Raw genomic sequence first — 56,247 nt, 5'->3', positions numbered from 1 at the left:
CTGGCCAAGGCGCTTGGCAACCTCAATCAGGCCCGCAGCCTTGTGGAACATGTGGATCACGCCCTGCGCACTGATGGTGCATCGACCAAATAAGCCCCTGCAAACAAACGTGTTTCAAGCCCGCCACTAGCGCGGGCTTTTTCATGTCTCACGCGGCGTGGTAGACTTGTGAGAGCCCTGTGAGAGCTTTGGGACCGGCCCCGTGTCTGCTGATCCAACAGATCGAATCATGGGGCTGAGCAGTGCAGTCATTCCGTTTCATCGTCGCGTATCGCAGCGAACGTCAGGACCCCGGCAAGGGCGAAGAGGTGTGGCGCGGCTGGGTTGAACAAATCCACCCCGCCAATTCCGACAAGGCCGTCAAACACTGGTTCGCGGACCCGTCCGAAGTGGGCGGTATCATCGAACGGTCGATTGACGGCAGCGAGGCGGCACGATGATGCCCGCCCTCGACATTGCCGCCAGCCGCGCCCGTATTCTTGCCCCCGCCGTGCAGGCGCAAAGCATGGGATACCGCGACAACGACACCGGTGATCTTTGCCGGTCTGCCCCTGCCCCGATCCCTACCCCTATGCCAGAGCCGCTGACTGTGGACCGGCCAAGTGACTTTGTCGATCTTGATGCCAGCCCTTTGGAACTGGCCGGCATGGCGACACAGCAGGCCGCCCCTGTCCCGTCTGCCCCTGCCTCTGCCCCTGCCCCTGCCCCTGCGCCACAGCCGGCCCCCTCGGGCACGGCCACGCTCACGCCCGCGCTGATGCGGCGCATTCTTTACCTTGCGACCACCCCGGCGGGTCAGGAACCGGCCTATGGCCGCTGTCAGGCCAATCTGGACGGGCACGGGCTGCGCTATGGGCTGGGCCGGTTTACGCAGGCCAGCGGCGATCTGGGTCGCCTTCTCAAAGAGATGCACGCCGCCGATGCCGCGGCCTTTGCCACAGCGTTCGGTCCCGCCGATGATTTCCCCGAAGCTGATCCACAGGCGCTGCTCACCGTCACCAACACCCTGCCCGCCGCTTCGGGCGGGGTCGGTGCCGATCTGCCGCAATTGCAGCCCGTCTCAGGCAAGCTGGTCTGGTCCAAGGAATGGGTGGCCCGGTTCAAGGCGGCGGCCAAGGTGCCCGCCTTTCAGGCCGTGCAGTTCAAGATCACGGCGCAGGTCTATCTGCTGCCCATCCTGTCGCTGGCGCATCAGTTGGGTCTGAACAGTGAAAAAGGCCTGGCCCTCGTGGTCGAGCGGGTGATCCAGATGGGCGCTGACCGCGCCCTGCCCGCCCTGCTGGCGGCCATCAGCCCGCTAAAATCCGACGCGATGCGCACCGCCGCTCTGGCCCATGTCGCACCGGGCAAAACGATCGAGACCTTTCAAAAGGAACAGGGTCTGGGCGACACGCCCGGCCTCTTTGGCGTGGAAACCCACGCCCGCGTGCTGGCGCTGCTGCGCGCGGACAAAGGGGCTCCGGTTCAAATGCCGACGCCACAGATCATGGTCGAACAGATCGCCGACTTTTTTGGCCGCGACAGCGCCCAGTCGGGTCTGGTTGCGCCCATCGCCAAAAACGCGGACCTGTCGCTGGATGGCTTGGACGTCTCTGCACCTGACATGGGGGCCGCGACATGACCCCCGCAGGCCTGCCCCCATCGGCCCGCGAAATGAGCACGGCGCTGCAATCCAGCCCTGCCTTCCGGTCGCTGCCCCCGGCGCAACAGCAAGAGATGTTGGGTCAGGCGCAAAAAGTGTTTGGCTATCTCGAACAGGGGCCAAACGGGGCTATGGCGCGGCCCATGCAGGGCACCCAAGGCGGCACAGCAGGTGGCGGCGGCGGCGGCACAGCGGTCAACGACCCGGTGCGCAACATGGGTGAAGTGGCGGCGGACACGCTGAACGCCATTGATTTCCCCAGCTTTGTCGCGTCGCTGATCCAAGGCACGTTTCAGGCCATCGTCGACAGTTCGATCCAGCAGATGGAAGCCTATAGCCAGTTGCTGGCCTCGGTGTCCAAGACGGTCGATCAGTTCATGGACGAGCATGTCACCGACGACATGGCGCGCGACCACCTTGCCGACAATTACGGCGGCGTGTTCCAGCGCGATCTGGCGGGCGGCTCGCCCACGCTCAAAGTCGCGCCGCCCGAGGCGTCCGGCGGCACCCAACTGCCCAGTTTTTTGCAGGACCTTGGCTTTGGCGATCTGGGCGACATTGATGAGCCCGCGCTGAACGAGACCGTCATTCCGCAGGTGCGCCGCACGCTGGCCGAAACGCGGCACCAATCGCTGGCCACCATCGTGATGATGGGCCTTCAGCGCACGGTGGTCGAAGACGGTGAGATCAACGCCAAGATGATTTTTACCGTGGATGCCACGCAGTCTGCGGATGTCACATTCAACGACACCTCCACCACCAATTGGTCGATGCAGGGCACCGCCGGGCGCAATCCTTTTGGGGCTGCGGGCGTCAAGGTCACCACAACCAATCTCAACACCCAGTCGGAGATCACGGCTCGGGCCGAACTGACCGGCGAAGTGCGGATCAAGTTCAAGACCGATTACTTCCCCATGGAACGGTTTGCCGACAGTCAGGCGATCCAGCTGATCAACAACCACGCCAAACCTTTCCCCGCAGAACAGGCCCCCGCGCCTGTCGATCCTGCCGCGCCCACAACTCCGGTCAGCACCGGTCAGGCGCTGGAGGCGCATCCCGTCGCGGAAAACGCGTGGTCGGTGCCTGCACCGGAGGAGTTGAAATGAGTATGCCCGAGCTTCAGACAGCGCTGATCGGGCTGATCGACGCCTTTGCCGCCGACACGGGGCAGGATGTCGTCAAAGTGACCGCGGCGCGGCTGACATTGCCGATGGAGGTTGGTTTTGACGACACCGAGGCCGGTTTGGTCGCAGGTTCACGGCCCGCCAGCACGCAGATGCGCACCGGGTTCGAAGCCCCCCTGTCCACAATGCGCTTTAGTATGGTGCGCGCGCCAACGGGAGAGGCGCCATGACCCTCGCCGCCCCCATCGAAGATTTCCTTGAGGCGATCACGGCACAGCTGGACAAGACGCAGGATGCGCTGCGGCTCAAGGCGGTGAACCGCCCGCTGACCTTTGCGCTCAAGGATTTTGCCATCGACCTGTCCGTCTTTGTCGAAATGGATCAGGACGGCGTGGTGCGCCTGCGCCCCTCGGCCCCGAACGAGGAAGGCGCAAGCCAGATTCATCTCGGCTTTGCCACCATCACCCGCGCCATGATCGAGGAAAACACGATCTCGATGGAACTGACACAGGCCCCAACGCTGGAAGAGGCCGGGCTGGCACCCGAAGAAACCGTGCGACTTCAGAGGCTTGGGGTGCGCAATACCGCGCAGCTCAACCGTCTCAATCAGCGCTCGGGTCAGGACGGGATATCGCGGTTCTCCGGCGTTGATCCGAACCGGTTGCAAGAAGCGCTCAAGCTGTCGCGGCCCCGGATCAACTACGTCAACATCGGCCCCGGCGCGCCCGTGCCGGTGGACCCCGACGCGACCGAAAACATGGTGCCCATCCGCCAGAAACAGCGTCAGATGCGGCTGCGTGGCGCTGGTCTTGTCGACCCGCAGCGCCCGGTTCAGGCGCGGCTCAACAACCGGATGGTGCCCATCCGTGCTGCATCCGCCAGCCATATCGATCTTGAACTGCCCGAAGATGAAAACACCGGCGCGCTGGAACTGTCCCTGCCGGATGGATCGCTGCAACGGATTGATCTGGTGCCCGAAGAGGCCGAAGGCTGGGACGCCCCCGCCCCGGATGAGCCCGAGGGGTCAGACCCATGACCCGCCCCAACACCACGGGCCGCGTGATGGCCAAGCTGCGCACGGCGCCGGTCCATCTGCCGGCGCATCTGGACGTGGCCCAAGGGGCGGCGCGCGCGATGAACACGCTGGATGATGGCGGCAGCATCGACCATTCGGTGCATTGCTGCGTGTCGGGAATGCGCTGTTCGCGGGTCTTTGGGTCAGCCTTTGGCGTGAACAAGGCAGGCGAGCGGGCACAGGGTTTCGACGATCTGGAGATATCCATGGGCCTTGACCGCGTGGTTGCGGTCGAACTGTCGGACAAATGTGCTGCCGAAGCCGTGGCACAGGAAATGTCTGCCGATCCGGGCGTGGAATGGGCGATGCCGGAACCGCTGGCGCACGCCCCGCTGCTGGCCGGGGCCGACCCATCCGTATCCACACCGGACCGCGCGCTGGTCGAGGCGCCGCACAAACGCGTGCAGGCCGCCCAAGCGCTCGCCATTGAGCCGGGTCAGACCAGCGTACGCGTGGCGGTGATCGACACCGGTGTGGCGCTGGATCACCCGGAATTTGACGGGCGCATTCAGGGCGGGTTGGACACAGTCGATCTGGGCATGGGCACACTGGCGAGCGGTGTTGAACTGCTGGGCGACAGCAAAGGGCGCGATTTCTGCGCGCGGGACGAAACCGGTCACGGCAGTCATGTGGCGGGCATTATCGGCGCACGCGGGCTGAGCATTTTGCCCGGTCTAGCCGGCACCTGCGGTCTGATCCCGATCCGCGCGCTTGCCGCAGCCCGCGGCGCCGGAGGCCGGGTCGTTGGCATCGGTGGCACCATCGACATTGATGCCGCGATCAAATCCGCCACCGATATGGGTGCGCGGGTGCTGAACCTGTCGCTGGGCACATCCGAACATGACGTGCCCGTGGGCGTTCCGGCGGTCCACAGTGACAGCATCGCCTACGCTCAGAAAAGGGGCGCAGTCTGCGTCGCGGCCATGGGCAATTCCGGCAGGCGCGAGGTGTTCTACCCCGCCGCCCTGCCCGGGGTGATCGCTGTGGGGGCCATGAACGCGTCGGGCTACCGTGCGCGGTTTTCGACTATCGGCGCACATGTGACGCTATGCGCGCCCGGCACCGACGTGATCAGCGCCGGATTGCAGGGCTACAAACCATCCACCGGCACCAGCCACGCCGCCCCGTTCGTGTCGGGCACCGTGGCGCTGATGCTGTCGCTGAGCGACCGTTTGGGCGGCACGCTTAGCACCGAAACCATCACGTCCATTCTGACATCGACCGCCACACGGGGGTTGAGCCCCGCAGACGAGATCGGCGCGGGATGCCTGAACGCGGGCGCCGCATTGGCCGCCACACGGGACGTGCTGCAGAAACAAGGAGGAGGCCAAAATGCCTGATACCCCCAAACTGGAACGCAACATCCGCAAGGAACTGGAAGACATCCTGTTTCCGGGCATCGCCACGCCGCAGGCGCAACGCGCCGCACTGGACGATTTCCTGTCTCTGGCCGGTCCCCTCGTCCGTCCCCGGCTGGCGCGTGTCGCAGACAGGATCGGCCCTGACCTTGTGCCCACCCGCAACATTCTGCGTGGCATCATCGGGTTGATCATCACCAGCCACGTGGCCCGCTTTGCCGCCAACTGGGACACGCCGCGCTACCGCGCGGCACTGATCGCCCTGTCCGATTTCGTAGGCGAAAGCGATGCGAGGCTCGCATCGCTGGCCCGCGCCTTTGCCGGGCGCGGTGACGCCGCAGACGACAAGGTCCGCGATGCCTTTCTTGAGGCCACCGGGATCGAGATGCTGGCCGAGGCCGACACCGAAGATCTGGGGGCCGACGAAGGCGGCGACATGCCCGACCCGTTCGTGACCGAAGACGAGGTCGTTGTCGTCGGCGGCGCGGGCGACACGCCCGACACCGGCACAGATTCAAGCGATACCAATTCCAATTCTGACACTTCCAACGAGGCCGACACCATGCCTGACCAGCCACCCCAAAATATTTTCGACGCATTCACAGCCAATTTCGCCTTTGACGCGGCCAAACTGCCGCGGAACCTGCAATACGACACCTCCGGCACGACCGAGACATTGTCCTCTGGCCAGCGGAATTACATCCGCGGGGTCGAGGATGCGCTGGTCAAGCTGGGCATGGGCAACAAGCCCGGGATGCGCCACGCCGTCATCGGCCTTTTGTTGGCCGACGGCACCTATGACCCGGACGACCGGGCGTTTTATGACAATGTGCGCAAGGCCGTGGACGAACTGAAATCGGCGGCCTCCTCCTCTGGCGAAGGCATTGTCGTGGGCAATGACGCGTTTGAGGCCAGCTTTAGCCTGCGCTCGGACGTGTTCGCCGCCGCCTACGGTGTTCTTGAGCCGATGCGCCCGATCTTTGCCGATGCTTTTGGCAAGGTTGGCCGCGCGATGGTCGACCTCTATGACACGCGCCCGCCCGGCAGCGCCGGGTTCGCCGCCGCCACAACCGCCAAGTACAACGACGTCACGCTGGCCGGGGCCGGTGGCGACGGGGGCGGATCGGGCATCGCCTTTCTCGACCTGCCGCCCCTGTCTGGCGGGGGCATGGAGGATCAGCAGATTGTGCCCGACAACATCCGGGCCATGTCCGCCATCTACGTGGTCTATCAGTGCGAGCAGATGATGCTGTTCCCGGTGGTGGACCGGATCGTGGAATTGTTCATGGCGGGCCTTTTGCCCATGTCCGGCGACAACCTCGCCCGCAAGCTCGACGATTACTACTGGGACAAGGACGACCGGGTCAGCCCCAATGGCCGGGCCGCGCAATACACCCGCGCGCTCAACGCGGGCGGCGGCAATGTGGGCCGGGACGTGACCGCGAATGTCGAGTTCAACGAGCTGTTGGAGCGGGTGATTTTCTCCACCTCGGAATACAATCGCCAACAAACCGTCAGCGAGATGTTCGAGACCCGCGGTCGCCGTGCCAAGGCCACCACGGGCGAACAAGTCCGCAAGGCCGTGCGCGATCTGGCGGCCAATTGCACGCTTTACGGCTATGCCGGGACGCAGTTTGCCGCCGAACGCATGGGCACCCAGCTCAAGCGGGCTATGGAAATCCTCAGCCTGCCGCGGATCAAACAGGTCTACGGCGTCAACAGCATGTGGCAGGTGATCGAACGCGTCGCCCAAAGCGAGTTCGGCACCACCGTCAACATCGTCAAGCACCGCACATTGGCCGAAGAGGTGCGCACCATCCTCGACATAGTGGCACGGCGCAGCACTATCTGGTCGCTGTCCTCGGGCAACAAGCTGTTTGCCGAACATGAGGACGACACCGCCGATCTGTCCTACGCCGACAGTATGCGGATGTTCCAAGCGTCGCAGTATTACCTTGCCGTCAACGGTGTGCAGGACGACCACGTCGCCAAGATGAGCCAGCCCGCCGACACGCCAGCCACGCCGACCATCCCCGGTTTCGGCAGCTTTGGCGGGCAGGACATGCCCGCGATGGGCGGCGGCAATGATGTGTCCGGCCAACTGCGTGACATGCTGGCCGCCGGTCAGACGCCGTCGCCTGACCAGATCCGTTCGATGATCGGGATGTGAGGCGGCGCACCCGCCGCCCCCATCCCGTCACACCCAACCCGGAAGGAGTGCCATCATGGCTCACCGTCGTGCCTCCGATGCGGCCAAGTCGCTGCTAAGCAATGCCTCGCACCACCTGCTGACGCCCAACCCGCTGGACCTGCCTGCGGTCGGCTCGGCGCTGGACACCTCGCTGGACTGGTGGCTCGATCAGCCGCCCGCCGCCGTACAGAAACGCGACGCGTTTGGCCCCACTTATTCGGAATCCAACGCCTCGGCGCTCGCCTTCAAGCTGGACCCGACCGACCAGTTCGCCCCCCACGATCAGGCGCAGATTGCCACCCATGCCGCCCGTGCCGTCATCGGCGCCGATCTGGGCAGTCAGGCGTTGCACTGGTTCGATGAGCGCAGCGAGCCGTTTCGCGCCGCCCGGATGCCCGGGCACAGCAATTATGGCGCCAACTTTGCCACAGCCGTGGACCGCCACGGAGTGATGGAAGCCGCCGCGACCTTTGGCTGGTCCTATGACATGACCAACGAATTTCCCCAGTCCATCGGACAAATGGCGCAGATCGCGCTGGCCGCCCTGCCGGGGCTGTCACCGTTTTACACCACGATCAGCTGCGGACGCCGCGCCGGTGGTCAGCAGATCACATTTGAGATCACGCAAGACACCAGCTTTGCCGCGCTTGAGCCGCTGATGAAGGCCTTTGGACTTGAACACCGGCACGCGGGCCTGATGACCGTGGGCGCCTTTGCCCTCGGCGCGCGCTATCACCTGCCCGCGGGATCGGCGACAATCACGCTCTTGCGCTCGGGCCAGTCGGTCGAGATGCGGCTGGACATCAATCTGGATGCGCTGCCCGACGCGCCCACGGTGATGCTGCCGCTGTTGCGGCTGCCCATGGCGGAACGGCCCGCATCGCTCAGCAGTTTTGACCGCTGGCTGACCGCGCTGACGCCCGATGGCTATACCGGGCCCGGCTCCGTCACCGTGCTGAGCATTCGCACCCGCCACGATATGCCCGCGCGCATGGCGGTATTCCTGCGCCCCGTCGCCTTTGAAAAACCCAATACAAGCGCCGACACCCCTGCCCCGCAGCCCACAGATGCCGCCGCGCAAGAGGCCGCATGGGCACAGGAATGGGGCCCTGAACAGATGCCGCATATGGGGGTCATGTGATGTCCGCCGCCACGCAACAGGCCCGCGCCCGCGCCGCCTCTGTCCTGCAAAACTCAAACTCGTTCCGGCAACTGCCGCCAGAGCAACAGGCCAAGGTGCTGGCCGATACGGACAAGGTGATCGGCTATATCGCCGATGTGGGCGGCGCGGATGCGCTTGGCCTCATGCCCGGCGGTGGCGGGATGCCCGCGCGCCAGATGGCCACGGGCGACCAACCCTCGGATGCCGAATTTACCGGCCAGATGAGCGAGGCATTCACCAATACGATCAAGCAGGTGGATTTCCCCGGCTTTGTCGCTGAACTGATCCAAGGCGTGTTTCAGGCCGTGGTGGACAGCAATATCCAGCAAATGGAAGCCTATGGCGAGTTGGTGTCGAATGTCGCCAAATCCGTGGACCAGTACATGAAGGACAACGTGTCCGAAGAACAGGGCCGCGACTTCCTTTTGGATCAGTATCCCGACCACCTGCAGGCGGATTTGCAAAACAACCGGGTGGTGCCCAAGGATGACGCCAACCCGGACAATGCACCCGACTTCATGGCCGATCTGGGCCTGCCCTTCAACTTTGACGATATGGACGACGAGGACACCGAAAAGGAACTGGTGACCGCCGCCCGCAAGAAGATGTCGATGGACCGCCAGCAGATGCTGGCCACGATGATGACCATGGGCCTGACCCGCATCGTTGTGACCAAGGGCCAGATCAAGGCAGGCGTGCAGTTCGACCTGAACGTCGAGACACTGTCCAAGCGCCATTTCGACAAGCAGACGGGGTTCGAATACAACCGCGAGACCAAGTACAAGTCCAAGCACAAAGGGTTCTGGTTCCTCAAACCCAAGCGCAGCTACGAGCGCGATTCGACCCTGAACATCACCACCGACACCAACACCGAGAACGATGACGAGCAAAGCTCGGAAACCAAGGTCAAGCTGACAGGCAATGTCGATCTGCAATTCAAGACCGACTATTTCCCGCTGGAGCGCATGACTGAGTTGCTGGGCGTCAATCAGGAAGAGGTCGCCGCCAAGGCCAAGGCCCCTTCGCAGCAAGGCGGCGCACCCGCACCCACCGTGCCCATCCCGCCGATGCCGGGGGGCTAGGTCATGGTTTCGCTCTGCCAAAGTGCCCTGACATTCGGCTCCATTCTGGAGCATCAGGCGCGCACCTTGCAGCGCTACGGCGCGCCGGTCGCCGCCGCCGCACTTTCGGTCGAGCCGGTCCAGTTGCCACCCCTGCACGCCACGGGCCCCGGCGGGCTCGACCGCACCAAGCTGGAAAGCATCGCGGCGCTCTATATGTATGCGGAGCTTGAGACATCGGGCCTGATGCAGCTGGCCGAACTGGTGGTCGAACAGCGTGTGACGCTGCCCATCCGCGACCGCGAATTGTCGAAACTGCTTGAGGATTTCGCGACCGCGCAGCGGGGCGGCTGGTACGACGACAGTCGTCGGGCGCAGGTGTTCCAACAGCTTTTCGGCTTTAGCGGCGCGCGGGATTTCCGCAAGCTGTTGCGGCTGTTGAGCACGCAGTTGAGCCAGATGGCGCAAGCACGCACAAATGGCGACCGCCAATACGCCGCGCGCGGCGTTGGCATGGTGGTCGAGGCGGTGCTGACGGACATGGACCGCCGCCAGATCGCGTCCGTCGGGCACACAGCACAAATCCTGAACCGGCAATTGCGCTCTGCCGTGGCGGTGCTGGGGCACCCCGGCCTGCACCAGCTGTATCAGGCGCGGGACATGTGGTCGCTGATCGAAAAGCTGGCCGTGTCGCCCGGCGGCGTGCCCCCAAAGGTGAGCGATATCGTGCGGCGTGCGCAAACCGGCCAGTTCATGCTGCGCTGGCTGGCAGAACATCTGGCGACGCTGCGCGCGCAACCGACCAAGGCCGGTGATCTGGCGGCGGCGACGCCTGCGCTGTTCAACCATGCGGATATGTGGCTGGTGGCAGCGGCGTCCCTGACCCGGCAAAGTCCCGCACCGCAGAACCCGCAGCCCTATCCGGCAGCGCCCACCCCCAGCTACAGACCCCCGGGCGGAGGTTGGGCATGACAGACACGCAAGACGACTGGCCCGACGCCCTGCCCGGCCCGTTCAAGGGGCTGCCCGGCCCCGACGGACCTTCCCGGCCCGCGCAACTGGACGCGCTGGTCGACGCACAGGTGGACGCGCTGGTTGCCGCCTCTCCCGCCTTTGCCGGTGCGCCGGAGCCGCGCCACGGACCGGTCAAGGCCATGATCGGGCGCATCGCGCGGCACGCAGCGACCCTCGCGCTGGAGGATTGGCAATTGTCGGACAAGCTGGGCCAGCGCCCGGCGGTGGAGACCCGCGAAACTGTCGGCATCGACCCCGACATGCTGCCCCCCGATACCCTTTCCACGGCGCAATCCGGGTCAGGCTTTGAGCAGGCCGCAACCGCACGTGTCGGGTCGGTCACCCAGTCCACGCTCAAGGCGATCTCGTTTCCGGTCTTTGTCTCCGATCTGATCAAAGGCACGTTCGGCGCGATCCTCGATGCGACCACGTCGCAAATGGACAGCTTTATGGAACTGCTTGAAAACGTGTCCAAAACCGTTGAGCAATTTGAGAATGAGAACGTGTCGGACGTGCAGGCCGCACAATGGCTCGCCCAGCAATATCCCAAACATATCCAGTTGGTCCCCGGCCAAGGCGGCGTGACCGCCGCCCCCACGGACGCCACCGATCCGCCCAAGGGCATCAAGGAACGGCTGGCCCTGTCAACCAAGGTCGACAGCATCGACGACATCACCATCGAAGAGGTCCTGCTGCCTGCCGCACGCCGCAAGCTGGCGCAATCGCGGCTCGAAATGCTGTCGTCTCTGGTGATGATCGGGCTGCAACGGGTGGTGATCAACCATGGCCGCATCCGCGCCACTATGGGCTTTCAGATCGACGCCAGCGACAGCGCCAGCGCCAGCAAGGCGAACCTGACGGATGTGAGCGTCGGAGCCTCGGGCAGCTTTGGTGCCTTTGGCTGGGGCGCGTCGGTGTCGAGTTCGGTCACCTATGTGTCCTCCAGCAAAAAGGATTCAAATGCGGAACTGGACGTCAGCGCGGACCTGACCGGCGAAGTCGATCTGCATTTCTCGACCGACTACATGCCCCTCAATCGCCTCGCCTCTGCCGAACGGCTGGAACGCATCCGCAAGAACACGCCCGTGCCCGAGCAAAACACGCCGTCCAAGAAGACCGGCGCGGCCCCGCCCAAGACATCCGCAGGCGACGCCCTTGATGCCCATATGAAGACCCGCAAACCCAACGCAGTGCCCAAGGCCCCCGACCCCAAAAAGGCAGCCGCCGATACGGTCAAATCGGCAGTCACGCCCGCCAAGTCCAAATCACTGGACACACACACCGAAGGGAGGGCCGCGTGATGGATCACGACATCCTGCCCGGCCATTTCGCCACCCCCAACCCGGACGGTCCCAAGCCCATCCGTGCTGTCAACGATCTGGTGGAAAGTCAGGTCGCGGCTCTTCTGATCTCCAGCCCGTCCTACGCTCAATTGCCGCCCGAGACGCAGGACGAGATGCAGGCGAACATGCACAAGATTTCGGCCTATACCGCCGAACTGATCCGCGATGACTGGCAGCAAAGCCTGAAGCTGGGCCAGACACCGATGGTGCGCAAGACCCGCACGATGGAATTTGACAAGTCGGCGCTGCCCGCCGACGCGCCGATCGCCGCGCAGGCCACGGCCCGGCCCATGAACGAGCCATCCTTTAACCCAGCCGCTGCCAACAACGTCGCGCAAGTCACTGAAAACACACTGAACGCTATCGCATTCCCCACCTTTGTGGCGGATCTGATCAAGGGCACGTTCAACGCCATTGTGGACGCGTCCATTCAACAGATGGAAGCCTTTGGCGAGCTGTTGTCGAACGTGGCCAAAACGGTGGATGATTTCATGTCTGACAACATCTCCGATAACGCTGCGCGTGACTGGGTCGCTTCGGCCTTTCCCGCCTCCTATCAGGTGGACACCAGCGGCAATCAGGGCGCGCTGCGCACGGTCAAGGACCTGAGCGACGCGGATGCCTCGCGGATGCGCCGTACCATGGGTCTGACCGACGATGCCGATCTCAGCGATGTCGAAGAGGTGGTGGTCCCCGCTGCGCGCCGACATCTCGCGCAATCGCGCCAGCAGATGCTGTCGTCGATGATGCTGATGGGGATCAACCGGATCAACGTGACACGGGGCCGGATCAAGGCGCAGATGGGCTTTCGCATCGATACCCGCGATGCCGCCACCGCTTCGGCCTCCAAGAAGTTCGACATGAAGCATGAGAACCAGTTGAAATACAGCAGCTTTCTGTCGCCGGTCAGCGGATCGCAAAAGACCTCGGTGGCCTATGTGTCCAGCTCCCAGAAAGACAGCGAGAACGAGATTGACGTCAGCGCCAACCTCACCGGAGAGGTCGATCTGCAATTCAAATCCGACATGTTCCCGCTCGAACGGTTCGCCGATCCGGGCATGATCGCCAACATTCAGGCCAATTCCGCCAACCCATCCGCAGCGCCGCCCAACACCGGGACTGGCGGCTGATCATTTGACTTTATCGAGAAGGAGATTTTCCCATGGATAACAACGACGTATTGCAGCACGAGCTGGATGAGTACGAAGGCCATCCACAGGACCGCGAAACGATGGTGGACGCCTTGCGCGCCACAGAGATGGGCGGGATCACCGACGCGCTCATGCGGCGGTACGTGGATGACGGCAAGGAGCATTTCCCGCCCAAGGACACGTACAAAAAGCTGGCCATAGGCGGGGCAACCCCCACCCAGATCGAGGCGCGGCATCTGGAGGTCGGTGACATCCTTGTTTCCACCGGCACCGAATTGCTGAGCAAGACGATCAAGGACCACACAAAGGCCCCGGTGAGCCACGCGTTCATGTATGTGGGCGGCGGCAAGATCATCGAGGCGGATGGCAAGGTCGCCGAACGCTCGCTCGCGGATGCGCTGGCCAATGACTATTACGCCGCCGCTTACCGCGTGCCTGATCTTACGGATGCGGACCGCGCCGGGCTGGTCAAGTTCATGCGTGCCCAGATCGGCAAGCCCTTTGACAATTGGGGGGTCATTGACCACCTGATTTACGTCGTCTCCGAGGACCCGAATGCGTGGTACTGTTCAGAGCTTGTCTTTGCCGCCTACAAAAGCATCGGCAAGCCGCTGATGACCTCGGGCAAAAAGGTGGCAAGCGCCGTTGACCCGGATGACAGCGTGCCGGGCCATGTGCTAAAGATCAACAATATCAAGTATATCGGGCACGTTCTTGTTCCCGCCTACGCGCGCAGCACCGTGTCCAAGGCCAAGTCGATGGCCGAGGAAATGGCGCTTTGGGGGGCCACGCCCAGCGATCACCGCGAAACGATGGTGGACGCCATGCGCGCCACCGAACTGGGCGGCATCACCGATGCGGTCATGCGACGCTATGTGGACGACGGCAAGGAACACTTCCCGCCCAAGGACAGCTACAAAAAGCTGGCGATTGGCGGAGCGACGCCCATCCAGATCGAAGCGCGGCACCTTGAGGTCGGCGACATTCTTGTTTCCACCGGCACCGAGTTGCTCAGCAAGACGATCAAGGACCATACCAAGGCCCCGGTCAGCCACGCCTTTATGTATATCGGGGGCGGCATGGTGATCGAAGCCGATGGCACCGTATCGGAGCATTCGCTTTCCGACGCGCTCGACAATGACTATTACGCCGCTGCCTACCGCGTGCCCGATCTGACGGATGCGGACCGAAAAGGTCTGGTCAAGTTCATGCGCGCGCAGGTTGGCAAGCCGTTTGACAATTGGGGGGTCATTGACCACCTGATCTATGTCGCGGCAGAGGACCCGAATGCGTGGTACTGCTCGGAGTTGGTCTTTGCCGCCTACAAGAGCATCGGCAAGCCGCTTATGATTTCAGGCAAGAAGACCGCCAGTTCCGTCGATCCGGATGACAGTGTTCCCGGCCATGTCCTGAAAATCAGCAATATCAAGTATATCGGGCACGTTCTTGTTCCGGCATATGCACGCGGGGCCGTGTCCAAGGCCAAAGCTATGGCCTTTGGTGGGCGTGCTATGAAAGCGGGCAGTCATGGCCGCCGTGGCCAGATGCTGCCCGCCCCTCCGGCGGCGTCGCTGGCGGCTGTCTCCGGTTCGCCCTGGCGGTAAGCGCGCGCGGAAGATTACGCGAGCCATAAGATGAAACCGCCCCGCCCGCCGGGGCGGTTTTGCATTTTGGTGACTGGAGGTGATCCGGCCCGGCGGTGGCCCAAGTGCGCCCGCTGCATCCCGGATTGCGCACACCGGTGGCGTGTATCTGTTGTGGTGCCGGTGAGTGGAGAACTTTAGAACGTGCACGGCCTCAAGTCGCCGTAGTCGGTCGGCCGGTAAAAAATGGTGCGGGCGGGGAGACTCGAACTCCCACACCTTGCGGCGCCAGAACCTAAATCTGGTGCGTCTACCAATTCCGCCACGCCCGCTCTGACGCCCCTCTAGCAAGTCCCGCGCCCCGAAGCGAGACCCATTCGATCCGCCAGCGTGCAGAAATTGCACGACATTAAGGGAAAGTTCAGTTATCTTTGCGTTACCTGAGGCAGGTATACAAAGTGAGAAACGCCATGAAACCGAAAACGGTCGGGCGTGCATCGGGCGGGATTATCCCGCAACAACGCACGTGTATTTCCCATGTGGGCCTAGTGGCCGGCACCATCGTCCTGACAAGTGACGGTGAAATTCCAGTGGAGTTCCTGTCGCCCGGCGACCGGATCATCACGCGCAATGCGGGCATGGTCCCATTGCAGGCAATCGAGACCGAAAAGGTCAAGATCGAAGCGGTGCGCATCAATGCGGGCGCTCTGGGCCATATTAAGCCACCCCACACCGTGATGCTGCCCGCAGCACAGACCGTGCTGGTGCGCGACTGGCGGGCCAAGGCATTGGGGGGCACAACGCAGGCGGTGATGCCCGCTGGCTGTCTGGTGGATGACGAACACATCACGTCGCTGGGCCCACGCCAGATGGTGCTGGTCCGCTTGGGCTTTGACGCGCCATACGTGATCTATGCCGACGGGCTGGAGTTATCTGTGCCCGCCATGGTCGCCGAAGAGGCGGTGGTGGCCGCCTAGCTTTCCAACGCGCGCAGGACTTGCGGCAACATCTCGGGCAGGTCCTCTGCGATCAGTCCGGGCCCAAAGGCGCGCGCGCATTCCACGTGCAGCCAAACAGCGGTCTCGCAGGCCGCCATCGGGTCAAAGCCGCGCGCCAGCAGCCCGGTGATGAAACCGGCCAGCACGTCCCCTGCCCCGGCAGTGGCCAGCCACGGCGCTTCGCGGTCATACGCTGCCGCATGGACAGAACAACGGCCATCCGGGTGCGCAATCACTGTGTCCGGCCCCTTGAACAAGACGACGGCCCCGCACCGCGCCGCAGCCTCCCGCGTGGCATCCACCTTGGAGTAGGCCGGCCCCCGGTCCGACGCCGCTGCCAGCTTTTCTGCGATATCGGGGAACAAGCGGGCAAACTCGCCGCCATGCGGGGTCAAGACAGCGTGTTCGTTCAACGCCTCCATCCGCCGGGTGTCCTGCGCAATCAGGGTCAGCGCGTCTGCGTCAAACACCATGAGGCGTTCGGCACTCAGATGCGCTGCGCTCAGCACGACATCCACAAGCGACGCGGCATGATCGTGCAGGCCAAGGCCGGGGCCCAGACAAAGCGCGTTGATGCGGTCGTCACCCAAAACAGCGCAGAGCCCATCGGCATCCGCCACACGGGTCAGCATCAGCGCCGTGATTTGTGCGGCGACCTCCATCTGTGTCCCGGGCGGCACGCCCAGCGTCACCAGCCCCGCGCCAATCCGCAGCGCCGCGCGCGCGGCCAGACGTGCAGCCCCCGTGCGCCCCGGACCACCCGACAGGATCAAGGCATGTCCGTGATCGAACTTGTTGCCGGAGGGTTTGGCCAGCCCATCCGGCCTGTTCACCAGCCGAACGAAATCGGGCCCTGTGGTTGTCTCGGCCACTCCGGCGCGCTCCCCGCTTGGGGGGGTGTTTGGTTTGCTATCGCTCAAGGCCAATGTCCTTCACCACGACCTTACCGCACGCGTGGAGACCTTCTGCCAGCATATGGCCGACCTTCATGCGATGAAACGTCACCGTCAGTTGGCTTTGAAGATGGGTTGGACGCCACCACTGCGCGCCTTCTGTCCAATGCGACGGCCCAAGAACGCGTCCGCTATCGCTGCAAAGACCGCTTGGAATATCGACCGATGTGAGTCTGCAATTCGCGAATTGGAAGCGATGGGCACGCAGGGTTTCTTCGTTCAGATCCAGAAATAGATCACAGAGATCCTCAACCGGGCGGGTCAAACCAGTCCCAAAGAGGCCATCCACAACCAACTCCGGTGATCTGCTCGACACGTCGTCGAGGCCAGAGACCGGTGCGACGTCACCCGCTTCACGCCATCGCTCATAGTTTGTCTTTGCATCCGGCGGCAGCTTGTCTGCATCCCCATACAGAAACACCTGCACATCCCACCCGCGCGCGTGCAGCAACCGCGCCACGACAAAACCGTCACCGCCATTGTTGCCCGGCCCGCACAGGACCACGGCACGGTGTGCGCCCTCGGACAGTTCCGGCCATTCCTCGAACACGGCCTCCACGACGCCCTGCCCCGCACGCTCCATCAACTCCAGCCCGGTCACAGCACCCGACTCGATTGCGGCCTGTTCAATGGCCCGCATCTGGGCGGCGGTCAGCAGTTCGGTCACATCAAATCCCCAAAGTTTTCATTCTGCCCGTTTTTTGTGCGCATTGCATGTTTTTGCACCACACCCTATCAAATCACCTTGTCAATCAGCCATTCTAAGCCGCCTGCGATGGACGACCCTAGGCGCAGATGGTCCACCCCTTACCGAGAAATGCCAGAGGGAGGCACCCCATGAAAAAGATCGAAGCCATCATCAAGCCCTTCAAGCTTGATGAAGTCAAAGAGGCCTTGCAAGAGGTTGGTGTTCAGGGGTTGTCCGTGATCGAGGTCAAGGGCTTTGGCCGCCAGAAGGGTCACACGGAGCTATACCGCGGTGCCGAATATGTCGTGGATTTCCTGCCCAAGGTGAAGGTCGAGGTGATCCTCGATGACGATCAGGTGGATGGCGCGATTCAGGCCATCGTGGACGCCGCCAAGACCGAGAAAATCGGCGACGGCAAAATCTTTGTTTCCTCCGTCGAACAGACCATCCGCATTCGGACCGGTGAAACCGGCTCGGACGCGCTTTAAACACTAAACCAACTCAGGAAGGATTTTCGGGACATGGCAAACCCTGTTCTTGATCTTATCAAAGAAGAAGATGCGGCATATGTCGACATCCGTTTCACGGACCCGCGCGGCAAGCTGCAGCACGTGACGGTCATGGCCGATCAGGTCGACGAGGATTTCCTCGAAGAAGGCTTTATGTTTGACGGCTCGTCCATTGCGGGCTGGAAGTCGATCGAAGCCTCCGACATGAAGCTGATGCCCGATCAGGACAGCGCCTATGTTGACCCGTTCTATGCGGAAAAGACGATCTGCGTGCATTGCTCCATCGTAGAGCCGGACACCGGCGAAGCCTATGAACGTGACCCGCGCGGCACCGCCGAAAAGGCCGAAGCCTATCTGAAATCCACCGGCATTGGCGACGTGGCCTATATGGGCCCCGAAGCGGAGTTCTTCCTTTTTGACGATGTGCGGTTTTCCAATAGCATCAACAAGGTATCCTACGAAGTTGATGCAACGGACGCGTCGTGGAACACCGACACCGAATACGAGATGGGCAACATGGGCCACCGTCCGGGCGTCAAGGGCGGCTACTTCCCCGTGAACCCCACGGACGAAAGCCAGGACCTGCGCTCTGAAATGCTCAGCACCATGAAACGTCTGGGCATGAAGGTCGACAAGCACCACCACGAGGTGGCGTCCTGCCAGCACGAGCTGGGCCTGATCTTTGACAGCCTGACCAAGCAGGCCGACGAGCTGCAAAAGTATAAATACGTCATCCACAACGTCGCCGCCGCTTATGGCAAGTCGGCCACATTCATGCCCAAGCCCATCGCGGGCGACAACGGCACCGGAATGCACGTGAACATGTCGATCTGGAAAGACGGCAAGCCCTTGTTTGCAGGCGACAAATATGCCGACCTCAGCGATGAGGCGCTGTATTTCATCGGTGGTGTGCTGAAACACGCCAAGGCGCTCAACGCCTTTACCAACCCGTCGACCAACAGCTACAAGCGTCTGATCCCCGGTTTCGAGGCCCCTGTGCTGCGTGCCTATTCGGCCCGCAACCGCTCGGGCTGCGTGCGGATCCCATGGACGGAGTCGCCCAAGGCGAAACGGGTTGAGGCCCGGTTCCCCGACCCGTCGGCAAACCCCTACCTGTGCTTTGCCGCCTTGCTGATGGCGGGCCTTGACGGGATCAAGAACAAGATCCATCCCGGCGATCCGTCGGACAAGGACCTCTATGATCTGCCGCCCGAAGAGCTTGCGGGCATCCCGACAGTCTGCGGGTCGCTTCGCGAAGCGATGCAAGAGCTGGAAGCCGACATGGACTTTTTGCTGGCCGGTGACGTGTTCACCAAGGACCAGATCGAAGGCTATATCGCGCTTAAGATGGAAGAGATCGAAACATACGAACACACGCCTCACCCGGTCGAGTTCGGCATGTATTACAGCTGCTGACTCCTCTCTACTAAGCAGTTGAATCTACGGGCGCGCCTTCGGGCGCGCCTTTTTTATGTCGTAAAGGCTCCAAACTATGAGCCACATTGCGCGTGCATAATTGGGTGGATTGATCACAGACCCCGGACCCTTCTGATGCCAGAACAGACCTCGTTCGAAGACCGGCTCGCCCGGATCGCACAGCAAAGCGCGGCACAGGATGTGCCGCCCCAAACGTCCCGGTCGGCTGACCCGGTGCGCCGCCACGTGCAACCGCAGGGCATATCGATACTGGACGCGGTCGGGCATATCTTTTCCGCGGCCCGGACCCTGTATATCGTCTTCGTCATGATCGCCCTGGGCGCGTCCGCCTTTTTCTGGAACGCCAGCCCAGACACCAAGATCAGCGTCATCTCCGTGTTCATTCCCGAATTTGGCCAGGTGGCGTCCGACGAGGCGGCCGCGTCGGACCGCTACGAGAGCGGCACGAAGGTCACGCCGTTCAACGCCAACCGGCTCGCGCTCAAGCGCATGAACGCCTTTGCGCAGGACGAATCGGAATGGGAGATGCGGGCGCTGATCAAACGCGCCAACGACCTCGGACAGCCGTTCCTCGCCAAAGAGATCGCGCGCGAGATGGGCGCGTGCGAGACGCTGAAATGCCGATCCACGCTCAAAACCCAATACGACACGCAGCTCAAGCAATTGCGCAAGTCCACGCCGACCTGGTAGGCCCCGCGCTCGGATCGCCGGCGCCAAAACGCGCGGGCGGGCGTTTGTCTTTGCCTAACCTCCGCCCAATCCGCTACCCTGCCCCTATCGTAATGTGACGGAGCACGGGTATGCTGCAGAAAATAGCATTGGGTCTTGGTCTTTCTCTGGCTTTGGCGGGCACGGTCGAGGCCGCGCCCTGCGGCAATACCGGTGCCGGGTTCGACGCGTGGAAAGCTGGGTTTGCACAGGATGCACAACGCGCTGGCGTCAAGGGTCCGGGCCTTCAGGCGTTACAGAACGCGACCTATGCCACCCGCACCATCGCCGCCGACCGCAACCAAAAGAGCTTTCGCTATTCCCTGCCCAAATTCATGCAGATCCGCGGCGCGGACACGATCGTGGCACAGGGCCGTAAGCGCAAGGCACGCAATCCCGACTACTTTGCCGCGCTGGAGCGTAATTACGGCGTGCCCGCAGGTGTTCTGATCGCCATCCACGGGATGGAGACGGCCTTTGGCAACTTCATGGGCGACAGTTCGGTCGTGTCCGCCATCGTGACGCTGACCTATGATTGCCGCCGGTCCGATTTCTTCAAACCGCACGCCATTGGCGCGCTAAAGCTGGTGGACCAAGGTTCCATCACCGGCTCCACCAAAGGGGCCAAACATGGTGAGCTGGGCCACACGCAGTTCCTGCCGGGCAATGCGCTGACCTACGGGGTGGACGGCAATGGCGACGGGCGCGTGGATCTCTACAACCAGACCGACGCGCTGGCCTCCACGGCCAATTTCCTGCGCCAAAAGGGCTGGAAACCCGGCAAGGGCTATCAGGAAGGCCAGCCCAATTTCAAAGTGATCAAGCAGTGGAATGCCGCGACGGTCTATCAGCAGGCGATCGCGATCATGGGCGCGCGCATCGACGGCTAAGATGTTCCAACCCAAACCGGGCACCAAAGCCGACCCGGCCAGACGCTGGGCCTTGTCCGACCGCGCCTTTTTCGCACACGGGGCCTGCCACATCCTTGCCGGTGTGTGTTTGCACGACTGGCAACACGGCGGTCTGTGGGCCGAGCGCATCATCCCCAATGGGCCCAATCCCCGCAACCACATCTATGTCACCGACGGAACACTCTGTCTCGATTATCGCGGCACAACGTCCCGCGACCGCCTTCTGGCCTGGAACGCGACCCGGATGACGCAGCGCATTCCCGGTTGGCGCGGCACTGTCGCGCTGGTGCGATTTGACTTGCTGGACACGCGCGCCCTCAATGCCCGCAAGATGCGCGGCCCGGATCAATACTTGCACGACCCCATCGCCCGTGCGCGTGCCTTTCTGGCATCAAGGCACGCCCCGTCCCCGTCTCTGTCCCCCAAAAATCCTCCCCGAAGGGCCGGCTTGCCAAAAGCCGCACATCCCCTTATGAGCGCGCCATAGGGTTCAGGCCCCTGCCCTCCGCCACGTGGTAAAGCCCTGATGATCCGATCTGTCCTACGGTCGCGTCTTTCGGCAATGCGGAGCCCCGAACGTCCCCCTTTGCGACCTCAGTACAAGGAGACGGATATGGATATCCCCCTACCTTCGCGCGATGCGCTCAAGGCGCAGGCCAAACGGCTGCGCGCATCGCTTTTGGCTGCGGGCCGCCCCTGCACCCACGCCCAGGCGCTCGAGGCCGTGGCGCACCAATGGGGCGCCCGCGACTGGAACACCCTGAGCGCGCGGGCGCGCGACCACGGCCAGCCATGCTATCGCCCCGGCCAGCGCGTGTCGGGCCGCTATCTCGGGCATCGGTTTGCGGGCCGGATCAAGGCCGCGCGCAGTATGCCCCAAGGGCATTACGCGCTGACCTTGCGCTTTGATCAGCCGGTCGATGTCGTCGAGTCGCAGCATTTTTCCTGTCTGCGGCAACAGGTGAACTGCGTGGTCAATCCAAACGGACGGTCAAACCGTGCGACGTCCAACGGCCAGCCCCATGTGGTGATCTTCGACGCTTGGGCGGGCGGCTAACGGGCACGCTATTGCAGCGCTGGCCTAACACCCGGCGCTGCGGGTCGGTTGTGCGCACGCGAACGGCCTAACCCAGCGCGGGCAGGTCATTGCGCGCCAGCACCAGCGTGTGAATGGCAAAGACCACCGCCCGGCTTTGCGGCAGGCGCAGCAGCGTCTGCCGCTCGGTCCGGTAGTATGGTCCCGTGTCTGACCGTGATCCCACGCGACGCGGTTCTTGCGCGGACCGGGGCTGGAACAGCTCCGGGTTTTGATACCAAAGCTGATTGAACCGCCACAGCGGACGGCCCACCTGAATGCCGTCAAACAGGCGCTGCACCCGCCGCGCGACGTCACCATCATATTCGTCCACCGGCACGTGAATGTCCGTAAGGGGCCGGCCCGCCTTTTCCCGCAGCCGCCACGACGCCGGGAAACACAGCACAGCCGCAGTCAATACGTGCTCATTCCCGCGCTTCTCCATCAGGACAAAGTCGCATTGGCAGAGCCGCCCCAGCGTCTCCATCGGGTGCGTGCGCCGTATACCGATCACACGCCCGTCCGGGCGGCGGACCTGTGTACCGTCCACGTCAAAACCAAGATCGGGCAAAACGTCCAGCACCATGTCCAGAAGTTCTTGTGCCGCAGGCCGCGCAGCGGGGTCCAGATACAGCACTTCCCCCGCACGTTCCGCCAACAGCACCTCGCGGCGCGCCATCTGTGCGCCGTAGGCTTCGTCGACCCGCAGCCATGGCCCGGTCTCGGGCTGAATGCCCGGCAGTGCCCGCGCACAGCGCATATCCTCGGGCAGCGTTGTCTGCAAAATCGCCGTCATATCAGAGTTTTGTCACGGTTGGCGCCCTATGACCAGATCACCCTGCGGCCCAGTCATGTGCCGCAGCGCCATCCGTACACGGCGTGATCCGCAACGGTCCCGTCGCCACCATATGGCGCGCAATTTCAGGCGGTGTGGTGGCGTCGGGCTGCCCGGTCTCCCAGTCGTGCCACGCGCTGGACCAGCGCAGATGCGCGCCGGTGTCAGGCATCTCCATCGTGTCCCCTTCGGCCCAGAACCGCAGCCCGTCCCCCATCGCTTCGCCAAACAGGCGCGCGCCCAGATGGTGCTGGAACAGCACCGCCGCGACAATGGCCGCGGAAAAGGTAAACCGGTCCACCCGGACCGACAGGCGCGTGCCGTGCCAGTGCGTGCGCAGCGCGTCAATCACCGGAAGGATGCGGGTGAAATCCCCGCCCGTATTGCCCCGCAAGTCCACCACGATATTTGCATGTGGCCGGGTCAGGATCCTCTCCGCCAGTCCGGGCGGCAAGGGCGTTGAAAAGCGGGCGATGCGCACATGCCAGACCGGATCGTCCCAGACCACCGGCGCTGGCAGCGCCCCGCCCTCTTCGTCGGGGCTGGCCCGTCCTGTGTCAGACATCGGATAAAGCGGCAATGCAGGCACCAACCTGTCAGGGCCAAACTGCACGCTGTCGCCATCCAGCCCATATGTCACCGAAGCTGCGCCCAGTGCCGTTGGCCAAGCCAGCAGCATCGCGCCAATGACAGACTGCCGGGCGGGCGTTCCGGCCAGCATGGGCCGAAACCGATCCAACGCGTCGGCGACGGGCACGCCGTTCACCGTCTCCAGCTTGCGCACAGCCGCCCCCTGCACCATGCCAAATCCCTGTTGCCGCGCCACAATCCGCACCGGCCAGACCCGTATGGCTGCGTTCGGGATGATGCGCGTGTGCCCGTTCCCTGCCGGGGCCAGCACCCGCATCGCGGCGCATAGAAACAGGTCCGGGTCCGTCGCGGCCTCCATCTCGGCAAGCGGCGCCGACAGGTCATGTCCGGCACAGGACGGGTCCCGCCCCACCGCCTCGCGCACCACCGCACAATCCCTTGAAAACCGCATCACACCTCCAAAAAACGACGCAGCGCATGGTCGCATTCCGGCAACACGGCCCCTGCACGCCCCGCCACTCTACCGCCAAGGGAGGCTTCCATGAACCAGCATTATCGCGACACCCGCAAGATCGACCCGGCCCGTGGTGCGACCCTGCCCGATGGCACGCCAAACGATGCCGACCGGATCGAGATCGGCCCACCCCTGCAGACCCAGCGCGCCTGGCAGGCGGCGGGCCTGACCCTGCCCAATCTGGCCGCGATGCGCGCGCATCGCTGGCGGCGGCTGACCCGCCATATCGTGGACCGTGACTATGCCGGGCTGTTGATGTTTGACCCGCTCAACATCCGCTACGCCACCGACTCGACCAATATGCAGCTTTGGAACACGCATAATCCGTTTCGTGCCGTGCTGATCTGTGCCGACGGGCATATGGTCATCTGGGACTACAAAAACGCACCCTTCCTCAGCTCCTTTAATCCCCTGGTCAAAGAGGTGCGGTCCGGTGCGGACCTGTTCTATTTCGACCGGGGCGACAAGATTGACGTGGCCGCCGACGCCTTTGCCAACGAGGTGCGCATATTGCTGGCCGAACACGCGCCGGGCCTGACACGGCTGGCCGTCGACAAACCCATGGTCCACGGATTGCGCGCGCTCGAAGCCCAAGGTCTGACTGTTATGGATGGCGAAGAGGTCACCGAAAAATCCCGTTCCGTCAAAGGAATGGACGAAATCCTTGCCATGCGCTGCGCGGTCCATTCATGCGAGGCCGCTGTGCAGGCAATGGAGGATTTCGCCCGCGCCAATGTGGGTGATGGCACCACATGCGAGGATGATATCTGGGCTGTGCTGCACGCCGAAAACATCAAGCGCGGCGGCGAGTGGATCGAGACGCGCCTGCTCAGTTCCGGGCCGCGCACCAACCCGTGGTTTCAGGAATGCGGCCCGCGCATTTGCCAGCGCAACGAGATCATCAGCTTCGACACGGATCTTGTCGGCTCCTATGGCATCTGCGTGGACATCTCTCGCAGTTGGTGGATCGGGGACGAAAAACCGCGCCCCGACATGGTCTATGCGATGCAGCACGCCCACGAACACATCATGCAGAATATGGAGATGATCAAACCCGGCGTGACCATCCCCGAACTGACGGCAAACACGCATGTGCTGGACGACAAGTTTCAGGCGCAGAAATACGGCTGCCTCATGCACGGTGTCGGTCTGTGTGACGAATGGCCCCTCGTGGCCTATCCCGACAAGGCGGTGCCCGGGTCGTTCGACTATGCGCTTGAGCCCGGTATGGTGCTGTGTGTCGAGGCGGCGGTGGGCGAGGTTGGCGGTGATTTCACCATCAAGCTCGAAGATCAGGTTTTGGTGACCGAAAACGGCTTCGAAAACCTGATCAGCTATCCCTATGATCCCGCGCTGATGGGCCAGTGAGGCGCCGGCCATTGGTCTGAACGCGCCCGGACCCCACCGCGTGCCTGAGCGCCGCCAAATGTACGCCCCGCCGCAGGCCTTGTTCCCCGACCGGCGCGTTCAATTGGTGTTCCATATCACGATCATGGCGGCAGCAATCGGCCCATAGGCGTTGGTCACGCAGCCCCTGTGGGCGCAGATCAACGGCCCGCCCGCGCAAAATGCGCGCATATGTGTTATCATACACGCAGGGCCACCCGGATTGCGCCACTGCGTGCCGTTCGTTTTGCATTGGGCCCCGTATGATTTCACACGTGTTGTTTTGACAAGGGCATAGATACTCTGGGGGGACCAGATGAGCGATAATTTAACGTCCTATGTGGACAAGACCGAAGGCACCCGCGCGGAGCTTGAAGACGAGCTTGAAAAGATCAAGGGCAAGATCGAAGAGGCCACCGGCCCGGCAGAGGAAAACGCACCTGACGACCCGCTGTTCCGCGCCAATATCGAACTCAAGACCTCGTTCATCTCGCAGGCCAGCACCAGCGCGCTGTTGCGCACGGTGCGGTCCACAATCGAGATGGAACTGATCAAAGAGGAAGAGCGCCGAAAGATCATGGAAGCCGAGCTCAAACACGAAGAGCGGTTGGCCGAGATCGAGGAAGAAGAGGAAAAGGCTCTCGAAGAGGCTGAAGAGTCCGAGGAGAAGGCCAAGCTGGAGGCCGAGAAGGCCCGGCTGGAAGCCGAAGAAGCACGGCGCAAGGCCGAGATTGACCGCGATGCCGCCGAGGCCAAGGTGGATGCCAATGTGCGGGACGCAGGCAACAAGGCCGATGACGACCGCAAAAAGGCCGACGCCGCCAAGGACAAAGCCGACGCCGAAGCCGACCGCAAAGAGCAGGAAACCGAGGCAGAACGCAGGGCCGCCGAAGCAAAGGCCCGCCGCGCGCGCGAGGCCGCACAGCGCAAGGCACAACGCAAGCGTCGCATAGCAGAGGAGAAAAAGCGCGTCGAAGAGATGGAAGCCCACAAAAAGGCCAAGGAAGAGATCATCGAACGGCTGCGCAAGGCATCCGAAGCCATTTCGGAATCCACAACCGTCACCGAGCAGATGCGCATGTTGAAAGAAGAGATCGAACGGGAAATTCAGGAGAAATACGGCGATCCCACCCCGCCCACGACGGGCGGAACAACAACCGGTGCCACCCCCTAAGGCCGGGACGCGGGCGCGCGGTCACATCATGTAAAGAAAGTGTCTCGCATTTTCGTAAAACCCGGTTCCTAAACCCTTCATTTGCCGTCAACGGCTAGCGTCGCTGCACGCGCCGGAGACAGCTTATGGAACCTAGGATAGCGATTTACCTTGTGCTGGCCACGATCCTGTCTGGCCTGTTTGCCTATGCGTTCCGACAGATCCACGCCAACCAACGCGCCGCGCGCACCTTTCGCGCCATCGCCGAGAGCGCCAGTGACGGCCTTGTGCTGATGGAACGGGACGGCACGGTGATTTGGGTCAACGACGCTTATTGTCAGATCATGGGCCGCGATGCCGAAGAGATGTTGGGCCGCTACGGGCTTGAGTTCGCGTTGCCACCCGAGGATGCGATGGCACCCGAAGATGTCGCCGCCTTCCGTTTTGACCCGACCGAGGAACGGTTCAGCAAGCTCACGCAGCGGACCAATATGCGCGGTGACGGCACCCGATTTATCCATGAATTCAGCCACGCGGTGGTTCAGGACGGATCGCATACGCGTTACCTCGTGGCCGGGCGTGACATTACCGAACGATTGGAACGGGAAACGGCGCTGATTGCCGCGCAAGAGGGCCTTGAACAATTGGCCAATGTCGACACCCTCACCGGGCTGGAAAACCGCGCCCGGCTTTGGGCCACTCTCGAGGCGCTGATTGCCAAGGGGGACCCGTTCGCAGTTCTTCAGATCGACATGAATGACTTTAAGGCGATTAACGACACATATGGTCATATCGCGGGCGACAACATTCTGCGCCATTTTGCCGACATCCTGCGCGGCCTCGCACAGGACAGTTGGACGGTCGCACGCGCAGGTGGCGACGAATTCACATTGCTGATCCCCGGCATCACCGACCTCAGCACTGCGCTTGATCTGGCGCGCCAGTTGCGCAAAGCGGCGCGCAAGCCGATGCCGTGGCAATCCGGCGAGATACAGGCGTCAATCTCGGTTGGTGCGGTTCTGGCCGCAGGCGACATTGATGCAGCGGATGAAATCCTGAACCGTGGTGACGTGGCGCTGTACACGGCCAAGCATCAAAAACCGGACCGCGTCGCAGGCTATGACACTGCGCTCCACCGCAGCTTTGTTCAACAGCAACAGATGCAGCGCGAGGTTGCCAAAGCGATTGAAGAGGATGCTTTTACCTTTCATTTTCAACCGATTGTGGACACGTATTCTCACCGGGTGGTCCGGTTCGAAATGCTGGCCCGCTGGGAGCATCCGGAACGGGGCATGATCCCGCCGGGCGAATTCCTGCCCCATGTCGAACGGCTTGGCCTGATCTCGGAACTGGACTTCATGGTGATCGAACACGCCGCCGAAAGCCTGCGCGTGCTGGATGAGGCCGGGCTGCAGGATGTCGGGATTTCAATCAACCTGTCCACCGGTGCCATGCGCAACGCCACCATCCCGGACGAACTGATTGCCCGCACCGCGCAGGCCAGTTTCATGCCGTCGCGCCTGTCGATTGAGGTGCTGGAGACAACCGTGGTCACCCTTGCGTCAAATGATGCTGTGGCGCGCCAATTGGAACGGCTCCGCGCCGCCGGATTCACCTTGCTGCTGGACGATTTCGGCATCGGTCACGCTGGGCTGGCGCACTTGGCCTCTCTCGCCGTGCACGGGATCAAGATTGACCGCCAACTGACATCTGCCGTGGACCGCGATGAAAAAGCGCATCACGTCGTCACCGCCACGATTGATCTGGCGGGCAAGCTGGGTGTCGACGTGGTTGCCGAAGGGGCCGAAACCGCCGAACAGATCACCACCATCATGGCGGCGGGCGGACGTTGTTTTCAGGGCTACGGCATTGCCCGCCCCATGCCGCTGGAAGCGGCGATTGTCTGGGCAGGTGAGCCGTGGGCGAACTGGTCGGCCACGCGGCCCGACAGCCAGATGGCCGGGTAGCGTCGCGTCTCCACCATGGTGAGACTCAACACCTCCGCGTGAGGGCATATTTCACCCCCTTCCCCAAAGGCGCGCAAACCCCCATCCTGTCAGCAACAGGAGATACCAAATGCCAACGGAACGCATCACCTTTCCGGGCCACGCCGGCCCGCTCGACGCGCGGCTTGATTTGCCCGAAGGGCCGCATCTTGCCACTGCTGTGTTTGCCCACTGCTTTACCTGCGGCAAGGACATCCCCGCCGCCCGCCGCATCGCTGCGCGTCTCAGCACGATGGGCATCGCCGTGCTGCGTTTTGATTTCACCGGGCTGGGGCATTCGGAGGGGGAGTTTTCGAACACCAGCTTTACGTCCAACGTCGAAGACCTTGAAAAAGCGGTGGAATACCTCAACGACCGGGACATGCCGCCCACCCTGCTAATCGGCCACTCGCTGGGCGGCGCCGCCGTGCTCAAAGCCACAGCCGATCTGCCCCAGATCAAGGCGGTCGCCACGCTCGGCGCGCCCTTCGATCCCGAACACGTCACTCACAACTTCGCCGACGCCCTGCCCGAGATTATCTCCAAAGGTGTCGCAGAAGTGTCGCTGGGTGGTCGCCCCTTCCGCATCGGCAAGCAGTTTATCGACGATGTGGCCCAAGGCGCGCTCACCCCCGCCATCGGCAAACTGGATGCTGCGCTTCTGATCCTGCACGCGCCGCGCGACAGCATCGTCAGCATCGACAACGCCAGCCAGATTTTCCTGGCCGCAAAACACCCCAAAAGCTTTGTCACCCTCGACGACGCCGACCACCTGATCACCAGCAGCGAACATGCCGAATACGCCGCCGACATCATCGCCACATGGGCGAAACGATACCTGTCACTCACACCGCCCGCCCCACCCATCGGTGCGCCCGAAGGGGTTGTGCGCAGCGCCGAGGCGGACCCAAAAGGGTTCCTGCAAGACATTACGCATGGCACCCGTCACCACATCCTCGCCGATGAGCCACGCGCTTACGGCGGCACAAACAAGGGGCTGTCGCCCTATGGCCTTGTCAGCGCGGGTCTTGCGGCCTGTACGTCGATGACAATCCGCATGTATGCCCGCCGAAAGGAGTGGCCGCTGGATCATGTTTCAGTGGATGTGAGCCACAACAAGGTCCACGCACAGGACGCGGACGCCGCGATTGGTGACAAAGTGGATGAATGGAAACGCCGCATCACCCTGACCGGCGCGCTGGATGACACGCAACGCGCCCGCCTAATGGAAATCGCGGACAAATGCCCCGTGCACCGCACGCTGGAACGCAGCTCGACCGTGATCACCGAACTGACCCCGGCGACAACCCAAACGCCCGCGACCACCTGATCGCAAAAGGGCTCAGGTCAACGCATGTCCCAGAATGAAGTAAGACGCGGGCCCCGTCAGGGGTCCGCGCCTTTCCTTTGGATCAAGTCTGCACTTAGCCGCGCGCGCGGCCAACCAGTTTCCACGCCGCCGGCAGAACCGCCGCGGCCAGTGCCAGTTTCAGCGCATCACCCAGCAGGAACGGCGTCAGACCCCATGCAAGGATCGGCTTGTCCCAACCATAAAGCTGACCCAGCCACAGCAAGCCCGGCACATAGATCAGCACGGTGCCGATCCCCATCGCCAGCGCCATCCAGACCACCGACCGGTCCCAGCCGCGCTGCGCCAGCGCACCCAGCGCTACCGTGGCCAGCACGTAGCCCACCAGATAGCCGCCTGTGCCGCCCATCATGTAAGTCAGGCCGAATGTCTCGGCCGAAGATCCCGCAAAAATGTCAAAGCCCAACGCACCCACGATCATGTAGGCCAGGATCGTCACCAACCCCAAACGCGCACCATAGGCCGCGCCGATTGTCAGCACCGCAAAGGTCCCCATCGTCACCGGCACGGGCCACATTGGCACCTTGATTTTCGCCGCAATCGCCAGCGCCACGACACCCAGCACCACCAGTGCAACCTGCTTGACGCGCAACGCCGTCCCGCTATCGGCACCAAGCACATCGCTCAGCACTTTGTTATTCCACGTGTTTTCCATGATTGGCCCTCACCGATCCGTGTTTTTGCTGCCCGTCTTGTGCCAAGCCGCCCCTGTTTCTGCAAGTGCGAAAGACAGTTGATGCACATCAAGGACAGGCCAAACCAAACTGTGACACTGTCTGATTGAATGCCACTCAGGAGGCTGCCATGCCCCTTTTCACCAAGACCGCCACAAGCGCCGACCTCATGTCCGGCATGATGTCACGCCTGCGCAAATCACCAATTGGCCCACGCGAACACGCAACCCAAGCCCACGCCCGCCGCCTGCGCGAAATGGTCCTGCGCTGCGTTGCCTGCCCGGATCAACCCGGCTGCGCCGCCGTGCAGGCAATGTCGCTGACCCTGCCGGAGCCGCCGGATATTTGCCCGAACAAGGCCGCCTTTCAGATGCTGCCAGCACGGTCATAGCGCGACAGCATCCGGTAATCCTTGCGCGGGCCCCTGACCCGCCACTGCACGGTAAAGCTGGGCCAGTCTTCAAACCCGTACCGCCCGTCATATTGATCGGGATCGCACCAATGCGCGGTATCGCCGCCCAGTGGCGGCACATGGTGAAAAAACCGCCCATCCTCGAAATATACGGCCAGATCCGCGTCCCAGCAGTAGCGTTGCGTTGCACTTAATGGCGGGCCTGCGCCGATGCGCAGCGTGCCCGTCTCGTCGTGGCGCAAACCATCCGCCTCGGGCGCAAACACCGCCTGTCCGTCAAATGTCGCACAGGTGCCGTCGGCATGGTGGATCTTACGACTGATCTGCCAGACACCGACGAAATCCTGCAACACCCGGTTAGTCGGCATAAACACCATCCGTCACATCGTTTCCCGTTCCGACAAAGCGCACCATCGCCCCCGACACCGCGATGTCATAGCAGGCCCACAGGTCCGACGGGGGCCACTGGCTGCAATACTGATCGCCCTGAACCCGCCAATACCCCCAGCTGTCACGCCCGCCAAAAACATAAAGCGTGCGCCCCGAAGACCGAAAGTCCTGCCGCGCGGTCTCAAAGGCGATCACGCGCCCTTCCAGCGCGGCCCGCACGCCGGCACCATCCAGCGTCACCCAAGGCTCCGCCCCAGCGGGCGAGGCCAAGAGGGCAATCATCAGGGCAAAGCGTCTCATCTGCGTGCCTTCATCTTGTCGTTCATCGGACCGCAGTCTAAGGACGCGGCACATGATGCGACAGTCACAAAAAGGTGCCCCATGATCCCCCGTTATTCCCGCCCTGACATGGTTGCCATCTGGGACCCAGCCACGAAATTCCGCATCTGGTACGAGATCGAGGCACATGCCTGCGACGCCATGGCCGATCTGGGCGTGATCCCGCGAGAGAATGCCGAGGCCGTCTGGAAAGCCAAGGATGTAGAATTCGACGTGGCGCGCATCGACGAGATCGAAGCCGTCACAAAACATGACGTCATCGCCTTTCTGACGCATCTGGCCGAACATGTGGGCAGCGACGAGGCCCGCTTTGTGCATCAGGGAATGACATCTTCGGACGTGCTCGACACCTGTTTCAACGTGCAGCTCACCCGCGCCGCCGACATCCTCATCACCGATCTCGAAGCACTGCTCTCCGCCCTCAAAAAGCGCGCCCTTGAGCACAAGGACACACTCCGCGTGGGCCGCAGCCACGGCATCCACGCCGAACCCACAACCATGGGCCTGACCTTTGCCCGCTTTTATGCCGAGATGGACCGCAACCTCAGCCGGATGCGCGACGCCCGCGCCGAAATTGCGACCGGCGCTATCTCCGGTGCGGTGGGCACCTTCGCCAATATCGACCCTGCGGTCGAGGAACATGTCTGCGACAAGTTGGGTCTGGTGCCCGAACCGATCAGCACACAAGTGATCCCACGGGATCGCCATGCGGCGTTCTTTGCGACGCTGGGGGTCATCGCCAGTTCGATTGAAAACATCGCTATAGAAATCCGCCACATGCAGCGCACCGAAGTGCTGGAGGGTGCCGAATTCTTTTCCATGGGCCAAAAAGGCTCCTCCGCCATGCCGCACAAGAAAAACCCGGTGCTGACGGAAAACCTCACCGGTCTCGCCCGCATGGTGCGCGCCGCCGTGATCCCCGCGATGGAGAATGTGGCGCTTTGGCACGAACGCGATATCAGCCACTCCAGCGTCGAACGGATGATCGGCCCCGATGCCACAATCACCCTCGACTTTGCGCTGGCCCGCCTGACCGGCGTCGTCGACAAGATGCTGATCTTCCCCGAGAATATGCTGGACAACATGAACAAGTTTCCCGGCCTCGTTATGTCGCAGCGCGTCCTTTTGGCCCTGACCCAAGCGGGTGTCAGCCGCGAGGACGCCTATACCATGGTCCAGCGCAACGCCCTCAAGGTCTGGGAAGAACGCACCGATTTCAAAGCGGAGTTGCTGGCCGATGCGGATGTCGTTGCGGCTCTTAGCACCGACGGGATCGAGGAAAAATTCGACATGGGCTATCACACCAAACATGTCGACACGATCTTTGCCCGCGTCTTTGGCGACTGATCGTTTCTTCTGACCGGAAATACCACGGGGGGCGCGGCACGCGCGGGGGCAGCGCCCCCTCCTGCGCCCGAGTTCCGGGCAGAGGACTGCGCATTGCGCAGTTTTTCTTTGGTCCGCGCCCTGTTCTGGCCTACCCTTACGTCACCCGATGAAAAGGAGACGAAAGATGAAGACCAAGACCCTCGCCGTCGCGCTGGCCCTCACCCTCGCCCCCACGCTCAGCTTCGCTGCGGGCTGCAATTACGGCAAACACGAACAGCAGGCCATGTCTTGCGCACCCGGCACCACCTTTGATGCCGCGACAAATTCCTGCGTGACGACCACGGGCTGACCGCGTTCGTAACTATTATCACGGCTTCGTGATCGCATAAAGCATCCGCGTTTGGGGTTGATCTCGTACATATCCCAAACGCATCCCGAACGGAGACCCAAGATGCTGCGTGCCCTGATCCTCACCACCGCCCTCGCCCTGCCCACCCTTGCGCCCACAATCGTGCTGGCCAAGGACAGCGAAGAGCCCCCGAAAAAGACCGAAACCACCAAGAACTGCTTTCAGGCCCGCCAGTGGGATCCCGAGATCGGCAAATGGGTGAAATTCTCGCAGCCGGTGAATGGTGTTTTCGACGTCAGCATCAACAAATGCGTCCGCCCCGACCGGACCGGCTACATGGACAGCGATACGTTGTACAAGGCCGTGCGTGAACTGGCCTATGCGGGTCGCTATCAGGACGCGATCAAGGTGCTGGACCAGATGCCCGAACAGCTCAGCGACCGCGTGCTGACCTATCGCGGTTTTACCGCCCGCAAATTGGGCCGGGCCGAGCTGGCCAATGCCTATTACACACAAGCCATCGACGTGAACCCCGACAACATCCTTGCGCGCTCTTACATGGGTCAGGGACTGGTCGACGCGGGTAACAAAGTGGCCGCCCTTGAGCAGCTGCGCGAAATCCAGAACCGCGGCGGCACCGGCACTTGGTCCGAAGTATCGCTGCGCAACGCGATCCAGACGGGCACCACCTACAGCTACTGACGCTTTTTCGAAAGGTTGAGGGACAGGATTGAATGTTTCTCAACCTTTGCCTGCCAGAACCCTTTGCAAAAGGGGTCAGAGGCAGGACATGACAGAGCTTTTACCATCCCCCGCCGCCCGTGCTGTTGCACTCTCGGGCGGCGGTTCCTTGATCAAGGGCGGCACGCTCAGCCGCAAGGCCAAGGCCGCCATCGTCGTGCGCCTGCTGATCAATGAGGGGGCCGATATCCCGCTCGAAGAATTGCCAGAGGAATTGCAGGCCCAGCTGACCAAGGCGATGGGCCAGATGCGCACCGTTGACCGTGAAACATTGCAAGAGGTTGTGGCCGAGTTCGCCGAAGAGGTTGAGCGGATTGGCCTGACCTTTTCCAACGGCATGGCCGGCGCGCTCGAAGCGCTTGATGGCAAGATCAGCCCCCAGACGGCCGCGCGCCTGCGCAAGGAGGCCGGGGTACGCGAGGCAGGCGATCCGTGGGCGCGTATCCGCGAGATGGACAATGACCTTTTGGCGGGCGTCCTCGAATCCGAAAGCATCGAGGTCGCCGCCGTCATGCTGTCAAAGCTGGATGTGCCCAAGGCCGCCGAGTTGCTTGGAATGCTGCCCGGCCCCCGCGCCCGGCAAATCACCTATGCGGTGTCCCAGACAAGCGCTGTGACCCCGGCTGCGGTGGATCGTATCGGCCTGTCGCTGGCCAGCCAATTGGGTGCACGACCGATCAGCGCCTTTGATAACGGGCCGGTGGAACGGGTGGGCGCGATCCTCAACTCGTCCAAGGCAACGACACGCGACGACGTGCTTGCCGGTCTTGATGAAAAGGATGAAGGGTTCGCAAATGCGGTGCGCAAGGCGATCTTTACCTTTGCCAATATCCCTGCCCGCATCGCTGACCGCGACATCCCCCGCATCCTGCGCGATATCGATCAAGAGGCGCTGGTCATTGCCATGGCAGGTGCCCCGGCCATGAATATGCAGGCGAGCGTCGACTACATCCTCGACAACATGTCGGCCCGCATGGCGGATCAGTTGCGCGAGGAAATCACCGAAGCCGGAACGCCCAAACCCGCCGATGTCGAAGAGGCGATGGGCAGCATCGTCGCCACCATCCGCGATATGGAAGCGCGTGGCGACCTGATGCTGATGGTCGAGGAAGAGGAGGAAGACGCCTAGCCGTCGGCCTTGCACAACCGCGCGCCGTAGCCGGTCACGGTGCAGCGCGGGATCAAGACTTGGGGGCACGGGCTTTGTGAGGCGTTGCAACACTCGACACACGCGCGGCGCGCGCGTATGCGGCGGGGATGCCCGCGACGCCCTCATTGCCCCGCACCGCGATCCTGCTGACGCTCGCGGCCATCCTGTGCTTCAGTCTGATGGATGCCACGGTCAAGGCCGCGGCACCAACGACCGGCCCGGTCACCGCGCTTTGGGCGCGGTATGCCGGTCAAATGCTGATCGTCGTGATCCTTGTGGCGCCGCGCCTCAAATCCGTGGTCCGCACCGCCTATCCCAAACTACAGATTGCCCGCTCTGTGCTGCTGATGCTTGCCACGTTCTTTTTCTTTCAGGCCCTGTCACGGATCGAACTTGCCGAGGCGACCGCTGTCATGGCCACCAACCCCATCCTGATCACCCTTGGCGGCGCACTTTTCCTGCGCGAAGCACTTGGCCCGCGCCGTATCGCCGCCGTCGTTATTGCCTTGATCGGCGCGCTCATCGTCATCCGGCCCGGATCCGAGCTGTTCCAGCCTGCTGCACTTTTGCCGCTGGTGGCGGCCACCTGTTTCGCCGGATATACGCTTATCACCCGCCGTGTTGGCCCGTCCGAAGATGTTTGGACCTCGCTGTTTTACACGGGCCTTGTGGGTGCGGTCATCCTCAGCACGTTCATGCCGTTTGTGATGCCCGCGCTGACTGCGCGCGATATCACGCTGCTTGCGCTCATCGCGGTTTTTGGCACGGCGGGCCAATTGATGCTGGTGCGCGCGCTGTCCATGGCAGAGGCCGGGCTGCTTGCACCGTTCAACTATGCCGGTCTGATCTATGCCATCGTGATCGGTCTGGTGCTTTTTGCCGAAGTGCCTGACGCACCGACAGTGCTGGGCGCGCTTGTGATCGCGGGGGCCGGGATTTATGTCTGGCATCGCGAAACGCGCGCCCGCGCCACAACCTGAGCCAACCGATGCCCCAAGACACAGCCACCTTGTCCCTGCCCGCCCGCGCGGCCTATCGGGCGACCGATCTGCTTGCCCGTGGGTTGATCGGGCTGGCGCTGGCCCTGCCCTATACGGCCCGCGTCCGGTTCATGGGCTGGGCCATGGCCCATGTGGTGGGACCTGGCGCGGGCTATCTCAAACGTGCGCGCGTGCATGTGGACTTTGCCCTGCCGCATCTGCCGGACGCCGAAAAGGACCGCATCGCGCGGGCGAGCCTGACCAATGCCGGGCGCACGTTGATCGAAAATTACTCCACCCGCGCGCTGCTGGCCCGTCAGGCTAGGGCCGACATTTCAGGCCCCGGCTTTGCCGCGATGGAGGCGGCGGCCCGGTCTGGCAAGCCCGTCATCCTCGTCACCGGCCATTTCGGCAATTACGAGGCGGTGCGCGCCGCGCTGGTTGCACGCGGCTATGCCGTGGGCGGGCTTTATCGCGAGATGAAGAACCCCTATTTCAACGATCATTACGTGCGGACAATGCAATCTTTTGGCGGGCCTGTGTTCCCTCAGGGCCGTCGCGGCACCGCCGGTTTCGTGCGTCACCTCAAGGGCGGCGGCCAGCTTGTGTTGCTGTTTGATCAACACGCACAGGGCCAGCCTGCGCTGCAATTTCTGGGGCATGACGCGCAAACGGCGATCTCGGCGGCGGAACTGGCGCTGCGCTATGCCGCGCTGCTGATCCCCTTCTACGGCATTCGGGCCAAGGACGGCATCAACTTTGACTGCGTGATGGAAGCGCCGATTGACCACACCACCCCCGAAACCATGACCCAAGCGATGAATGACAGTCTGGGCGCGCGTATCCGGGCCCATCCGGAACAATGGTTTTGGGTGCCACGGCGCTGGCGGTCCGACGCGGATATGACCTAGCGCAGAAGCGCCGCCGCCTCGATTGGGCCATGCGCGCCCTGCTGGATCACCACGACCACAGGTTTGTCACCCGTGACATCCGCCGTCAGATGCAGCGCTGTGGCCCCGTCCCACTGGGTCAGGATTTTCCAGTCTTCGGTGACGTTGGCATAGGTCAGCGTGTGCCCGGCATTCTCGCCGCGTGTGATCCGCGCCGTGCGCTCCGGCGTGTAGCGCACCATATGCACCACATACGGCCCCGACGCGTGCTTGGCCTCTGCCGCGATGATCAGATCGTCGCCCTCGCGCACCACGTCCAGCGACACCGTTTCTGGCCGCGCCGCGTGTTGCGCAATAACTTTGGACAACTCCATGGGGCGGGCACCCACGATATCCGTTTCGCCGTTGATGATCATCTGGGGCGTGTAGACCGACCGCCGCCCCGCCTCGACCGCGTAACCGCGCTGCCGCTTGGCATAGCGCGGATCGGCAAATTCGTCCTTCCACCCGATATAGTCCCAATAGTCGACATGCAGCGCCAGCGCGATCACATCGTCACGCGTGGCCAGTTCGTGCATCAGCGCATCCGCAGGCGGGCAGGACGAACAGCCTTGCGACGTGAACAACTCTACCACAACGGGCGAGTCTGCGGACGCAGGCGCGACCATCAGGGTGGTGGCGGCCGCAAAGGCCAATGAGATCAGGTTTTTCATCTGCACGCACTTGTGTTTGTCCGGGGGCGCCGCAGCGTGGGCACTCCCCTGATCTATGGAACGGTATGGCGTTTGACCAATCAAGGTTTGTTGAGCATTTGTGTCAGCTGCATCACGTTACTGCGCATTTGCTGAAAAATCTGTATGCTATGGTATACAAAATCGTCGCAGCCCCCCAATTGCGGTTGATCAGATGCTGTTCATCGGGCAAGACGCCCCCAAACTTGATGCCCCATCCGCCTTAGGAAAGGAATTCCCATGCCCATTACCGTCGGACACGATACTGCCAAAACGCGCAAGACGCTGACCGTTGGCGATCAATCCATTGCCTATTACTCCATCCCCGCCGCGACCGAAGCGGGTCTGGGCGATTTTTCGAACCTGCCTGCGGCGCTCAAGGTGGTGCTGGAAAACATGCTGCGCTTCGAAGATGACAAGACGGTGACCGTGGACGACATCAAGGCATTTGCGACATGGGGCGCACAGGGCGGCAAGAACCCGCGGGAAATCGCCTATCGTCCGGCCCGCGTGCTGATGCAGGATTTCACCGGCGTGCCTGCGGTCGTGGACTTGGCGGCTATGCGCGACGGGCTTGTCGCTTTGGGAGGTGATCCGGAAAAGATCAACCCGCTGAACCCCGTTGACCTTGTGATCGACCATTCGGTCATGATCGATGAATTTGGCAACCCGCGCGCGTTCCAGATGAACGTAGACCGCGAATACGAGCGCAACATGGAGCGCTACACCTTCCTCAAATGGGGCCAATCCGCGTTTAACAACTTCCGCGTGGTGCCGCCCGGCACCGGCATCTGCCACCAGGTGAACCTGGAGTACCTCGCGCAAACCGTCTGGACCGACGCGGACCAGAACGGCGAACAGGTGGCCTACCCCGACACGCTCGTGGGCACTGACAGTCACACAACCATGGTCAACGGCGCGGCCGTGCTGGGCTGGGGTGTTGGCGGGATCGAGGCCGAGGCCGCGATGCTGGGTCAGCCCATTTCGATGCTGATCCCCGAAGTGATCGGGTTCGAGCTGACAGGCTCCATGGTCGAGGGCACAACAGGAACTGACCTTGTGCTGAAAGTGGTCGAGATGCTCCGCGCCAAAGGCGTTGTGGGCAAATTCGTCGAATTCTATGGCGAAGGGCTCGACCGTTTGCCGCTGGCCGACCGCGCGACAATTGCCAACATGGCGCCTGAATACGGCGCCACCTGCGGCTTCTTCCCGATCGACGGCGAAACCCTGCGCTACCTGCGCAACACAGGCCGGGACGAGGACCGCATCGCACTGGTCGAAGCCTACGCCAAGGAAAACGGCTTTTGGCGCGGCGCGGACTATGCGCCGATCTACACCGACACGCTGCACCTTGATATGGGCACCATCGTGCCTGCCATCTCCGGCCCGAAACGCCCGCAGGATTTCGTGGCCCTCACCGACGGCCAGAAAGCCTTCCGCAAGGAAATGGAAGAGACGTTCAAACGTCCCATGGGCAAGGAAGTTTCCGTTGAGGGCGAAGACTACACCATGGAATCGGGCAAAGTCGTGATTGCCTCGATCACCTCCTGCACCAACACCTCGAATCCTTATGTGATGATCGGCGCGGGCCTCGTTGCGCGCAAGGCGCGCGCGCTCGGCCTGAACCGCAAACCGTGGGTCAAGACATCGCTCGCACCCGGCTCTCAGGTCGTGTCCGCCTATCTCGAGGCCGCCGACCTGCAAGAGGATCTGGACGCCATCGGTTTCAACCTCGTTGGCTACGGCTGCACGACGTGCATCGGCAACTCCGGCCCATTGCAGCCCGAAATCAGCCAAGCCATCGCCGACGGTGATCTGGTGGCGACCTCCGTGCTGTCGGGCAACCGCAACTTCGAAGGGCGGATCAGCCCCGATGTGCGCGCCAACTACCTCGCCTCGCCCCCGCTCGTGGTGGCCTACGCGCTGGCTGGCACGCTCGACATCAACCTTGCCGAAGACGTGATCGGCACCGACAAGGACGGCAACGACGTCTACCTCAAAGACATCTGGCCCTCGTCGCAGGAAGTTGCGGAACTGGTCGAAGCAACCGTGACCCGCGAAGCGTTTCAGGAGAAATACGCCGAAGTCTTCACTGGTGACGAAAAATGGCAGAGCGTGGAAACAACGGATCAGAAGACATATGACTGGCCACCGACCTCCACCTATGTCCAGAACCCGCCCTACTTTCAGGGCATGTCGCCGGAGCCGGGCGTGATTACCAACATCGAAGGGGCCAAGGTGCTGGCCATCCTCGGCGATATGATCACCACCGACCACATCTCGCCCGCGGGGTCCTTCAAGGAATCGACCCCCGCCGGCCGCTATCTGACCGAACGTCAGGTCGCCCCGCGCGAGTTCAACTCCTACGGCTCCCGCCGCGGCAACCACGAAGTTATGATGCGCGGCACATTCGCCAACATCCGCATCAAGAACGAGATGCTGGACGGTGTCGAAGGGGGCTACACCAAAGGCCCGGACGGCGAGCAAATGTCGATCTTTGATGCCGCGATGGCGCATCAAGAGGCAGATACGCCGCTGGTCATCTTCGGTGGTGAGCAATACGGTGCCGGATCGTCCCGCGACTGGGCAGCCAAAGGCACAGCCCTGCTGGGCGTCAAGGCGGTCATCGCCGAAAGCTTCGAACGCATCCACCGCTCGAACCTCGTTGGCATGGGGGTAATTCCGTTCGAATTCACCAGCGGCGACACCCGCAAATCGCTGGGCCTCACCGGCGATGAGACGGTCAGCATCTCCGGCCTCGACACGATCCAACCGCTGCAAGAGGTGCCCTGCACCATCACCATGGGTGACGGCTCGACCAAGGAGATCACGTTGAAGTGCCGGATCGATACCGCGATCGAGATCGAGTACATCGAACATGGCGGCGTTCTGCACTACGTGCTGCGCAACCTCGCCAGCGCCGCCTGACAAGAACACGGACCCTGCGGCCATAGCGCTACGAGGTCCCCGTCTCTGTCCCCAAATAAATCCCCGCCGGAGGCTCCCGTCATCAATGTCGGAGCCTCCGGCGGTGGTATTTCCGGTCAGAAGAAACAAAGCGCCAGAAATAGCGTGCGCCGTAAGGCGCTCAATTTGACAGCGCTTTTTCAAGCTCTGGCAGGAACCGCTGTTCATAGTCCGACCCGACCAGCGGGCCCTGAAATCGAAAAAGCACCGTGCCGTCCGCGTCCAGAATAAACGTCTCTGGCGGGGCGGTCACACCCCAGTCAATGGCCGACCGGGCGGCGGGGTCAAAGGCGATGGCCACAAACGGGTTTCCGTCATCCTCAAGGTAGCTGGACGCCGGCCCTTCCGTGTCGCGAAAATTCACGCCAATGATCGGCAAACCGTCAGCGGCCATTTCCAGCAGCTTAGGATGTTCTGCACGGCACGGCGGACACCACGACGCCCAGAAATTCACCAGCGTCACCTCCCCACGCGCCAGATCTCCGTCGCCAACGCCCGGATAGTCGGCGAGCGTCGCGTCCGTCAGTGCAGGCGCCGGCCCACCCACGCGGGTGGACGGCAAGGCATTGGGGTTGTCGCGAAACATGCCCACCGCCGCCAAAACGACAAAGGCGGCAAAAATCCCGATTGGGGCCAACATCAACGGCGGCACTTTAGCCATCCTGCCGCCGCTCCACATCTTCCATCTCGGCGCGCACCCTGCGGCCACGCCAAAGGCTCAGCACAACGATGGCAACCAGCAGCGCAATTGACACCGCGTAGGCCGACAACACAGCCTCGGCATATTTTCCCAGATCGGGCGTCATGCGCGCTCCGCCTGCCCGCCGCGCGCCTCGCGCGCGATCAGGGCGCGGGTGCGCCGCACCCGGATTTCCGTGCCCGTTCGGTAGAGTACCAGCGCCAAAAACAGCAGCACAAAACCCGCGATGCACACCAGCAACGGGACATAGAATACGTCGGCCACGTTCTCTTCCGTGTCGAGGCTCAGCGACGCACCCTGATGCAGCCCTTGGTTCCAGAAGTTCACCGCATAGCGGCTGAGCACGGCAAACACCGTCCCCACGAGGCACAGGATCGACGTCAGGTCCGCAGCCGTATCGGGGTCTTCGACCGCCTCCCACAGCGCGACGTAGCCTAGGTAAAACAGAAACAGAATCAGGAACGATGTCAGCCGCGGGTCCCATGCCCACCACGTGCCCCACATCGGCTGGCCCCAGATCGCCCCGGTGACCAGCGCAATCAGCGTCATCACGATGCCCACGGGCGCTGCCGCCCGCGCCGCCAGCGCCGACACGTGGTGCCGCCGGACAATCCAGATCAGCGAGGCGACCAGCATCATGAACCATGCATTGATCGCCATCAGCGCCGAGGGCACATGCAGGTAAATGATCTTGACGGTAGAGCCCTGCCGGAAATCATCCGGCGTGAAAAAGAACCCCCACACCAGCCCCACAACAAGGCACAGCGCGGCGCCCGCCCACAGCCACGGCATAACCCGTTCGCTCAGCCCCAGAAACCGGACAGGATTTGCATATTCCCAAAGTGACATGGCGTGGTTCTAAGCCCCCTCCTCCGCTTCGACAATGTAAATCCGCGTTACCGCAAATTCACCCGCAAAACCGCCCCTGCGGCAAATGGCATGAGAGCCAGAACCGCCCCGCTGACCCCCGCCAGCAGCATCAGCGGCGTGGTGGCATCCAGCCCCTCCGCCGCCCGCCGCGCGGCCTCCGCGCCAAAAATCAGCGTCGGCACATAGAGCGGCAGCACCAGCAGGGACAACAGCAACCCGCCCCGCTTGATCCCCACCGTCAGCGCCGCCCCAAAAGCGCCAATCATCGACAGCGCGGGCGTGCCCAGACACAGGCTCAGCACCAGCGTGCCATAGCCTGCGGGCGCGAGGTTCAGCAGCACCCCGAACAGCGGTGCCGCCACGACCAGTGGCAAACCCGTTGTCACCCAATGCGCTGCCGCCTTCACTGCCACAACCCCTTCGAGCGGCAAGGGCGAGGTCGCCAGCAGGTCCAGCGCGCCGTCCTCCCAGTCCACCGCCAGCAACCGGTCCAGCGACAACAGGCACGCCAACAGCGCTCCCAGCCACAGCACCCCGGGTGCGATGCGCGCCAAAAGCGTGACGTCAGCCCCGACGCTGAACGGCACCAGCACGACGACGATCAGGAAAAACGCAAGCCCAAGGCCAAATCCGCCCCCCGCCCGCAGCGCAAGCGCGAGGTCCCGGAAAAACAGCGCCCTCACAAAAACGCCTCATCTGCATGGCCGAGCGCTGCCGCCTGCGTCTGAAAGCCAGTCACATCCAGCACATCCGCCTCAATGCCAAGGTCAATATGCGTTGCGATCAGCGCCATGCCGCCTGCGGCCAGATGCGCGCGCACGGCATCTGCGAACCGCGTCACTGATGCGGCATCCAGCGACACTGTCGGCTCGTCCAGCACCCACACGGCCCGCCCCGTCACCATCAACCGCGCCAGACCCAGCCGCCGCTTTTGCCCCGCCGACAGCGCACCAGCGCGCCGCGTGGCCAACCCCTCCAGATCAAAGGCCGCAAGCGCCGGTGTGATCTGCGACTGTCCAAAGACCGCCGCCCAGAAGGTCAGGTTTTCCGACACCGTAAGCGCCGCCTTCAACCCGTCGGCATGGGCGGCATAGGCAATCCGCTCCTCCGCCCCGCTGACCGTTCCCGCCAAAGCAGGCTGCAATCCCGCAACCGTACGCAGCAGCGTCGTCTTTCCCGACCCGTTTGGCCCGCGCAGCACCAGCGCACGCCCCGGCGACAACACAAAGGACACGCCCGCCAAAAGCGGCACGCCCCCCCGTCCCACGGCCAGATCGGTGACTGTCACATCCATAAGACATGGCTAACGGATTGGAACGCCTGCCAAAAGCCCCCTTGCTTCTTCTCTTTCAAAATACTCCGGGGGGAGGCGCAGCCGGGGGGCTGCCCCCCCTCCGCCCGTTCACACAGGCATCATTGCCAGCGCAATGCGCCGTCCTTCGCTAAGCAGCACGTTGTACGTGCGCGCCGCCGATGGCGACGACATCACTTCGACCCCAATCCCGGCCTCGTCCAGCGCGGTGCGGCAGGCTTCGGGGATATGGGCGATTTCCGCGCCTGTGCCCAGAAACAGCACATCAACGTGATCGGCCAAGGCCAGCAGGGCTGCGCTGTCCTCATATCCGCCCCACAGCGCGGTCCCAAGCGGGCCAGTCAGCGCTGGTCCCTCGATCACTGTGCCACCGATGCGGAAAAAGCCCGGACCGTATCCTTCGACGGGTTTGGCTTCGGTAAACTCGATCTCATTGAGGCGCATGGTTCACTCCCAGACAGGCAGGCCCAGAATAGCGGAGGCCGCGATCGTGAGGTAGGCCACCGCGCGAAAAAGTCGCTCCTTGTCCGGATCAAACAGCCACGCACCTGCAACATTGGCCAGCATATAGACCGGCACGCAGAGCAACCCGGCCGCCAGTGCCGTCATGTCCAACAGTCCGATCCCGACAATCACCGCAATCATCATCAGGTCGATGCCCAGCAGATACAGGAGAAAATTTGCCCGGATTGTCGCGATGGGCAGCGCGCTGGCCATATAAAGCATGATGACCGGAGGGCCGGGCACCCCGGCGATCCCCCCTAGGAAACCACCCACCCCGCCCACGGCTGCGATGGCCCCGCTGCGCAAGGTGCCCCGGTAACGCCAGCCGGTCATGACCAGCATCAAAAGCACCAGCACCACGCAAGAGACCAGCCACCCGAACACGCCCGGCGCCAGATAAGACAGGGCCCACAGCCCCAGTGGCAGCCCAACCGCAGCCCCCGCCAACAGGCGCAACGCCTCGGCCCGCTGTCCGGTGCGCAATGCGGCAGGCAGGTTCGGCAGCGGCCCCCAAAACTCGACAACTGTCAGAAACACAAGTGCAGCAAACGGGTCCAGCACCGAGGATGCCGCAGGCATGATGATCAGCGCAGAACCAAAGCCGGTGAACCCGCGCACAAGCCCGGCGGCGACAATCGCCCCGACCAGCCACCACAACCCCGGCAAGGCCAGAGCCGTGGTGAACGCCTCAGGCATCCACGTTGGCGAATTGGTTTCCGGTTGTGTTGGGGTCTGTCTTGTCCCAGTTCCGCTTGACGCCAAGCCACAGCAGAATGGTCGATGCCACAAAGACCGAGCTATACGTCCCCACGATCACACCCCAGATCATCGCAAAGACGAACCCGCGGATCACGTCCCCACCAAGGATATAGAGCGATATCAGAGCCAGCAGCGTGGTAACCGATGTCATGACCGTCCGGCTGAGTGTCTCGTTGATCGAGATATTCAGCACTTCATTCAGCGGCTTTTTCTTGTACTTGCGCAGGTTCTCCCGCACCCGGTCAAAGACAACCACCGTGTCGTTCAGCGAATAGCCCACGATGGTCAGCAGGGCTGCGATGATGGCGAGGTCAAACTTGATCTGTAGTTCCGAGAATATGCCGATGGTCAGGATCACGTCATGCACAAGCGCCGCCACGGCCCCCAGTGCAAACTGCCATTCAAAGCGCAGCCAGATATAGATCAGCACTGCCCCGATGGCCAAAACCACCGCGATAGCAGCCGTTTGGATCAACTCGCCCGACACTTTCGGGCCCACCGATTCCACAGACGGAAAGGTCATATCCGGGACAGCAGCGGTCAGTGCGCCCTGCACCTCGCGGATTGTATCCGGCGTCACGGCCTCTTGGCCTTCTTGCGCCTGAATACGGATCATTGCCACGTTCTGATCGGCGTCGAATGTCGGGTCGAACACCTCCGTTATCGAAATGTCACCCAAGCCCAACGGCGTCAGCGCATCCCGGTAGAGGCCGATGTCCACCGGTTGCGTGCTTTCCGTCCGCACTGTGGTGCCACCGCGGAAATCGATACCGAAATTCAGACCTTGCAGCGCAAAGCTGGCAAAGCCGATGACCATCATCAGCGCCGATATGCCAAGCCACAGTTTCCAGCGGCTGAAGAAATCAAACGAGGTCTCTTTGGGGACAAGCTTCAGTCGCATCTCAGACCTCAATCGTTTTCGGACGGCGGCGTTCGAACCACATGACAATCAGCAGCCGGGTGACAAAGATCGCCGTGAACACCGATGTCAGAATGCCGAGGCCCAGCGTGATGGCAAAGCCGCGCACCGGGCCGGAGCCCATGGCGAACAGGATCACGGCGGTGATGAATGTGGTGATGTTGGCATCCAGAATGGCACTCAGCGCCTTTTCGTACCCCAACTCGATGGCCCGCGCTGGACCCCGCGCCGATTTCAGCTCTTCGCGGATACGTTCAAAGATCAACACGTTGGCATCCACCGCCATGCCAACCGTCAGCACAATCCCCGCAATGCCCGGCAGCGTCAGCGTCGCCCCGATCATGCTCAGCAGGCCAAAGATCAGCCCGATATTCACAATCAATGCAACATTGGCAAAAAGGCCGAACAGACCATAGCTCAGCGCCATGAACACAAGCACGGCCGCAAAGGCGACCATGGTCGCGATCTTGCCCGCGTCGATGCTGTCCTGTCCCAGTTCGGGGCCGATGGTCCGCTCTTCGAGAAAGGTCAGCTCCGCAGGCAAGGCACCCGCACGCAGCAACACCGCGAGGTTGGTCGATTCCTCGACGTTGAAATTGCCGGTGATGATGCCAGACCCGCCGGGAATATGGCTCTGGATCACAGGCGCGCTGACCACCTCGTCATCCAGTACAATCGCAAAGGGCGAACCGATATTGTCCGCCGTATAATCCCCGAACCGTCGCGCGCCGGACGTGTTGAACCGGAAGTTCACCGCCGGGCTGCCGTTCTGGTCAAAGGCGGGCTGCGCATCCACAAGGTCCTCGCCGGTGACCACCGGGGCGCTTTCGATCACGTAGAACGTGCCGGGTTCGTCCAAGCTGGGCACCAGCTTGTTGCCGATGCCGGGCGTCGCGTTTTCATCCGTTGTCCGGTTCACCACCGGGTTAAAGGTCAGCTGCGCCGTTGTGCCGATGATCTCCTTCAATTCCGCAGCCGAGCCGATGCCCGGCACCTGGATCAGGATACGCTGCGTGCCCTGCCGCTGAATGGTCGGCTCGCGTGTACCCACCTCGTCAATGCGCCGCCGCACGATTTCGAGGCTTTGCTGCACTGTGCGCTCGTCCGAGGCCAGACGTTCCTCTTCGCTCAGCGTCACGACAATCACGTCCGCCCCGTCCGATGAGACGACGATATCATTTGCGCCGACCCCGGTCAGCGTCTGCACAGGCCGCGCCAGCGACCGCACCCGCTCCAGCGCCCGCGGCATCCCCGCAGGTTCGCCAATGCGAATGCGCAACTCATCCGGCTCCGAAGGTTGCAAACGGATGGTGCCGATGGTGGACCGCTCCTGCCGCAGCAAATCGCGGATCTCGGGCCAGCTGGCCTCCATCCGGCTTGCATAGACATCCTCAACCTGCACTTCGGCCAGCAAATGCGCACCGCCCCGCAGGTCAAGCCCGAGGTTCACAAGGCTCGACGGCATCCAGTCGGGCCACAGCGCGCGCAGCGCTTGGTTCTCGGCGGTGTCCGCGCCCAGTTCAATCGCCTGAACCGCATCATTGTGCTGCTCCACGCGAGTGTAGAACCCGTTGGGCAGTGCCAGCATCAGCCCAAGCGCCACAAGCGCCCAGATCAATACCCGTTTCCAGCCTTCGATCTGGAGCATTACTTCGCAGGCTCAGTCTTTGTCAGAACCTGTGCGATGGTGGATTTGACCACGCGCACCTTGACGCCCTCAGCCAGTTCCACCTCAACTTCGTTGTCTTCCTTGACCTTGGACACCTTGCCGATCAGACCACCTTGCGTGACCACCTGATCGCCGCGGCGCAGCGCTTCGACCATGGCGGCGTGTTCCTTGACCTTTTTCTGCTGCGGTCGGATCAGCAGGAAATACATGATCGCAAAGATCAGGATCAGGGGGATAAACTGGCCAAAGGCTTCCATAGAGACGTCCTGTTATTCTGGGCTGTTTCGGGCACAGGTTGGCCCTGCACGCGCGTTTGGCAGAACCTATGGCCGGGGACCGTGCTGCGCAAGGCGCAAAAGGCGCTTTTGCGCGGCGATACGGGGGGTGCGCCCCCTTCCCAAAGACGGCCCTTCGCGTCAGGGTGGTGAAGATGGACATGATCGAGCTTTCCATACCGCAATGGCTGGTCACTGGCCCGGTTGCGGTGCTGGGCATCGCGCTGGCGGGCTTTCTCGTCTACGTCACGCTGCCCGCGCACCGCAAAACGCGGCGCGGTGTACCCAAAATCCAGCATCAGTTCGGGCTCAAATCCCTGCCCCCGACCCTGTTTCTGGCAGGCGCGCTGTCTTGGCTTGTCATCACGGCAGTACTGGCCTTTGGGCTCTTTGCACTTATCATCGACGTGATCAGTGCCGCCCTGCCCAGGCGTGACGATCAAACAACTGTCTGGGATTTCCGCTTTCGCCTTGTGCAGATCACGGCGCTCACCACCGTGGTCGGTGCCCTTTTTGCGTTGCCCATTTCGATGCGCCGCATCCGGGTGACGGACAAGGCCAACGAAAACACGGAAAACGCGCTGTTCAACGAAAAGATCAACGCCGCCACCGAAGGGCTCTATGCCCGCAGGCAGGTGAGTGTCCGACAGGATGACGGCACTTATGCCAATCTGTGGGAGGACGACATTGTCCAGCGCAATGCCGCCATAGACCGGCTGGATGGTCTGGCCGCCGAAAACCCGGACGAAAGTCCGCGCATCGCCCGCCTGCTCAGCGTGTATGTGCGCGAACTCAGCAAGGACCACCCGCCGCAAGCGCGCCCGGCGACGGGCGTCGCAAGTTGGGCCAATGCACTGACCCCTGCCCGGTCAGACATGGAAAAGGCAGCCCAGACAATCGGGCGCCTCAACCCGGTGGACCGCGACAATCTCGGGAACGAGATTGATCTGCGCGGCGCGAACCTACAGGGGTTTGACCTGCAAGGCGCGGATTTCAATCGTGCGCGGCTGGACGGCGCGCAGCTCGAAGGGGCCAACCTGCGCAACGCTCGGTTCCAACAAGCCGATCTGTCAAATGCCAGCCTGATTGCGGCGCACCTGCCTCATGCCGATCTGGACCGTGCGGTGATGCGGCGGGCCGATCTGCAAGGGGCGGATTTGGGCGGCGCCACGCTGACGTATGCAAATTGCGTACACGGCAATTTCAGCAATGCGCTGTTGCATGAGGCCGTTCTGGACCATGCCAACCTGACGCTGGCGGTGTTTGCAAACGCATTTCTCATTCGTGCGACGCTGGACGCTGTGAAGATGGACGCAACCAGCTTTTTCGGCGCGATGATCTGGTCGGTGCGCCCGTGTCCTGATCTGCGCCTGAGCGACGGCGATCTTGAACGCGCGTCGCTGCGGGACGTTACACTCACCCCAACCAACCTCGAAGGATTAAACCTGAGCAAGGTGTTTGGCGATGCGTCCGTTTCTTTGCCCCACAGCACACCGGGCGACGCCGAATGGCCCGAACACTGGGCCACGGAGGTGCTGCACGATCATGCCTACATGCGCAGCTGGGACAAACATAAGGACGGGGCGTAGGACCGCGCGCCCGTGCGCACATTTCCCACCGGGCGCACCCCGCCACTTCCCCCCCTTTTCCCGCGCCGCGCGATGGGGCATATGACCCGCACCGCAACACGTCCCAAAGGACCAGACCCATGCACGACATTCGCGCCATCCGCGCCAATCCCGACGCTTTCGACGCAGCCCTTGCGCGCCGTGGGGACGCAGGAATGTCGTCCAGGCTCTTGGAACTGGACGAAAAACGCCGCGCCTGCATCCTCGCCGCCGAAACCGCGCAGGCCGAACAGAACAAAGCCAGCAAGGAGGTCGGTGCCGCCAAGGGCCGCGGCGACGAGGCCGCGTTCGAACGGCTCCGCGCGCTGGTTTCTGAAAAGAAGAACGAAATCGGCAAGATGCAGGACGAAGCCAAGGCGCTCGACGCTCAGCTAACCGACGCACTGGCCCGCATCCCGAACCTGCCCGCCGAGGACGTGCCAGATGGCGCGGACGAGGCCGCCAATGTCGAGACCAACCGTTGGGGCACGCCGCGAACCTTTGATTTCGAACCGAAAGAGCATTTCGAGATCGCCGGCGTCGCAGCGCATATGGACTTCGAAACCGCCGCCAAAACCTCGGGCAGCCGCTTTGTCATGCTCAGGGGCGCCGTTGCCCGCATCCACCGTGCGCTGGCCCAGTACATGATCGACACCCATGTCGATCAAAACGGTCTGCTGGAGGTAAACTCGCCCGTTCTCGTGCGCAACGACGCCATGTATGGTACTGATAAATTGCCGAAATTCGGCGAAGAAAGCTACCGCACCGAGGACGGGATGTGGCTTGTGCCCACGTCCGAAGTGCCGCTGACCTACACGGTCGCGGGCGACATCCTCGACGAAGCCGTCCTGCCCATCCGACTGACCGCGCACACGCTCTGTTTCCGCTCCGAGGCGGGCAGCGCTGGCCGTGACACGGCCGGAATGCTCCGACAACACCAGTTCGAAAAAGTAGAAATGGTGTCCATCACCCATCCCGACACCTCCGAAGCCGAACAGAAGCGGATGCTGCGCTGTGCCGAAGGCCTGCTGGAAGCCCTTGAAATCCCTTACCGAACGGTTGTTCTTTGCACCGGCGACATGGGCTTTGGGGCGCGGCGCACATACGACATCGAGGCGTGGTTGCCCGGTCAGGACGCCTATCGCGAGATCAGTTCCGTCTCGACCACGGGCGATTTTCAGGCCCGCCGCATGAATGCGCGGTTCAAGCCCGCAGGGGGCGGCAAGCCAGCGTTCGTGCACACGCTCAACGGCTCTGGCCTTGCGGTCGGACGCTGCCTGATCGCGGTGCTGGAAAACGGCCAGCAGGCGGACGGCTCCGTAAGATTGCCCGCCGTGCTTGCCCCCTATCTGGGTGGTAAAACCACGCTTGCAGCCGACGGCGCGCTCGCATGACCGCGTGGCGCGCCGCTCTGGTGCTGGTTCTGGCGCTGGCTTTTGGCGCGTCGCCCCTGTGGGTGCCGGATTTCGGCGGGTTTGATCCCGACAGCTTCCCCATCCCGCAGAACGATCCGCCGGTCCAGCCCAAGGGCTATGCCTTTGCAATCTGGGGGTTAATCTATCTGTGGCTGATCGCAGGCTCGGCCTTTGGGTTGCTTAAACGGGGCACTGATCCGGCATGGGATGCCATGCGCTTGCCATTGGCGCTGTCACTGGCGGTCGGGGCCATCTGGTTGCCCGTTGCAGTGCTCAGCCCCGTCTGGGCCACGATCCTGATCTGGGCGATGCTGCTGCCTGCGTTGGTCGCCTTGTTTCGCGCGCCGCAAGACGACATATGGACCGCCGCGTGGCCCGTGGGCCTTTATGCCGGGTGGTTGAGTGCGGCGTCCTGCGTGGCCATCGGGTTGTTGCTTGGCGGATACGGATTTCTGTCCGAAGACATGGCCGCTCTGGTGATGATCGGCATTGCGGCGCTGCTCGCCTTTGGGGTGCAGACCCGGCTGGGACGCACACCGACCTATGGGATCGCGGCCATCTGGGCCCTGATCGCAATTCTCGTGCAAAACGGCGTCGCTGCATCTGCCGGTTTGGCGGCGGCTGCCGCAGCAATCGTTTTGATCTCGCCCACGCTGCGCGCTGCACGCGGGCACTGACCGCGCGTTACCTGTGCGGCGCACAGACGTCTATTTGCGCCGACCATCGGTGTGTTTGCGCAGCTTTGATGGCGGCGCTTTCTTCCGGCCCTTGAACGGGTTGTCCTGATTCTGACCGCGCATATAGATGCGAATCGGCGTGCCGGGCATGTCAAAGTCGAGCCGCAACGCATTGACAAGATAGCGATTATAGCTCTCCGGCACCTTGTCAGGATGGCTGCACATCACCACAAAGGCGGGGGGCCGTGTCTTGGCTTGGGTCATGTAGCGCAGCTTGATGCGTTTGCCTTGGGGTGCGGGTGGCGGATGCGCTTCGATCATGCCTGCCAGCCAGCGGTTCAACGCAGCGGTGGGCACGCGCCGGTTCCAGACTTCGTGCGCGCGGAGGATGGCGCTGTGCAACCGGTCCAGACCCCGCCCCGTCTTGGCCGAAACAGTGACCAGCGGCGCCCCTTTGAGCTGCGGCAACAGCCGCTCGAAGCTTTCGCGCAGGTCGCGCAGCTTGGCCTGTTTGTCCTCTTCGACATCCCATTTGTTGACCGCGACGACCACTGCGCGCCCTTCGCGCTCGGCCAGATCGGCGATGCGCAAGTCCTGCTGTTCAAAGGGGATCGCGGCGTCAAGCAGTACCACGACCACTTCAGCGAACTTCACCGCGCGCAGGCCGTCGCTCACCGACAATTTCTCCAGCTTTTCCTGCACCTTGGCCCGTTTGCGCATCCCGGCCGTGTCGAAGATGCGCATGGGCGTCCCCTCCCACACGGTCCGCAGGGAAATGGCGTCGCGGGTGATCCCCGCTTCGGGCCCGGTCAGCAGGCGGTCCTCGCCCACAATGCGGTTGATCAGGGTCGATTTGCCCGCGTTGGGGCGGCCAACAACGGCCACTTGCAGCGGGCGGGCTTGGGTCGGGGTGCGCGGGCCGTCGTCGTCATCGTCGTCTACGTCCACGTCAATCTCTGGGCCTGTGTCCACCGCCCGTTCGGCAAACCCGTCTGCCAATGGTTGCAACTGGGCATAAAGATCGTTCAGCCCCTCGCCATGCTCCGCCGACAGGCGGATCGGCTCACCCAATCCTAGGGAATAGGCCTCTATCACACCGGCATCGGCGGCCGACCCCTCGCCCTTGTTGGCGGCAAGCAGCACATGGTCGGCGCGCTTGCGCAGGATGTCGGCAAAAACCTCATCCGTGGGTGTCACGCCAGTGCGCGCGTCAATCATAAAAAGGCACACATCCGCCATGTCCACGGCCCGTTCGGTCAGGCGACGCATCCGGCCTTGCAGGCTATCATCCTCTGCCTCTTCGAGGCCTGCGGTGTCGATCACGGTGAACCGCAGGTCCGCCAGTCGCCCCTCGCCCTCGCGCAGGTCGCGCGTCACACCCGGCTGGTCGTCGACCAGCGCAAGGCGCTTGCCCACCAGACGGTTGAACAGGGTCGACTTGCCCACATTGGGCCGTCCGACAATGGCGAGTGTGAAGCTCATGACAGCCCCCGGACAGGAAAACAGACGCAGCCCTTAGACCATCTTGCCCCGCCGCGAAAGGGGGGCTTAGCGATAGGCGATCAGAACACCCTTGCGGTTCACCACATAAAGGGTCCGCCCCGCCACCACCGGTGCCGTGGTGGCGCCAGCGGGGATCTCCGTCACGCCGACCAAACCACCGCTTGCTGGGTCATAGCTGCGCAGGCTGCCGTCGGACGAGGCGACCAGCAACCGACCACCGGCCAGCACCGGCCCGTGATGGGCAAAGATTTCATAGCGCTGCGTGGGACGGTTCTTGACGAATTGCGGAAGCTCGGTGCCCCAGATGCGGCTGCCGTCTTCGGCGCTGAGCCGCAGCAACTCGTTGCGGTCGCTCACCAGAAAAACGCTGTCGGCCACCGGCAGCACAGTGCCAAACGCACCCTCCGGTGCAGTCCACAGACGTGCTCCGCTGCCTGCGTTGATCGCAATGGTCCGCCCCGCTTGGTTGGCGGCATAGATCACGCCGTTTGCGGCTACGGGCCGCCCGGTCACATCGTCGATCCGTGCCAGCGCCCGTCCCGTTCGCCCGCCCAGCACCGTCGCATCCCAGCGGCGCAGGCCGCCCTGACTGAATACGGCCTGCATTTCGCCCGACCCAAAGGCAAACACAGTCAAACCGTCTGCCACCACCGGTGCCGGTGCGCCAAGGACGTTTGTCCGGCTCTCTGACGAGGATATCTGCCACGCCACGCGACCCGTTGCCTTGTTGACGGCCCAGCCGGTGTCGTCGCCCGACACCACGTAGACCAGATCACCAAAGACCGTAGGCCGACCCGATGCGGGTGCATTCAGGTCCTGCGTCCAGACAACTGCGCCCGTGTCCGCATCCAGTGCGGTCAGCGCGCCGTAGCCTGTGGTCACATACAGAAGATCTCCATCAGCAGCGAGCCCACCGCCGGTCCCGTCGCCTTCGTTCGCCCCGGCTGGCAGCACGTCGCGCTGCCACAGCAATTGGCCGCCCGTCGATACCGCCGACACGGTGCTGAGACTGTCGAGCGTAAAGACACGGCCACCCGCCACAACCGGATCGGCCACGATACGATGCTTGCGGCTGTCGCCCTTGCCAATACCGACGCTCCAGACCGGGGTCAGCGCGGATCCCAGACTTGGGTGATCGGTGCGAAACGCCTGCGTGCCAAGGCCTTGGGGCGCTTCGGCGTTGGTCACCTGTGCGGGCAACGTGATGGCGCGTGCCGCCTCTGTCACCGCCTCGGCTTGCGGTTCAGCGGCTGCGGCATTGGACAAAACCGCGTCAATAGGTTCGCGCTTGCCCGCGAGAATGACCTCTCGCTCGGCGCAGGCGCTGAGGAACAAGGCAATGACGCCCAGTCCAAGCGGCGCCAGACCTATGTTCCGGACTGTGCCGGCGCGTGCTCCACGGGTCATGCTCATCTCCCCCGCCCCTTAATTTTCTGCCGCGTCGTCCGCGCTTTCGTCGTCGAGCGTTCCACCTAGGGCCACAATTGCCTGTAGGGCGCGCCGTTGCAAGCCCGCGCTCGCCTCGGCGTCATCCAACATGGGCCGCAGACGGGCAAGGGCCGCGTCCACATTGCCGGTTTCGATGTCGATCAGCGCCAGTTGTTCTTCGGCCAAAAGGCGGAATGACACGCCCGGAACGGCCAATGCTTCAAAGCCTGCGCGGCGCGCCTCCGCATCCAGTGTACCCGTTTGCAGCAGCAAGCTGCGGAAGGTCGCGATCTGGCGGTAGATCAAAGGCGCATCCGCAGCGGTTTCGACCCGGCCCAGAGCCGCAATTGCTGCGTCTGTGTCGCCTGCATCGGCAAAGGCACCCGCCTGCAGCAGCGCCAGCACGGCCATGCTTTCCGGGGTCTCGGCGCTGACCTCGGCCAGCGCGGTGGCACGCGCGGATGGGTCATCGTTGCTGAGCGCGGCCAGCATGGCATCGCCCAGTGCCTGCGCCTTGGCCTCTTCCTGCGCCTTGCGGTATTCGTTAAAGGCCGCCCCGCCCACGATGACCAGAATGAAAAGCACCGCGATCCAGCCATAGCGGCGCAAGTAACCAAAGAGCCGATCCCGGCGAACTTCTTCGGTCACCTCATCAATGAAACTGTCGGTATTGCTCACGCCCTGCTCCCCGGCCAAAGGGCCGTTCTCGACCCCATTTTCGCGCCCCTCTTATCGCGCCGCGCGGGCCAAGCCAAGAGGATGCAGGCTGACTGTAGGGAGACATCAAATACTGCAGTAACCGGAAGAGGCCGGAGGATCTCGCAAGAACCCGGACGGAGCAGTAAATAAAGGGGTGTTTGAAGGGAGGACAACGGATTGGCGGTTTGTCAGGCGTGTTTTTCAAAGAGGAGTGTAATCGGGCTTGCGGGCGGGCTTAGACCGCGTCAGTGACAAGATCGACTGCAATGGCCCGAAACGCGCCAAACCCTATTAAAACAGCTTTCAACGGCGTGCTTTCCATCCCAAGAATGGCCCGGTTTGACCCCAAACATGGAAGCTGTACCGGGAATAGCTCTTCCAACTTTGGCTTCGCTCTTCCAGCTTAGCGATAAACCCCTAGAAAACAGGCGCTTCGGACAATTGAGAAGGCAGGTGGGTGTCAATAGAAGTTGGAAGTCCATTGTGGCCATCGACCTCGTCTCAAAGCCGCGTAGGAGCTCTCCGATTTTTGGACGCACCCGTCGGCTGTGCGGACAAAGCTACTGCTCTGTCTTTTTTAGTTTGCGCTTGAGTTCGTCCAAGTCCTTCCGTGCGATCTCAATTCTTTAAGCGTTGGATACTTCTATTGGAGCGAAGGAGTTGGACCTACTCTGCTGCCTTGCCATGACAGCTCTTGGTTCAACAAAACGCTCAAAAAACCAAGTGATTAATGCTGGAAATGCGAAACGTACGAGAAGCACAAGTATGACTGGCGAGATGACGTATTCCACACATAGTACATCGTTTTGCTCAAATAAGAATTCAACCCGACGATGGAAATCGAGTTGGCAAGCCACCCGTCTGGACATGTACAAAGGGCTCAAAGCGGCCATCGGGTCGAACTTTGCAACTTCCCCTTCCTGCGCATCCAGTTGACCGCCAGCTGTCTTTCGGACCAGCAATGGAAGCGACTGGGACAAGCTCTGTCTTACTTTGCTGCAGTGCGCCCAAGGAAAGTGGGCCTGCCGGATGTCTGACGTCAGCGCCTATGGGTCCAACTAGGTCGATTTGATAAGAGAGGGTTTGTTGCTCATCGTCACCACCAAGGAGTGGACGATGAGAAAGACACCGAAGAGCTCTGG

57 protein-coding genes and 1 tRNA gene (1 of these 58 only partly in view) are annotated in these 56,247 nt (G+C 62.6%); 36 read left to right on the top strand and 22 right to left on the bottom strand.

All coding sequences use genetic code 11. From position 1 onward, the window contains the following. The 14 genes from Q1A85_RS18670 to Q1A85_RS18605 form a co-directional block, all read left to right on the top strand. Positions 1-93, top strand: the 3' end of a protein-coding gene (locus Q1A85_RS18670; protein ID WP_299693102.1) for a bacterial transcriptional activator domain-containing protein. It extends 849 nt beyond the left edge of the window; only the last 93 of its 942 coding nucleotides appear in the window; its start codon lies off the left edge, out of view; the stop codon is at positions 91-93. Between the two features lie 149 nt (positions 94-242). Next, complete coding sequence (locus tag Q1A85_RS18665) at positions 243-440, top strand: hypothetical protein (RefSeq protein WP_299693099.1); 198 nt, start codon at positions 243-245, stop codon at positions 438-440. Continuing rightward, entirely contained in the window at positions 437-1,621 is a 1,185-nt protein-coding gene (locus Q1A85_RS18660; RefSeq protein WP_299693096.1) for a hypothetical protein, read from the top strand. The genes Q1A85_RS18665 and Q1A85_RS18660 overlap by 4 nt, the downstream gene beginning before the upstream one ends. Then, the gene (locus Q1A85_RS18655; RefSeq protein WP_299693093.1) at positions 1,618-2,748 is read left to right on the top strand and encodes a hypothetical protein; all 1,131 of its coding nucleotides are present in this window, start codon (positions 1,618-1,620) and stop codon (positions 2,746-2,748) included. Before Q1A85_RS18660 ends, Q1A85_RS18655 begins: the two co-directional genes overlap by 4 nt. Further along, positions 2,745-2,996, top strand: a complete 252-nt coding sequence (locus Q1A85_RS18650) for a hypothetical protein (RefSeq protein ID WP_299693090.1) — start codon at positions 2,745-2,747, stop codon at positions 2,994-2,996. The genes Q1A85_RS18655 and Q1A85_RS18650 overlap by 4 nt, the downstream gene beginning before the upstream one ends. Continuing rightward, complete coding sequence (locus Q1A85_RS18645; RefSeq protein WP_299693088.1) at positions 2,993-3,802, top strand: hypothetical protein; 810 nt, start codon at positions 2,993-2,995, stop codon at positions 3,800-3,802. Before Q1A85_RS18650 ends, Q1A85_RS18645 begins: the two co-directional genes overlap by 4 nt. Continuing rightward, positions 3,799-5,181 (top strand): S8 family serine peptidase, encoded by a 1,383-nt coding sequence (locus tag Q1A85_RS18640; RefSeq protein WP_299693086.1) that lies wholly within the window; start codon positions 3,799-3,801, stop codon positions 5,179-5,181. The genes Q1A85_RS18645 and Q1A85_RS18640 overlap by 4 nt, the downstream gene beginning before the upstream one ends. After that, positions 5,174-7,369 carry a hypothetical protein gene (locus Q1A85_RS18635; RefSeq protein ID WP_299693084.1) on the top strand — a complete coding sequence of 732 codons (2,196 nt, stop codon included), beginning with the start codon at positions 5,174-5,176 and terminating at the stop codon, positions 7,367-7,369. The genes Q1A85_RS18640 and Q1A85_RS18635 overlap by 8 nt, the downstream gene beginning before the upstream one ends. Positions 7,370-7,424: 55 nt before the next feature. Next, positions 7,425-8,531, top strand: coding sequence for a hypothetical protein (locus Q1A85_RS18630; RefSeq protein WP_299693082.1), 1,107 nt, complete (start codon positions 7,425-7,427; stop codon positions 8,529-8,531). Further along, complete coding sequence (locus Q1A85_RS18625; protein ID WP_299693080.1) at positions 8,531-9,634, top strand: hypothetical protein; 1,104 nt, start codon at positions 8,531-8,533, stop codon at positions 9,632-9,634. Before Q1A85_RS18630 ends, Q1A85_RS18625 begins: the two co-directional genes overlap by 1 nt. Before the next feature lie 3 nt (positions 9,635-9,637). Next, positions 9,638-10,585, top strand: a complete 948-nt coding sequence (locus Q1A85_RS18620) for a hypothetical protein (RefSeq protein WP_299693077.1) — start codon at positions 9,638-9,640, stop codon at positions 10,583-10,585. Continuing rightward, complete coding sequence (locus tag Q1A85_RS18615; RefSeq protein ID WP_299693074.1) at positions 10,582-11,928, top strand: hypothetical protein; 1,347 nt, start codon at positions 10,582-10,584, stop codon at positions 11,926-11,928. The genes Q1A85_RS18620 and Q1A85_RS18615 overlap by 4 nt, the downstream gene beginning before the upstream one ends. Further along, the gene (locus Q1A85_RS18610; protein WP_299693071.1) at positions 11,925-13,100 is read left to right on the top strand and encodes a hypothetical protein; all 1,176 of its coding nucleotides are present in this window, start codon (positions 11,925-11,927) and stop codon (positions 13,098-13,100) included. Before Q1A85_RS18615 ends, Q1A85_RS18610 begins: the two co-directional genes overlap by 4 nt. Before the next feature lie 32 nt (positions 13,101-13,132). After that, positions 13,133-14,725 (top strand): YiiX/YebB-like N1pC/P60 family cysteine hydrolase, encoded by a 1,593-nt coding sequence (locus Q1A85_RS18605; RefSeq protein ID WP_299693068.1) that lies wholly within the window; start codon positions 13,133-13,135, stop codon positions 14,723-14,725. 226 nt (positions 14,726-14,951) lie between these two features. Here Q1A85_RS18605 and Q1A85_RS18600 read toward each other — a convergent pair. Next, positions 14,952-15,036: transfer RNA gene (locus Q1A85_RS18600), tRNA-Leu, on the bottom strand. Between the two features lie 138 nt (positions 15,037-15,174). Here Q1A85_RS18600 and Q1A85_RS18595 point away from each other — a divergent pair. After that, positions 15,175-15,681, top strand: a complete 507-nt coding sequence (locus Q1A85_RS18595; protein WP_299693065.1) for a Hint domain-containing protein — start codon at positions 15,175-15,177, stop codon at positions 15,679-15,681. Here Q1A85_RS18595 and Q1A85_RS22995 read toward each other — a convergent pair. Beyond that, a complete protein-coding gene (locus tag Q1A85_RS22995) occupies positions 15,678-16,574 on the bottom strand; it encodes an NAD(P)H-hydrate dehydratase (protein WP_366140608.1) in 897 nt (298 codons plus the stop codon). The genes Q1A85_RS18595 and Q1A85_RS22995 overlap by 4 nt on opposite strands. Before the next feature lie 37 nt (positions 16,575-16,611). Then, on the bottom strand, positions 16,612-17,322 hold the full coding sequence (locus Q1A85_RS22990; RefSeq protein ID WP_366140607.1) for an NAD(P)H-hydrate epimerase: 711 nt from the start codon (positions 17,320-17,322) through the stop codon (positions 16,612-16,614). A 170-nt stretch (positions 17,323-17,492) separates the two neighbouring features. Here Q1A85_RS22990 and Q1A85_RS18585 point away from each other — a divergent pair, with 170 nt between their 5' ends. The 6 genes from Q1A85_RS18585 to Q1A85_RS18560 all read left to right on the top strand — a co-directional run bounded on the left by Q1A85_RS18585 (position 17,493) and on the right by Q1A85_RS18560 (position 21,965). Next, a complete protein-coding gene (locus Q1A85_RS18585) occupies positions 17,493-17,831 on the top strand; it encodes a P-II family nitrogen regulator (RefSeq protein WP_299693062.1) in 339 nt (112 codons plus the stop codon). A 33-nt stretch (positions 17,832-17,864) separates the two neighbouring features. Next, positions 17,865-19,268 carry a type I glutamate--ammonia ligase gene (glnA, locus tag Q1A85_RS18580; RefSeq protein ID WP_299693059.1) on the top strand — a complete coding sequence of 468 codons (1,404 nt, stop codon included), beginning with the start codon at positions 17,865-17,867 and terminating at the stop codon, positions 19,266-19,268. A 135-nt stretch (positions 19,269-19,403) separates the two neighbouring features. After that, entirely contained in the window at positions 19,404-19,979 is a 576-nt protein-coding gene (locus Q1A85_RS18575) for a hypothetical protein (RefSeq protein WP_299693056.1), read from the top strand. 110 nt (positions 19,980-20,089) lie between these two features. Continuing rightward, complete coding sequence (locus Q1A85_RS18570) at positions 20,090-20,887, top strand: lytic transglycosylase domain-containing protein (protein ID WP_299693053.1); 798 nt, start codon at positions 20,090-20,092, stop codon at positions 20,885-20,887. A 1-nt stretch (position 20,888) separates the two neighbouring features. After that, on the top strand, positions 20,889-21,395 hold the full coding sequence (locus Q1A85_RS18565) for a hypothetical protein (protein ID WP_299693050.1): 507 nt from the start codon (positions 20,889-20,891) through the stop codon (positions 21,393-21,395). A gap of 126 nt (positions 21,396-21,521) precedes the next feature. Continuing rightward, positions 21,522-21,965 (top strand): glyoxalase superfamily protein, encoded by a 444-nt coding sequence (locus Q1A85_RS18560; RefSeq protein WP_299693047.1) that lies wholly within the window; start codon positions 21,522-21,524, stop codon positions 21,963-21,965. A 67-nt stretch (positions 21,966-22,032) separates the two neighbouring features. Here Q1A85_RS18560 and Q1A85_RS18555 read toward each other — a convergent pair whose 3' ends face one another. After that, positions 22,033-22,779: a DUF3445 domain-containing protein gene (locus Q1A85_RS18555; protein ID WP_299693044.1), complete on the bottom strand. Its 747-nt coding sequence runs from the start codon at positions 22,777-22,779 to the stop codon at positions 22,033-22,035. A 37-nt stretch (positions 22,780-22,816) separates the two neighbouring features. Next, positions 22,817-23,860, bottom strand: a complete 1,044-nt coding sequence (locus Q1A85_RS18550) for a hypothetical protein (RefSeq protein WP_299693041.1) — start codon at positions 23,858-23,860, stop codon at positions 22,817-22,819. Between the two features lie 90 nt (positions 23,861-23,950). Here Q1A85_RS18550 and dddP point away from each other — a divergent pair, with 90 nt between their 5' ends. The 4 genes from dddP (at position 23,951) to Q1A85_RS18530 (ending at position 29,777) form a co-directional block, all read left to right on the top strand. Beyond that, the gene (gene dddP, locus Q1A85_RS18545) at positions 23,951-25,291 is read left to right on the top strand and encodes a dimethylsulfonioproprionate lyase DddP (protein WP_299693038.1); all 1,341 of its coding nucleotides are present in this window, start codon (positions 23,951-23,953) and stop codon (positions 25,289-25,291) included. A 334-nt stretch (positions 25,292-25,625) separates the two neighbouring features. Next, positions 25,626-26,483 carry a hypothetical protein gene (locus tag Q1A85_RS18540; protein ID WP_299693036.1) on the top strand — a complete coding sequence of 286 codons (858 nt, stop codon included), beginning with the start codon at positions 25,626-25,628 and terminating at the stop codon, positions 26,481-26,483. Between the two features lie 125 nt (positions 26,484-26,608). After that, a complete protein-coding gene (locus Q1A85_RS18535) occupies positions 26,609-28,429 on the top strand; it encodes an EAL domain-containing protein (protein WP_299693034.1) in 1,821 nt (606 codons plus the stop codon). A gap of 109 nt (positions 28,430-28,538) precedes the next feature. Next, entirely contained in the window at positions 28,539-29,777 is a 1,239-nt protein-coding gene (locus Q1A85_RS18530) for a bifunctional alpha/beta hydrolase/OsmC family protein (RefSeq protein ID WP_299693032.1), read from the top strand. Between the two features lie 94 nt (positions 29,778-29,871). Here Q1A85_RS18530 and Q1A85_RS18525 read toward each other — a convergent pair whose 3' ends face one another. Further along, complete coding sequence (locus Q1A85_RS18525; RefSeq protein WP_299693029.1) at positions 29,872-30,471, bottom strand: biotin transporter BioY; 600 nt, start codon at positions 30,469-30,471, stop codon at positions 29,872-29,874. Between the two features lie 149 nt (positions 30,472-30,620). On the opposite strand from Q1A85_RS18525, the gene Q1A85_RS18520 reads away from it, so the two are divergent. Further along, a complete protein-coding gene (locus Q1A85_RS18520; RefSeq protein WP_299693026.1) occupies positions 30,621-30,881 on the top strand; it encodes a DUF6455 family protein in 261 nt (86 codons plus the stop codon). On the opposite strand, the gene Q1A85_RS18515 is transcribed toward Q1A85_RS18520, so the two are convergent. After that, positions 30,857-31,270: a DUF6314 family protein gene (locus Q1A85_RS18515; protein WP_299693023.1), complete on the bottom strand. Its 414-nt coding sequence runs from the start codon at positions 31,268-31,270 to the stop codon at positions 30,857-30,859. The genes Q1A85_RS18520 and Q1A85_RS18515 overlap by 25 nt on opposite strands. After that, complete coding sequence (locus Q1A85_RS18510; protein WP_299693020.1) at positions 31,260-31,592, bottom strand: hypothetical protein; 333 nt, start codon at positions 31,590-31,592, stop codon at positions 31,260-31,262. The genes Q1A85_RS18515 and Q1A85_RS18510 overlap by 11 nt, the downstream gene beginning before the upstream one ends. Before the next feature lie 81 nt (positions 31,593-31,673). On the opposite strand from Q1A85_RS18510, the gene purB reads away from it, so the two are divergent. From purB to Q1A85_RS18480, 6 genes are all read left to right on the top strand, one after another. Further along, complete coding sequence (purB, locus tag Q1A85_RS18505) at positions 31,674-32,978, top strand: adenylosuccinate lyase (protein ID WP_299693017.1); 1,305 nt, start codon at positions 31,674-31,676, stop codon at positions 32,976-32,978. Positions 32,979-33,144: 166 nt separating this feature from the next. Then, positions 33,145-33,309 carry an adenylosuccinate lyase gene (locus Q1A85_RS18500; protein WP_299693014.1) on the top strand — a complete coding sequence of 55 codons (165 nt, stop codon included), beginning with the start codon at positions 33,145-33,147 and terminating at the stop codon, positions 33,307-33,309. Positions 33,310-33,411: 102 nt separating this feature from the next. Continuing rightward, positions 33,412-34,011 carry a hypothetical protein gene (locus Q1A85_RS18495; protein WP_299693010.1) on the top strand — a complete coding sequence of 200 codons (600 nt, stop codon included), beginning with the start codon at positions 33,412-33,414 and terminating at the stop codon, positions 34,009-34,011. Between the two features lie 88 nt (positions 34,012-34,099). Further along, the gene (locus Q1A85_RS18490) at positions 34,100-35,179 is read left to right on the top strand and encodes a FliG C-terminal domain-containing protein (protein ID WP_299693007.1); all 1,080 of its coding nucleotides are present in this window, start codon (positions 34,100-34,102) and stop codon (positions 35,177-35,179) included. 128 nt (positions 35,180-35,307) lie between these two features. Beyond that, complete coding sequence (locus Q1A85_RS18485) at positions 35,308-36,180, top strand: DMT family transporter (RefSeq protein ID WP_299693003.1); 873 nt, start codon at positions 35,308-35,310, stop codon at positions 36,178-36,180. 8 nt (positions 36,181-36,188) lie between these two features. Beyond that, complete coding sequence (locus Q1A85_RS18480; RefSeq protein ID WP_299693000.1) at positions 36,189-37,091, top strand: lysophospholipid acyltransferase family protein; 903 nt, start codon at positions 36,189-36,191, stop codon at positions 37,089-37,091. On the opposite strand, the gene Q1A85_RS18475 is transcribed toward Q1A85_RS18480, so the two are convergent. Beyond that, on the bottom strand, positions 37,088-37,783 hold the full coding sequence (locus Q1A85_RS18475; protein ID WP_299692997.1) for a thioredoxin family protein: 696 nt from the start codon (positions 37,781-37,783) through the stop codon (positions 37,088-37,090). The genes Q1A85_RS18480 and Q1A85_RS18475 overlap by 4 nt on opposite strands. 258 nt (positions 37,784-38,041) lie before the next feature. Between Q1A85_RS18475 and acnA the strand changes: the two genes are divergently transcribed. Beyond that, positions 38,042-40,729 carry an aconitate hydratase AcnA gene (gene acnA / locus Q1A85_RS18470; protein ID WP_299692994.1) on the top strand — a complete coding sequence of 896 codons (2,688 nt, stop codon included), beginning with the start codon at positions 38,042-38,044 and terminating at the stop codon, positions 40,727-40,729. A gap of 160 nt (positions 40,730-40,889) precedes the next feature. Here the strand turns inward: acnA and Q1A85_RS18465 are convergent, their stop codons facing one another. The 10 genes from Q1A85_RS18465 to yajC form a co-directional block, all read right to left on the bottom strand. Further along, on the bottom strand, positions 40,890-41,429 hold the full coding sequence (locus Q1A85_RS18465) for a DsbE family thiol:disulfide interchange protein (RefSeq protein WP_299692991.1): 540 nt from the start codon (positions 41,427-41,429) through the stop codon (positions 40,890-40,892). Further along, positions 41,422-41,574 (bottom strand): heme exporter protein CcmD, encoded by a 153-nt coding sequence (gene ccmD, locus Q1A85_RS18460; RefSeq protein WP_299692988.1) that lies wholly within the window; start codon positions 41,572-41,574, stop codon positions 41,422-41,424. Before ccmD ends, Q1A85_RS18465 begins: the two co-directional genes overlap by 8 nt. Next, positions 41,571-42,317 (bottom strand): heme ABC transporter permease, encoded by a 747-nt coding sequence (locus Q1A85_RS18455; protein ID WP_299692985.1) that lies wholly within the window; start codon positions 42,315-42,317, stop codon positions 41,571-41,573. The genes ccmD and Q1A85_RS18455 overlap by 4 nt, the downstream gene beginning before the upstream one ends. A 47-nt stretch (positions 42,318-42,364) precedes the next feature. Continuing rightward, on the bottom strand, positions 42,365-43,021 hold the full coding sequence (ccmB, locus tag Q1A85_RS18450; RefSeq protein ID WP_299692982.1) for a heme exporter protein CcmB: 657 nt from the start codon (positions 43,019-43,021) through the stop codon (positions 42,365-42,367). Then, positions 43,018-43,632, bottom strand: coding sequence for a heme ABC exporter ATP-binding protein CcmA (gene ccmA / locus Q1A85_RS18445; RefSeq protein WP_299692979.1), 615 nt, complete (start codon positions 43,630-43,632; stop codon positions 43,018-43,020). Before ccmA ends, ccmB begins: the two co-directional genes overlap by 4 nt. Before the next feature lie 108 nt (positions 43,633-43,740). Further along, entirely contained in the window at positions 43,741-44,094 is a 354-nt protein-coding gene (locus Q1A85_RS18440; RefSeq protein ID WP_299692976.1) for an Mth938-like domain-containing protein, read from the bottom strand. Between the two features lie 3 nt (positions 44,095-44,097). Then, positions 44,098-44,850, bottom strand: coding sequence for a TSUP family transporter (locus Q1A85_RS18435; protein WP_299692973.1), 753 nt, complete (start codon positions 44,848-44,850; stop codon positions 44,098-44,100). Then, positions 44,843-45,814, bottom strand: coding sequence for a protein translocase subunit SecF (gene secF, locus Q1A85_RS18430; protein ID WP_299692970.1), 972 nt, complete (start codon positions 45,812-45,814; stop codon positions 44,843-44,845). Before secF ends, Q1A85_RS18435 begins: the two co-directional genes overlap by 8 nt. A 1-nt stretch (position 45,815) precedes the next feature. Beyond that, the gene (gene secD, locus Q1A85_RS18425; protein WP_299692968.1) at positions 45,816-47,480 is read right to left on the bottom strand and encodes a protein translocase subunit SecD; all 1,665 of its coding nucleotides are present in this window, start codon (positions 47,478-47,480) and stop codon (positions 45,816-45,818) included. Next, on the bottom strand, positions 47,480-47,758 hold the full coding sequence (gene yajC, locus Q1A85_RS18420; protein WP_299692965.1) for a preprotein translocase subunit YajC: 279 nt from the start codon (positions 47,756-47,758) through the stop codon (positions 47,480-47,482). Before yajC ends, secD begins: the two co-directional genes overlap by 1 nt. A 173-nt stretch (positions 47,759-47,931) precedes the next feature. Between yajC and Q1A85_RS18415 the strand changes: the two genes are divergently transcribed. From Q1A85_RS18415 to Q1A85_RS18405, 3 genes are all read left to right on the top strand, one after another. Beyond that, positions 47,932-49,365: a pentapeptide repeat-containing protein gene (locus Q1A85_RS18415; RefSeq protein ID WP_299692962.1), complete on the top strand. Its 1,434-nt coding sequence runs from the start codon at positions 47,932-47,934 to the stop codon at positions 49,363-49,365. 119 nt (positions 49,366-49,484) lie between these two features. Beyond that, the gene (gene serS / locus Q1A85_RS18410) at positions 49,485-50,777 is read left to right on the top strand and encodes a serine--tRNA ligase (protein WP_299692959.1); all 1,293 of its coding nucleotides are present in this window, start codon (positions 49,485-49,487) and stop codon (positions 50,775-50,777) included. Next, the gene (locus Q1A85_RS18405; RefSeq protein ID WP_299692956.1) at positions 50,774-51,475 is read left to right on the top strand and encodes a hypothetical protein; all 702 of its coding nucleotides are present in this window, start codon (positions 50,774-50,776) and stop codon (positions 51,473-51,475) included. Before serS ends, Q1A85_RS18405 begins: the two co-directional genes overlap by 4 nt. A 30-nt stretch (positions 51,476-51,505) precedes the next feature. On the opposite strand, the gene der is transcribed toward Q1A85_RS18405, so the two are convergent. The 3 genes from der to Q1A85_RS18390 all read right to left on the bottom strand — a co-directional run bounded on the left by der (position 51,506) and on the right by Q1A85_RS18390 (position 55,084). Then, on the bottom strand, positions 51,506-52,957 hold the full coding sequence (der, locus tag Q1A85_RS18400; RefSeq protein WP_299692953.1) for a ribosome biogenesis GTPase Der: 1,452 nt from the start codon (positions 52,955-52,957) through the stop codon (positions 51,506-51,508). Between the two features lie 66 nt (positions 52,958-53,023). Beyond that, positions 53,024-54,391, bottom strand: coding sequence for a PQQ-binding-like beta-propeller repeat protein (locus Q1A85_RS18395; RefSeq protein ID WP_366140603.1), 1,368 nt, complete (start codon positions 54,389-54,391; stop codon positions 53,024-53,026). Positions 54,392-54,403: 12 nt separating this feature from the next. After that, on the bottom strand, positions 54,404-55,084 hold the full coding sequence (locus Q1A85_RS18390) for a tetratricopeptide repeat protein (protein WP_299692950.1): 681 nt from the start codon (positions 55,082-55,084) through the stop codon (positions 54,404-54,406). Between the last annotated feature and the right edge of the window lie 1,163 nt (positions 55,085-56,247).

The organism is uncultured Tateyamaria sp., from assembly GCF_947503385.1.
In the GTDB taxonomy this organism is placed as follows: Bacteria; Pseudomonadota; Alphaproteobacteria; order Rhodobacterales; family Rhodobacteraceae; genus Tateyamaria.
Note: the sequence above shows the minus strand (reverse complement) of the source record. Positions and strands in the feature narration are given on the sequence as shown.

Coding starts and splice junctions, on each gene's coding strand:
- Q1A85_RS18660 (WP_299693096.1), top strand. CDS start 437: ATGATGCCCGCCCTCGACATTGCCGCCAGCCGCGCCCGTATTCTTGCC.
- Q1A85_RS18655 (WP_299693093.1), top strand. CDS start 1,618: ATGACCCCCGCAGGCCTGCCCCCATCGGCCCGCGAAATGAGCACGGCG.
- Q1A85_RS18650 (WP_299693090.1), top strand. CDS start 2,745: ATGAGTATGCCCGAGCTTCAGACAGCGCTGATCGGGCTGATCGACGCC.
- Q1A85_RS18645 (WP_299693088.1), top strand. CDS start 2,993: ATGACCCTCGCCGCCCCCATCGAAGATTTCCTTGAGGCGATCACGGCA.
- Q1A85_RS18640 (WP_299693086.1), top strand. CDS start 3,799: ATGACCCGCCCCAACACCACGGGCCGCGTGATGGCCAAGCTGCGCACG.
- Q1A85_RS18635 (WP_299693084.1), top strand. CDS start 5,174: ATGCCTGATACCCCCAAACTGGAACGCAACATCCGCAAGGAACTGGAA.
- Q1A85_RS18630 (WP_299693082.1), top strand. CDS start 7,425: ATGGCTCACCGTCGTGCCTCCGATGCGGCCAAGTCGCTGCTAAGCAAT.
- Q1A85_RS18625 (WP_299693080.1), top strand. CDS start 8,531: ATGTCCGCCGCCACGCAACAGGCCCGCGCCCGCGCCGCCTCTGTCCTG.
- Q1A85_RS18620 (WP_299693077.1), top strand. CDS start 9,638: ATGGTTTCGCTCTGCCAAAGTGCCCTGACATTCGGCTCCATTCTGGAG.
- Q1A85_RS18615 (WP_299693074.1), top strand. CDS start 10,582: ATGACAGACACGCAAGACGACTGGCCCGACGCCCTGCCCGGCCCGTTC.
- Q1A85_RS18605 (WP_299693068.1), top strand. CDS start 13,133: ATGGATAACAACGACGTATTGCAGCACGAGCTGGATGAGTACGAAGGC.
- Q1A85_RS18595 (WP_299693065.1), top strand. CDS start 15,175: ATGAAACCGAAAACGGTCGGGCGTGCATCGGGCGGGATTATCCCGCAA.
- Q1A85_RS18585 (WP_299693062.1), top strand. CDS start 17,493: ATGAAAAAGATCGAAGCCATCATCAAGCCCTTCAAGCTTGATGAAGTC.
- glnA (WP_299693059.1), top strand. CDS start 17,865: ATGGCAAACCCTGTTCTTGATCTTATCAAAGAAGAAGATGCGGCATAT.
- Q1A85_RS18575 (WP_299693056.1), top strand. CDS start 19,404: ATGCCAGAACAGACCTCGTTCGAAGACCGGCTCGCCCGGATCGCACAG.
- Q1A85_RS18570 (WP_299693053.1), top strand. CDS start 20,090: ATGCTGCAGAAAATAGCATTGGGTCTTGGTCTTTCTCTGGCTTTGGCG.
- Q1A85_RS18565 (WP_299693050.1), top strand. CDS start 20,889: ATGTTCCAACCCAAACCGGGCACCAAAGCCGACCCGGCCAGACGCTGG.
- Q1A85_RS18560 (WP_299693047.1), top strand. CDS start 21,522: ATGGATATCCCCCTACCTTCGCGCGATGCGCTCAAGGCGCAGGCCAAA.
- Q1A85_RS18555 (WP_299693044.1), bottom strand. CDS start 22,779: ATGACGGCGATTTTGCAGACAACGCTGCCCGAGGATATGCGCTGTGCG.
- Q1A85_RS18550 (WP_299693041.1), bottom strand. CDS start 23,860: ATGCGGTTTTCAAGGGATTGTGCGGTGGTGCGCGAGGCGGTGGGGCGG.
- dddP (WP_299693038.1), top strand. CDS start 23,951: ATGAACCAGCATTATCGCGACACCCGCAAGATCGACCCGGCCCGTGGT.
- Q1A85_RS18540 (WP_299693036.1), top strand. CDS start 25,626: ATGAGCGATAATTTAACGTCCTATGTGGACAAGACCGAAGGCACCCGC.
- Q1A85_RS18535 (WP_299693034.1), top strand. CDS start 26,609: ATGGAACCTAGGATAGCGATTTACCTTGTGCTGGCCACGATCCTGTCT.
- Q1A85_RS18530 (WP_299693032.1), top strand. CDS start 28,539: ATGCCAACGGAACGCATCACCTTTCCGGGCCACGCCGGCCCGCTCGAC.
- Q1A85_RS18525 (WP_299693029.1), bottom strand. CDS start 30,471: ATGGAAAACACGTGGAATAACAAAGTGCTGAGCGATGTGCTTGGTGCC.
- Q1A85_RS18520 (WP_299693026.1), top strand. CDS start 30,621: ATGCCCCTTTTCACCAAGACCGCCACAAGCGCCGACCTCATGTCCGGC.
- Q1A85_RS18515 (WP_299693023.1), bottom strand. CDS start 31,270: ATGCCGACTAACCGGGTGTTGCAGGATTTCGTCGGTGTCTGGCAGATC.
- Q1A85_RS18510 (WP_299693020.1), bottom strand. CDS start 31,592: ATGAGACGCTTTGCCCTGATGATTGCCCTCTTGGCCTCGCCCGCTGGG.
- purB (WP_299693017.1), top strand. CDS start 31,674: ATGATCCCCCGTTATTCCCGCCCTGACATGGTTGCCATCTGGGACCCA.
- Q1A85_RS18500 (WP_299693014.1), top strand. CDS start 33,145: ATGAAGACCAAGACCCTCGCCGTCGCGCTGGCCCTCACCCTCGCCCCC.
- Q1A85_RS18495 (WP_299693010.1), top strand. CDS start 33,412: ATGCTGCGTGCCCTGATCCTCACCACCGCCCTCGCCCTGCCCACCCTT.
- Q1A85_RS18490 (WP_299693007.1), top strand. CDS start 34,100: ATGACAGAGCTTTTACCATCCCCCGCCGCCCGTGCTGTTGCACTCTCG.
- Q1A85_RS18485 (WP_299693003.1), top strand. CDS start 35,308: ATGCCCGCGACGCCCTCATTGCCCCGCACCGCGATCCTGCTGACGCTC.
- Q1A85_RS18480 (WP_299693000.1), top strand. CDS start 36,189: ATGCCCCAAGACACAGCCACCTTGTCCCTGCCCGCCCGCGCGGCCTAT.
- Q1A85_RS18475 (WP_299692997.1), bottom strand. CDS start 37,783: ATGAAAAACCTGATCTCATTGGCCTTTGCGGCCGCCACCACCCTGATG.
- acnA (WP_299692994.1), top strand. CDS start 38,042: ATGCCCATTACCGTCGGACACGATACTGCCAAAACGCGCAAGACGCTG.
- Q1A85_RS18465 (WP_299692991.1), bottom strand. CDS start 41,429: ATGGCTAAAGTGCCGCCGTTGATGTTGGCCCCAATCGGGATTTTTGCC.
- ccmD (WP_299692988.1), bottom strand. CDS start 41,574: ATGACGCCCGATCTGGGAAAATATGCCGAGGCTGTGTTGTCGGCCTAC.
- Q1A85_RS18455 (WP_299692985.1), bottom strand. CDS start 42,317: ATGTCACTTTGGGAATATGCAAATCCTGTCCGGTTTCTGGGGCTGAGC.
- ccmA (WP_299692979.1), bottom strand. CDS start 43,632: ATGGATGTGACAGTCACCGATCTGGCCGTGGGACGGGGGGGCGTGCCG.
- Q1A85_RS18440 (WP_299692976.1), bottom strand. CDS start 44,094: ATGCGCCTCAATGAGATCGAGTTTACCGAAGCCAAACCCGTCGAAGGA.
- Q1A85_RS18435 (WP_299692973.1), bottom strand. CDS start 44,850: ATGCCTGAGGCGTTCACCACGGCTCTGGCCTTGCCGGGGTTGTGGTGG.
- secF (WP_299692970.1), bottom strand. CDS start 45,814: ATGCGACTGAAGCTTGTCCCCAAAGAGACCTCGTTTGATTTCTTCAGC.
- secD (WP_299692968.1), bottom strand. CDS start 47,480: ATGCTCCAGATCGAAGGCTGGAAACGGGTATTGATCTGGGCGCTTGTG.
- yajC (WP_299692965.1), bottom strand. CDS start 47,758: ATGGAAGCCTTTGGCCAGTTTATCCCCCTGATCCTGATCTTTGCGATC.
- Q1A85_RS18415 (WP_299692962.1), top strand. CDS start 47,932: ATGGACATGATCGAGCTTTCCATACCGCAATGGCTGGTCACTGGCCCG.
- serS (WP_299692959.1), top strand. CDS start 49,485: ATGCACGACATTCGCGCCATCCGCGCCAATCCCGACGCTTTCGACGCA.
- Q1A85_RS18405 (WP_299692956.1), top strand. CDS start 50,774: ATGACCGCGTGGCGCGCCGCTCTGGTGCTGGTTCTGGCGCTGGCTTTT.
- der (WP_299692953.1), bottom strand. CDS start 52,957: ATGAGCTTCACACTCGCCATTGTCGGACGGCCCAATGTGGGCAAGTCG.
- Q1A85_RS18395 (WP_366140603.1), bottom strand. CDS start 54,391: ATGAGCATGACCCGTGGAGCACGCGCCGGCACAGTCCGGAACATAGGT.